This window comes from Paenibacillus whitsoniae (genome assembly GCF_003955665.1).
Lineage (GTDB): Bacteria > Bacillota > Bacilli > Paenibacillales > NBRC-103111 > Paenibacillus_E > Paenibacillus_E whitsoniae.
The window spans coordinates 1-57671 of record NZ_RXHU01000031.1; the positions used below are offsets into that span (position 1 = coordinate 1).

The following is a 57671-nucleotide window of genomic DNA, read 5'->3' on the forward strand; positions in this document are numbered from 1 at the left end:
TTCTTCTCAAGCTCAGGATCTACCCCTGCCGTTTTATCGAGCGGTTGGACTTTATTCAAATCAAGTTTTCTCGGCGTTTCTGGTATCTTCTTGTTGGCAGCCTCAACAATCTTATTCATCGCGTCTTGATTGAACTTTTGCTCATTCAATGCTTCTTTCGCAATGTTGCCGACCAGGTTGTCCAGGTTTTTCTTCACCTTGTCCAAATCCGCTTGGGAATTGACGGTAAGCGACGTGTTGTCTTTTGTTGTTTTACCTTCGTTTAATTCCTTTTGCTTTTGAGCGATAAATTCATCGTTTTCTTTATCAATCTCGGCTTTATTTTTAATGAACTCTTCAATAACAGCCGGAGAGGCTTGTTTAATGAATTCCTCTACATCCAGGAACTCGACTTTCGTATCCAGATCCGCTGCTTCATCTCTGGAATCCAGCGTTATTTGCTGGGTCGGGTACAAATACGTAATGCTCGTCTCCTGGTCGTTGTCTTCGTTTACAGTTGTGGTTGAGGCGGACACTTTCCCCGCGCCTACAGCCATTTTGATATTGCCGGTAACCGGATCAACCGATACGTAAAACTGTGTTCCGCGAACACCCATAACCGCCGTCGGCGTTTCCACCTCGAACTCATCGTCGGAGCCGGCCAGCGATTTGACCTTCACCCATAACGAGCCTGCCCAAACTTTCAGCTTGGACTTTTTATTACCTTCAGCCGAATTCAAGTCGGATACGTTCAGTTCCGCATTATCGCCTAATGTAACATCGGCATCGCCATTGCTTAAATTGAGCGTCACCGAGGAATCATCACCGGTATAGATAGTATCCCCCTGATTCAAGCTCATGCTTTCGTAAGCGTCGTACGTTTTGGAGCCGCCGCCTTTCTTGACCGTTACATCGCCGGAAAGCGATGCGATAATGGCGACGCGAACTGTCTTGGCGTCTGCGGGCTTCGCGAGCACAAATGAAAATACGCTGAGCATCAAGCTTAAGCTCAAAAAGAATGATAGCAAAGACTTACTGGTTACTCTCACGTTCCTGCCTCCTTTAATCTCTTTATGATAGATGACCTAATACTTCATAAACGGCCACCGGCTTCTCTTTCCCTTTGACCTTGATTTCACCGATGGACACGATATTGAACAAATCTTTCACGCGTGCATACGTCTGTTCACTGATCAGAATTTGCCCCGGCTTTGCATTGGACTCCAGCCTTGCAGAGAGGTTCACCGTATCGCCGATCGCCGTATAATCCAGCCTTAAGCCTTCCGATCCGATATTTCCGACGACCGCCGGGCCGCTGTTAATGCCGAGACCGAATTTCACGCCGATGCCGTAGGTATCGATCAGCTTTTGTTCCAAAATGTTCGCTTGCGACTTCATTTCAATCGCTGCGCGAACCGCCATTTCCGGATGGTTGTCGAATTCGATCGGCGCGCCGAACATCGCCATGACACCATCGCCGATAAACTTATCCAACGTCCCGTTGAATTTGAAAATCGCCTTCGTACATACATCCAAGTATTCATTAAGAACCTGAATGACCTGCTCAGGCTCGAGCCGCTCGGACATCGGCGTAAAACCGCGAATATCGACGAAAATTAACGTAATGTCCTTCCGACTTCCCCCGAGCTTCACATCCTCGCCCGATTGGAGCAGCTCGTCCACGACAGATTTTGAAACGAAGCGCCCGAAAATCCCAGTGACCCGGTTGCGTTCCTTTCTCTCATCCAAGTAATGGCTCACAATCGACCAGACATAGATCGCGACAAGCGCAAACTGCGGATAGACAAGCGGTGCAAATGTAGATCCGACTGTATATAAGAGAAGCCAGATAATGCCATAGACCACGAATAAACCGATAAAAATAAAGAGGGCCGCTTTTCCTTTGTACCGTTCAAACAAGTAGATGGCCAGCAGTGCCATCACAAGGATGGCAGCGACGCCTGCCGGTTTGGACATGTCCTTGTAGAACTTGCTTTCCAACAGCGTTTGGATCATATTGGCGTGGATCTCGATCCCGAACATTTTCACGGAGGAGATTGGCGTCGGATACTCGTCCTGCATGGCGGTTACGAAAGGTCCGACCAGGACGATGCTGCCCTCGAGCGGAAGCGGCTTCGAACTATTGAGAACGTCGATTACCGATAACAGTTCATAACCGGTAGAAGCGTCAGCTTCCTGTCTTGGCGTCGTGAAAAATTCCGTTGTGGCTTGATTTCTATCATTCGTCGGAATCGTCTCACTGCCGCGCAGCCATTTGCCGGTCGCCTCATCACGTCTCACTTTCTCGTCTTTTCCTAGAACCATATTCGCCAAGGCTACACTAAAAGCCGGTATGTATTGCCCCTTTTCGTCGGGCAGTCCCACAGGTAATTTGCGGGCTTTCCCGTCCTTATCCACAAATACGTTGATATGGGCCATTTGTCCTTTGTTTGTTGTTAGCGTGGATGCGGGGTAATCGATCCGCTCGGGAATCAACTCGCCTGCTTGCTGCTGCTTGGAAGGATAATTAATCTGGATTGGCAAAATAACATTGGAATATTTCGCCACCACATCCGCCAGTGCTTTGTCATCTGCGGGGTCTTTCGAGGGCTCAGCCAGCACAACGTCGATGCCGATGGCTGCTGCACCTGATTGCTCAAGCTTCTCTATTAACTGCGCATAGACTTTGCGGTCCCATGGAAACTTTCCGATGGCCGCAAGCGATTTCTCATCAATTTTAACAATTTTGATGCGATCATCCGGCTGTCGTTCATCTTCCGACTTGGCTTTCCGAAGCGTGTCCTGGAGTGGGCCTTCCACAAAATAAAACAATCCGCTCACAGTCACCGTGTAGAAATATGTCGATAAAATTGCGATCAACAGTCCTACCGCCACGGTTTTCAACCATTTCTTTTTACCCATAAGGCCCTCCCAGTGTTTACTAGTTTTATTGTAAGATGGGAGCCTGGAAATGGCAATAAAATGTTACAAATTTCATGGTTTTTTTGCAAAAAAAGAACCCGCTTCCTGCATAGGATGCGAGTTCTTTCGACATCATGTGTTAGATCACATAACGCGTATGATGATTTAGTTAAAAGGAGAATCCGCAACTTTAATGGAATCCGTAGGGCAGCCGTCTTGAGCATCTTGCAGATCATCGTACAGATCTTCAGGAATTTCCGTTACCCCTTTGTTGCCATCACCGTCAAAAATAACCTCAGCCAAACCTTCATCGTCGTAATCATAGATGTCTGGAGCTGTAGCCCCGCACGCGCCGCAAGCGATGCAAGTATCTTTATCAACGAATGTATACTTTGCCATGTTTCTACTCCTCCTCAAATTATCCTCAATGTAAAATATAATATAAATACGGACAAAGTTCAAACCTAAAAATTTGATAGACCCACGTACATTTCAATAAAATCGGCAATCCCGTGAACATCGTTTATATCCATAACAGGGCCCCTATAAGCTTCCACCCTTAACGATGCATCCAGCACGGTAGCAATCGGTTCCGGATCCAGCATGTCGAGAATCCGCCCCTGTTCTATCGTACGAAAGACGGCGATCTTTGGATGCTTGTCTTGCTTAAATCCTTCAATAAGAATGATATCGGCGTCCGCATGCACCTCGATCTGCTCAGCTAGACTTGGTTCTTCCTTTCGCTCATACGTACGAACGGCATCAGGGGATATCGTGACGACCGCAGTAGCTCCTGCCTTAATGAACCCGGTGGAATCCTTGCCTTCGACCTCATTATAATGTCCATGTGCGTCATGTTTCATCACAACCACGCTCCGGCCGCGCCGCGACAGTTCAACAACAAGCTTCGCGATCAACGTCGTCTTGCCGCTGCCTGAGTATCCGGCAAAGCCCACGTAATTTGCCATCTTTTATCACTTCTCCTCATCCTTATGCAGCGGATTGTTCCGCAAATGATCCATCTGCAGCGACGTGCCACGCGCCTTGTGATTGCGGATCATCGCCGACGGGTCGTTGCTCAGCATCCCTGCCGTCAGAATCGCATTTTCGCCGAACTTATCCCGCAGCCCATCCATAATTCGATTCAAGTTCTCCTTCTTCGGCTGCTTCTCATAATCGAACAAATCCAACTGCACATAGGTTTCTTCCCGAGCGCTCAAGCTTTGCAGCGTCACACCTAACAGCCGGACGGGATTGCCCTCCTCCCAATGGTGATCGTAGAGTTGGCAAGCCGTTCGATAGATATCGTCCAAATGCTCAGTAGGCGCCTGCAGCGTCAGTGAGCGCGTTATCGTCCGCATTTCCGGATCGCGGATCGTGACCACGACAGTCTGTGTCATTAACTCCTGCCGCCGCAATCGTCTTGCCACTTGATCCGCCAAATTGAGGAGCACGCGATGGACTTCCGTCCGGTCCGTATAATCTCGCGGCAGTGTCGTCGTATGCCCGATCGACTTGCTCTGTTCATGCTCTGGGTTGACCGACGAGTGATCGATCCCGTTTGCCGACAGTTTCAAGTGCGCACCGACGATACCAAAATGCTTTAATAACAGCGCATCGTCCGCCTTGGCGAGCTGCCCTAAAGTCAGGATGCCCAACCGGGTCAGCTTATCCGCGGTTTTTCGTCCGATGCCGTATAAATATTGGCACGGTTTATCCCAGAATACTGTAGGCACATCGCGAAGCCGAATCACGGAGATGCCATTCGGCTTTTTCATATCCGAACCCATCTTGGCCAGGAGCTTATTCGGCGCGACGCCGATCGAGCAAGGCAGCCGCAGCTCCATGGCAATCCGCTCCTGAATTTGGCTCGCAATCTCAAGTGGAGTGCCGAATTGCTTGGAGCCCGTAATATCCACGAAGCATTCGTCGATGGACATCGATTCCACGAGCGGCGAATAGCTGTACGCGATCTGCATGAACCGCCTGGAAAAATCGCGATACAAGTCAAAATCAGGCCGGATCAAGATCAGATCCGGACATAGTTTCAATGCCTGCCGCACCTGCATGCCGGTCTTGATGCCAAGATTCCTTGCCGCATACGACGAGGTTACAATAATGCCTCTGCGCAGTTCCACGCTGCCGGCGACGGCAAGCGGTTTTCCTTTATATAACTCAGGCTCTACCGCCTCATGTACTGAACAATAAAACGCATTCATATCTATATGTAAGATTACGCGTCCTTGTTTGGGATAATGGGAATGAGCGGTCATGTTCGCTTGCCTCCTCTCACCGGGAACTCCTTCCGACCGAATGTAGACAAGATCAGCATACCGAAAAAGCCCAGGGCAAGCAAACCTAATTTGGCCTTTGCGATGTCCTTCCTGCCACATTTATGATATAATCGTAAATTATACATTAGCGAAAATCGCAACTTTCAGATTTTTGTGTGATTTACCCACGCACTTTCCCAGCTTTTGAAGGAGGAACCACCTATGCCAACATCAGTCAAAATCTTCGACACCACTTTACGAGACGGAACGCAAGGAGAAGGCATTAGCTTGTCTGTTGAAGATAAAATCAAAATTGCCCGCAAGCTCGATGAGCTCGGGGTTCACTATATTGAAGGCGGATGGCCGGGCAGCAACAGCAAAGATATTGAATTTTTTGAACGTACGCGCACGATGACTTTCAAAAATGCCAAAATCACTGCGTTCGGAAGCACGCGTCGCAAAGACTCGAAAGCTTGCGACGATATTAACCTGAACCGATTGGTCGATTCCGGCGTTCAAGTTGCGACGATTTTCGGGAAATCGTGGGATTTTCACGTAACGACTGCGATTCAGACGACACTCGAAGAGAACCTGAACATGATTTACGACTCCGTTCAATTTTTGAAAAGCAAAGGGCTTGAGGTCATTTACGACGCCGAGCATTTCTTTGACGGGTACAAAAATAACGCGGAATACGCGCTGCAAACGATTTCCAAAGCGCAGGACGCCGGTGCGGACTGGATCGTTCTGTGCGATACGAACGGCGGTTCCTTGCCAGGCGAGATCGCTCAAATCGTCGGGGCCGTTAAAGCGCACGTCTCCACGCCGGTCGGCATTCACGCGCACAACGATTGCGAGCTCGCGGTAGCAAACAGTCTTGCTGCCGTACAAGCCGGAGCAGGTCAAGTGCAAGGCACCATCAATGGCTATGGCGAGCGCTGCGGCAATGCCAACCTGAGCTCCGTCATCCCGAACCTGCAGCTCAAGCTGGGTTACTCCGTACTTTCCGATGAGCAGCTGAAATCACTGACATCCGTATCTCGCTACATCAGCGAGATCGCGAACATGCACATGCCGATCAATCAACCGTTTGTCGGCAACGCGGCATTCGCACACAAAGGCGGCATCCACGTGTCCGCGATCCTGAAGGATGCAAGCACATACGAGCATATCAAGCCTGAGCTGGTCGGGAACAAGCAGCGCGTTCTGGTTTCCGAATTGGCAGGACAAAGCAATGTGCTGGTCAAAGCGCAAGAACTCAATCTGGACTTTGATCGCGATCCTCAGAAATCGAAAGAGATCATCGAGAAAATCAAGGAAATGGAGCACCAAGGCTACCAATTCGAAGGTGCGGACGCGACGCTCGAGCTGATCCTGCGCGAAGCTTTCGAGGGGCTGGAAGAAATTTTCACGCTGGAGTCTTTTAAAATGTTGGTTGAAAAAACAGCCAACCATGCCGTCGTATCCGAAGCCATCGTGAAAGTCAAAGTGCATGGCGAGACCATCTACACCGCCGCGGAAGGCAACGGTCCGGTCAATGCACTGGACAATGCGCTTCGCAAAGCGCTCATTCAATACTATCCGGACATCAAGAATATCCATCTGTCCGATTACAAAGTACGCGTCCTCGACGAGAAAGACGCGACTGCCGGCAAAGTACGGGTGCTCATGGAGACAACCGACTTCAGCTCCACCTGGAACACGCTCGGCGTATCCAGCAACATCATCGAAGCGAGCTGGTATGCGCTCGTGGACAGCTTGCGTTACGCTTTGCTCGGGCGTACCCGCATCGAACGCGAAGACAAAGATCAACTCGAACAACTCGGCGTTGTTAACCATTAATGACAAAAAGCTGCAAGAGCCCTTACCTAGGGCGGCTTGCAGCTTTTTTTATGACTCAGCAATCAGCTTTGCCAGCTTCTTATCCAGTTCCTTCGCGGACAGAACATGGATCACCTCGCGGATGACACCATGCCGATCGATGAGAAAACTCGTCGGAATCGCTATCACCGAATAAGCATCGGCATTTTTCCCTTCTTTGTCGAGCAGCACCGGAAACGGATATTGGTACGTGTCAACGAACTTTTTAATGTTGTCCATTTTATCGCCAGGCGTGACATTCACTGCATACAAGTCAAACTTTCCTTGATACTTCTTGTAGAGATTCACCAAATCCGGAGCCTCTTCTTCACACGGCCCGCACCAGGAAGCCCAGAAATTCAAGAACAGCGGCTTGTCCCGTTCCCCACCTACAGCCAACGATTGTCCATCCAGCGATTGCAGCGTAAACGCCGGCGCCAGTTCATTCACCTTCGCCGCTTCCTCCGCCGTCAGCGTCTTCTGATTCATATGCTGCACGACCCGATAACCAATCAAACCTATGACAATAACCAGTATGGCTATACTTATGACTTTCTTTTTCAAACATTCCGCCTCCCAGGATGCATGGGCGAGCAGTTCGCCATCAAGCGAACGACCAGCCATCTCTTCTATATTATCTCCAAATCGGCGAAATTTCCAACCTGCATTCCCCCGCGTATGCTTTCAGCCGATTAGGGTAAAGTAATCCTGCGTATTTATGCAGGAAAGGATGAACATGTTCATGAAACAAGCTACTCTAAAGCGAAAAGGATTTGGCGCAGCAGAAAACAAGAAAAGCTATGCGCAGCATACCGACTCAAGCGACAAACAAGCCCCCTCCGGGAAAAAAGGAAGCCTGTGGCAGTACCTTGCCTTGGCAACCATCCCTTTAGTGCTTGTGCTGGGCAATTCCATGCTGGTGCCCGTACTGCCGGATATGCAGGACAACATGCACATTTCCCGCTTTCAGAGCTCTCTAGTCATAACGTTGTTCTCGTTGTCGGCAGGCATCATCATTCCGGTTTCCGGCTACTTATCCGATCGTTTCACACGCAAAGCGGTCATCATTCCTTCGCTGATCGTTTACGGCGCAGCAGGCATCCTCGCGGGGCTAGGCGCAGTGTGGAGCTCATACGGAATCCTCATAACTGCCCGTGCCTTGCAAGGCCTTGGCGCGGCGGGCACAGCCCCTATTGCCATGGCACTTGTCGGCGACATATACAAAGGCGGCGAAGCGAGCAAAGCACTGGGTCTCATTGAGGCTTCCAACGGCATCGGGAAAGTCGTCTCCCCCATTCTAGGTTCACTTCTCGCGCTGCTCACTTGGTTTGCGCCCTTTTTTGCCTTCCCAGTCTTCTGCCTGCTGGCGCTGCTAGCCGTTATTTTCATGATCAAAGAACCCGCCAAAGACAAAGAAGCCGAGCCACTCAAACAGTATTTAAAAGAAATCAAATCCATTCTGGGCCAAAAAGGACACTGGCTGCTGCCTGCTTTCTTTGCCGGCGCCGTCACTCTCTTCATCCTCTTCGGCGTCCTCTTCTATCTCTCGCAAATTTTAGAAGAGAAGCCTTACAACATCGATGGCGTAAAAAAAGGACTGCTCCTCGCAATCCCTCTGCTATGCCTCGTCATAACTTCTTACACCACCGGAGCAAAAATCAAACAAAACGGGACGCTGATGCGCATTTTGATGAACGTCGGCCTCGGACTCATGATCGTCTCGCTCACCTGCGCGATTTTTGCGAACGGGAAGCTTGCGCTGCTCATCGGCTTGCTGTCGCTCAGCGGCATTGGCACAGGCCTTTTGCTGCCCTGCTTGAATACGCTCATTACCGGCTCCGTGAAGCGCGACCAGCGCGGCATGATCACTTCCTTGTACAACAGCCTGCGCTTTATCGGCGTGGCCTTCGGCCCCCCGCTGTTCGGATGGCTTATGAACAAGTCCCATATGACGCTTTTTACAACCGTCGTCTGCTTATCAGCGCTGATGTTGGCACTGGTCTTCTTTTTCATCAAACCTCCTGCACAATTGAAGCAAGAAGCATGATACAATAGAACTATCTCGCTTGGAATGGGGGCAGGGTCATGCTTATTCAGCTAAAGGAAGACCTGTACGATCATCTCGTTGCCTATAGTCGGGAAACGTTTCCCGAGGAAGCTTGCGGCGTCATACTCGGCTGCCCGACAGAGCACGAAGCAGACGTTCTGTATGCTGCGACGTTCTTTCCATTGCCGAATGTGGCCGAGCAACCAACCCGCGAATTCACCATTGATCCGATGGACATACTCCCTTATCTGAAGCCCGGCCCTACCCCTTTAATCGGCTTGTTCCATTCTCATCCTTCTGCACCGCCGATCCCGTCCTGTCAGGATTTGCAGACACTTTGGCACACCATTCCCACCCACTGGATTTTATCGCTCCAACATCAGACGGCACCTGAATTGCAAATTTACCAAATAAAAAAAGCCGCATCAACCGAATACCGCAAACTTCCGTTTGCTCTTGGTCAATGATGGCTTAAGAGGGCGTAGAGATCGCCAAGCGTATCTACGTTGCGAGATTTAATTTCTTCCATAAAACGCGACCACAGCTGCGCCGTCATCAGTGCGTCTTCCAGTGCATGATGGCGCACGGTCACAGGAATGTCGTAGGCGTGGAGTAGGGAATCCAAGCTTAAATTCTTGCGCTTCGGCATGAGCCATTTAGCAATCATCATAATATCCAGCACCCGATGGGACAAACTGACTTTGGACGTGCGCCACAGCGCCGAGTTGAGAAAACTTTTATCATGGCCCGTGGCATGAGCCACCAGAATCCGCTGCTGCACAAACTCCAGAAAATCGCTCAATGCACTGATTAAATCAGGCGCTTCACTTGCCATTTCATTCGTAATTCCCGTCAGTTCCACAATGTCGTTGGGGATTTTCCGTTTCGGATTGACCATCCGGTAGAACGTATCTTGCGTCTGCACTTCCCCGCCAACAACCGACACCGCACCAAAAGAAATAATCTCATCACCGTTATACGGCGAGAAGCCGGTCGTCTCCAGATCGAAGACAACAAGCTCCATGGAATGAAGCGGTATCTCAAACAGCGAATCCTTTCTCTGTTCCCTCAGCATCGAACGAATAAAAGCCATTTGCTGCGCGCTTTGCGCATCAAACATAGAAGTCAGCGCAGGGGTCAGTCCCCCCATTTTATACAGATGCCACATACGTCCTGCAGGACGCATATCCTTCATGCGAGTCACCTCTCCCCACATCACATACCGATCCGATCATCAACCTAACCTTTTTCTCTATAGGATTCGATGGATTTTGCTACGTATTTTTGCAATTCCACGCCTGTACGCAAGCATTGTTTCAGCATCTGCCGCGTTTCTTTCGTAAGCTGCTCCGCCGTCAGCCTTCCCCGAGTCGTGTACTTCTCTTCTTCGACTTGAAATGGCGTTGCATTCCGCAGCCGTATCGCCGTACCGAAAGCCGTCTCCCACTCTCTCGTCAGCGGTTCCGCGACAGCACCCTGCTCTCGCAGCAGCCGAATGCGCATCATCGTGGAGGACTCCGCGATCCCCGCTTGGATGGCTAGTAGCCGGATACCGTTGACAATGGGGATATACGCGCCGTATTTAATATCGAACCCGCCTGCGTCCTCGCCATACCGCTCTGTAATCAACTGCCCGAAAATACCGAGCGAAATTTTGTGACGCAGCGTGTTGGACAGTAAATTGTCCAGAATCGCAGGATGTTCGGCAATGTACGTTAGCATCATGGATTTCAAACGTTCAACAAGCCGCGGCGCACCGTAAATACAGCGAATATCCGCCAAAATAAGCAAATATCTCATATTCTCCCAATTCGGATCCGTCAACCATTCCAGCGTCATCGCGCGATATCCCGCTTCCGATTTTCGCCATTGCGGGTTACTTGACACCACATTCCCTTCGCATGGCGGATAGCCCAGAACATCCAAACCATGCAGTATCAAGCTGACCAGCCGGCTAAAATACCCCTCAAGCGCCTCCTGCGGATACGTCTCGCTGTCGGCATAGATCAGGCCGTTATCCTGATCGCTCCAAAGCGTCTGCTCACTGCGTCCGCCGCTGCCTAACAAGAAAAAGGCGTATTCAACAGGCGGCTTCCCAAGCCCCTCCGCTTCCAACATGCTTTCCGCAAGCTCTGCCGTCCGCCCGATAAAAGTGTCGTGCACAAGGTTGATCTGATCGCCCAATTCAGCTGTATAAGACAAAAGGAGATGCTCACGAAACATCTCTTGAACTTGATCTCTGACGCACCGCATCTCATCGAATGCTTCCGCTTGATGAATACGTGCCAGGATCGGTTCCAATGAGAGATGAGTCATGTTGCATCCCCTTTGCTCTAGTGAAAATGTAGGAAAGTTATACCGTTACGCCGTTTTGAGCCGCTTTTTTCATTTGCTCAGGATAGCCGTAGGAACCGTGCTCGGAAAGATCCAAACCGATAATTTCTTCTTCTTCCGTAACGCGAAGACCTACAGTCGCTTTCATGATACCCAGAATAATGAAGGAAAGAATGAGTACGAATGCCAGTGCACCGAATACACCAAGCGCTTGAACGCCAAGTTGATGCAAACCGCCGCCGTAGAACAAGCCAGCGCCGCCTACGCCTACTTTCGCGGAAAGTTCAGGTGTTGCGAAGAAACCAGTGGACAGAGTGCCCCAGATACCTGCAATACCGTGTACAGAGAAAGCATAGATCGGATCGTCGACACCTGCTTTTTCAAACCATTGCGCTGTGAAGAAGGTTACGATACCTGCAACTGCACCGATTACGATTGCCGCCCAGGTGTCTACGAAAGCACAAGCCGCTGTAATCGCTACAAGCGCTGCAAGCACACCATTCAACATGCTAGGAATATCCGCTTTACCGAAGTACATCCAGGAAATAATAAGTGCAGCAACACCGCCTGCCGCAGCAGCCATATTCGTAGTCAATGCAATGTAGCCAAAGAAACCGTCGCCCATTGCGCTAAGCGTACTACCTGGATTAAAACCAAACCAGCCGATCCAGAGAATGATGACGCCCAGTACGGATAAAACTTGGTTATGACCAGGAATCAAGTTAGGCGTTTTATCTTTATTATATTTACCGATACGCGGTTTAAGCAAGATCGTCGCTACGAGCGCTGCAGTTGCGCCTTGCAAGTGAACGACCGTAGAGCCCGCAAAGTCTTGCATGCCCAATTTACTGAGCCAGCCGCCGCCCCATACCCAGTGAGCCACGATTGGATAAATGACAACGGTGAAGAGAATACCGAAGATGAAGTACACCGGAAGCTTTGCTCTCTCTGCAAAACCACCCCAGGCAATGGCCAGGGAGACGCCGGCAAATGCGAGTTGGAACAAAAATTTGATGCCGATCGGCACATCGGAAAAGGATAGAGAGCCGAATGCTGCAGCCGCTTGATCTTCAAGACCTGTTACAAAAAAGCCTGTTTCGCCGAAGAAGGCATTGCCATCACCGAATGCGAATCCGAAACCTACCGCCCAGAAGGCAATCGCACAAAGTCCGAAAGTCAAAATGGTTTTGCCTGCAACGTGCCCTGCATTTTTCATTCTCGTTGACCCTGCTTCCAAAAGCGCGAAACCGGCTTGCATGAAAATAACGAGGATCGCTGCCAGCATAACCCACACGGCGTCGATCGCGCTTTGCAGCTGCGGTGCTGTCGCATCATCTGCAGCAAATGCAAGCGTAGGGAACAATAAAGACATCAAACCAAAAGCTAACAAAAACTTCTTAACCATTCGACCACTTCCTTTAATGTTAGATTAAATAACATGTAATGAAACTCTTAATGTCATTATATACAGGTTATATGGGTTTGACAATAGGATTTTCGTTAAAAAAATGAAAAAACGAAAAATAACCTGACATGAAACAGGCATAATTCGGTTTTGGCCACATACTGACCTCCAATTACGCACTAATCTCACCATATTCCCATGTCAGGTTTGAAAAGCATCACGTTTGACTGTACGGTTTAGAATCAGTTATCATGTGTATATATAGAAGGAAAGCTATTCATCATTATCCGCTGGAGCAGAGGTGATTCTTACGCATGAAGAATGAGAAGCTATATAAAATAGGAGAACTCGCGAAGCTTGCTGGTGTCAGCCCTCGCACCATTGATTACTACACAAAGATGAGCTTGATTGAACCGGAGACCAGATCAGATACGAACTATCGTCTCTACAGCGTTGAAACTTTGAATCGTCTTAAACGTATTGAATCAATGAAGAACGAGAAATATACCCTAGAAGAGATCAAAATGAATTTGCAGCAGTGGAATAAGGTGTCTGCAGACGATACCGTGAGAGATAAACTGACATCTCTCCAGCTTCATCTGGACCAGTTGATGAAAGAAGCCAAAGAATTAAGCCCTCTCATCCAACAGCTGAAGCCCAACCAGGTGAAGAAGTTCGCCCGCATCCTGACACAGCCGACTGCCGCATGCATCGAAGCATTGATTGTTCTTCTTGGTAAAAATCCGTTCTCATAATGAATGACGGAGGCAGGTCACATGTTCTTTCACCCGATGGATTTTCTCATTATTATCGCATTCGCTCTTTCTTTATGGGCATCATTCCGAGTGCGGGGAACGTTTAACAAATGGTCTGAAGTTCCCGTTTACTCCGGAATGACCGGCGCAGAGGCCGCTCGCCGCATGCTGGATGCCAACGGTCTCTATAATGTTCCGGTCGAAGCCGTCCCCGGCGCACTGACCGACCACTACGATCCGATGTCCAGAGTCGTGCGCTTGTCCGAACCCGTGTATTATCAGAACTCGATTTCGGCCGTCGCCGTCGCCTGTCACGAAGTCGGGCACGCCGTTCAGCACGAAGTGCATTACCCGATGCTCGTAGCACGTCACAAAATGTTCCCGGTTGTGAACTTTGCTTCCGGTATCGCGCCAATTCTAATTTTGGCCGGCTTCTTCTTCCAGCAGCTGCCTTGGCTGCTTGGGCTCGGCATCCTGTTCTTCTCTTGCGCGGTTGCTTTCCAACTGATCACGCTGCCCGTTGAGTTCAATGCAAGCTCAAGAGCCCGCGATATGATGATCGCAGAAGGCTTCATCACCAATGAAGAAGAGCGCGGCGTCGCCAAAGTACTGAATGCTGCAGCGTTAACTTACGTTGCCGCGGCGCTCATTTCCGTCCTTGAGCTGCTCAAGTACATCATGATCTTCACTGGCCGGAACAATGACGAATAACAGAAAAGCTCTCCGCTGTCAGAGGCCGCAAGGCACTCGCAGGGAGAGCTTTTTTTATTGGAAATAATCGTATAGAAAACGGCGGAACACTTCCGCGACAAGAGGGAGTTTTTCATCCTTCCGGCAGATCAGACCTACCGTTCGGGTTACTTGCGGGTCGGTTACCCGGATTTTCACCGGCTGCATCTCGCCGCTTTCGATCAATGCCATCGAGGGCAGCAGGCTTACCCCCATTCCCGCGGCAACCAATCCCCGAATCGTATCCGTCTCTTCGCCTTCAAACTCGATCTTCGGCACGAATCCCGCCTTAAGGCAAGCCTCCATCACAATCGTTCGCAGCGTGTATTCTTCGCTGAACATGACGAAAGATTCGTTTCTCAGCTGTTCCAGACGAATTGAAGTGTACTCTGCCAAAATATGATTTTGCGGAATAATCGCGTACAGTTCCTCTGTCAGCAAGATTTCACCTGTGACATGCTCGTGAGATTCCGGAAATGGCGAAATAAAGGCTAAATCAATCTCTCCTCTAGAAACATCGCGAATCAACGAGGTATACGTTCCTTGTCGCAGGCGAAATTTGACGTTGGGATGATTTTTTTTAAATGCAGCCACAACCGCCGGCAGCAAATGAATCACAAGGCTGTGTGGAAAGCCGATTCGAATTTCCCCCGCTTCCGGATCAAGAAACTCATGGATTTCGCCGATCGCACGCTCCAGGTCGGTCAAAATCCCCTCCACTCTGCTAAGAAACAAATGCCCGACAGAAGTCAGATGGACATTTCTCCCCTTTTGCACAAACAAATCGACGCCAAGCTCCTCTTCCAACAAACGAATTTGCCGGGAGACCGCAGATTGCGCGACGTGCAGCTCTTCCGCCGCCTGGGTAACATGCTGTTTTCTAGCTACTTTTACAAAGTACTGCAATTGTCTTAACTCCACGTTCGAATCCCCTGACTGAACTAAATTATAGCGGCTTACTGCTGATTGGACAACGTCCACTTAAAAGGATTATAATAAGAAAGTTGTTATTAGCTTGGATAAATAAGGAGGAAATATGCAAATGGCACAAGAGCGTACTGGTGTTGCTACCCTGAAAGGCAATCCAATTACATTAGTTGGACCCGAAATTAAAGTAGGAGACAAAGCTCCTGACTTCAAAGTAAACAAAGACTTGATGAATCAAGTTTCCCTCGCCGATTTCGCAGGCAAAGTGAAGCTGATCAGTGTCGTTCCTTCTTTGGACACAGGCGTTTGCGACGCGCAAACTCGCCGCTTCAACGAAGAAGCAGCAAAACTGGGCGAGAACGTGGTTGTTCTTACAATCAGCGTCGATCTTCCGTTTGCACAATCCCGCTGGTGTGGCGCTGCAGGCATCGACAAAGTGATTACATTGTCCGATTACAAAACAAAATCGTTCGGCGAAGCTTACGGCGTGCTGATCAAAGAAATTCAATTGGATATGCGCTCCATCTTCGTCATCGACGCGAATGACACCGTTCAATATGTAGAGTACCTGGGCGAAATGACGAACCACCCGAACTACGAAGCAGCGGTTGAAGCCGTTAAAGCGTTAGTATAAGGCTTGGAACAAATAAAACAGCAAGGAGGCCATGCTTCCCTGCTGTTTTTGTTATTCAGCCACTTTATGCGCGGCGAGCTTGCGATCCAATTGTTTATAAATATCAAGAATGGTTCGGTAATTCGACCCAAGGTCTCCCAAGGAGCCGCGGGAAGCCGAGTATATGTCAACCGCTGTTTTCACTGGATTGATAGCGATTACCGTTAAGGTAACATCCTGTGTCCTACCTGTCATCGTCCTGCGCTCAGCAATAATTTCTCCAACGTTCGGAACTTCATGAAGCAGCTTGTACCCCGGCGTTTTCTTTAGTACGGCCGTTATTTCTTCCCACACTTGGTCCCTAGACAGCTTGTAATATCTCGTTTTAAGCAAAGGATCTCTGGCTTTTTCTCCAGTCGTTTCATGACTACGTACTAATCCGATTAAAGTTCTCTTTAGCAAAAGCCCTTTCCCCCTTCATTGAAGTGCATGCCACGGCTTGCCATAATAACACTAACTTCTATATTACCACTGATTCCGGCTGAGAAAAAGGGGAAAATAAAAATCGGAGGAATATCCCCCGATTTAACAAAATTAATTTCCAGAAAAAGTGCCGATCAACAAGTATATGTTTAAACATGCAATGACAATGGCGACAACCCAGCTAAGAATTGACATCCATCGCGGTGAAACAAACTCACCCATTTTCTTGCGGTCGGAGGTAAACTTCACAAGCGGAATAACCGCGAACGATAATTGAAGCGACAAAATGACCTGGCTCAAAATAAGGAGATCCGTAGCCCCGCTCTCGCCATAAATCCCGATGACGATCACCGCCGGAATAATAGCAATCAAGCGCGTAATGAGCCGGCGCAGCCAAGGCGCCAACCGAATGTTCAGAAAGCCCTCCATCACAATCTGACCGGCAAGCGTGCCGGTTAGCGTTGAGTTTTGACCCGATGCGAGCAGGGCGACCGCAAACAGGATACTGGCCGCGCCGGTACCAAGCATAGGCCCAAGCAAATGATAAGCGTCTTGAATTTCGGCCACTTCTTTGCCCGCGGAATGGAAGGCAGCGGCGGATAAAATAAGAATCGCCGCGTTAACAAACAATGCAAGCATAAGCGCTACTGTGGAATCAATCGTTGCAAACTTAATGGCTTCTCGCTTGCCTTCCGATGTCGGTTCAATTTTGCGCGTTTGAACGATCGAAGAATGCAAATACAAGTTATGCGGCATTACGGTGGCCCCGAGAATACCGAGCGCAATGTAGAGCATGGCTGGATTCGTTACGATTTCTGTTTTCGGTATAAATCCTTGCGCAACAGCGGCAAATTCCGGTCTGGAAAAGATCATTTCCATTACAAAGCAGAAAATAATAAGTGCCATTAATGAAATTACCATCGCTTCAATGTAGCGAAAACCGCGCTTCTGAAGCATCAACACGAGGATAACGTCCAGCGACGTCAAAATCACGCCGTAAATGAGCGGAAGTCCGAATAAAAGCTTTAGAGCAATCGCTGCCCCGATAACCTCTGCCAAATCGCAGGCTGCAATTGCCAGCTCACACAAAATCCATAAGGCAAATGAGACGGGTTTACTATAATGATCCCGGCAAGCTTGCGCCAAATCCCGGCCCGTCGCAATACCTAACCGACCAGCTAAAGCTTGCAATAAAATCGCCATTAAATTCGATATTAAAATGACAGAAAGCAAGGTATATCCGAATTGTGAACCTCCGGCCAAATCCGTCGCCCAGTTGCCCGGATCCATATATCCGACCGCGACTAAATAGCCAGGCCCGACGAAAGCCAACAGTTTTCGGAAAAATCCTGCCTTCTTCGGAACATTCATTGAACCATGCACTTCAGGAAGACTTGGCATAGGAGACTTCCTTCTCCAGCCTTTGGGATCCTGTTCAGGCTGCTTTTTCACTGCAACTTCCATCTTCTTAACCTTCTTTCTCTAACGCAATAATGTTGAACAAGGGAAACTTTTAATAAAAGTATACTACATATTCTTATATTATGCTATAGGCAAACACTTATGTGCATAAGAAATTATTTTTCCCTAGGGAAAAACTTTGGACAACGTGCACCTTTGCATTTAGCCCACTTTCTTTATGGCGAAAAAGAATGACACAACGGCCAGAAAGTATGTTATACTTTGTATATTCAATAAACAAACAAAGAATACAATAAACGCGATTGCTAGGAGGATTATCGTTGTCACTCTTTATGGGCTTAGATTTAGGCACATCCGCTATCAAATGCATTCTTATCAACGATGAAGGCGCTGTCATTGATTCTTATTCCGTCTCCTATCCGCTTTCGCAACCAGAACCGGGATGGGCCGAGCAAGATCCGGAAGATTGGTGGCAGGCGACCGTCGCAAGCATCCGCGGTCTGCTCGAGCAGTCGCAAGTGCCCGTAGCCGACATCGCCGGCATCGGCTTCTCCGGCCAGATGCACGGCTCGGTTTTCCTGGACGAAGCGCAGCAGGTTATCCGGCCTGCGCTGCTCTGGTGCGACCAGCGCACAGCGGAGCAGTGCGCGTACATCGAGGCGACCGTCGGCCAAGCCGAACTCGGCCGCCTCACGGGCAACCGGGCGCTCACCGGCTTCACCGCGCCCAAGCTGCTCTGGCTCCGGCAGCATGAGCCGGAGCACTACGCCCGCGTTCGGCACCTGCTGCTGCCGAAGGACTACGTCAGGCTGCGCCTGACAGGTGCGTTCGGCATGGACATGGCCGACGCCAGCGGGACCTTGCTTCTGGACGTTGCGTCCAGAAGCTGGTCCAGCGCCGTCTGCGAGCGGTTGGACATCCCGCTCGCCTGGCTGCCGCCGCTCTACGAGAGCGGCGATATTGCCGGCCACCTGCTGCCGGAGGCGGCAGCCTTGACCGGCCTTGCCGCCGGTACCAAGGTCGTGGTCGGCGGCGGTGACCAAGCGTGCGGCGCCGTCGGTGTCGGCGTCGTCCGTTCTGGCATCGCCTCGGTCGCCCTCGGCACGTCCGGCGTCGTCTTCGTGCACGACGACACCTACCAAGTCGATGAAGCGTACCGGCTTCATTCGTTCTGCCACGGCGTGCCGGGCAAATGGCACCGTATGGGGGTCATGCTGGCCGCCGGTGGCTCGTTCCAGTGGTGGCGCAACCATTTTGCCCAGGAGGAAATGGCCCGCGCCGAACGTGAAGGCAAGGACGTCTACGAAATTTTGACGGCCGATGCAGAGACAGCGCCGCTGGGCAGCGAAGGACTGCTGTTCTTACCGTACTTGTCCGGCGAGCGTACACCGCATCCGGACCCTAAAGCCCGCGGCGCTTTCATCGGGCTGAATCTGCGCCATGGCAAAGCGCATCTGACGCGCGCACTGCTGGAAGGCATCACTTTCGGGCTGCGCGACTCCCTGGAACTGATTCGCGCCTCCGGCATTGAAGTGAGCGAGCTGCGCGTCAATGGCGGCGGCGCTAAGAGCCCGTTCTGGCGGCAAATGATCGCCGATATTTTCGGCATTCCTGTTGTGACAGTCAACTCGACGGACGGTCCGGCCTATGGCGCCGCAATTATGGCTGCTTCCGGCGTACTGAACCGAGACATCACTGAGCTCTGCGACGCTTGGATTCAGGTGACAAGCCGCACGGAACCGAATCCCGCGAATCAAGCTAAATATGAAGTATATTACGAACTGTTCCGCGGCCTTTACGGCACGCTGCAGGGCACGTTCCACAAGCTCAGCGACTTGGCGGAGCACGCTGAATAAATAAAAAAGAGGTTGATCAGGGAATTATCCTGTTCAACCTCTTTTTTATACGAAGAAACCCGCGCATGCCGTCCGGTTTTGGTGCTTCAAACCCGCTCTCGCAGGTGGGTGTCCGCAGAAGCGCATTTGAGGTCCCTTTTCGAGGGCATGTCAGCCGCGCTTCAATATAGGTCTCCCTAGAAACAGTCATTGGTTTAAAACAACTGAAAACCGTTACGTACACCGCAGGATTCTTCTGTGTAGTCTCATTATAGATCCAACCGGGCTAAGAATCAACCGGTAGGATTAGTTTCTATTGTTGTCATTCTCTTCTTTTTTATGCACGTTGGCATCAACAATGTCAGCATCGGCCTTCTCAATGGCGTCAACGTCGCGGTCTTGCCCTGCTTCCGCTTCTGCCGCCTCAGCTTCCGCTTCCGCTAGCCGCTGCTGTTCTTTCTCCTCCAGCTCCTGCTGCTTCATTTGCAGCTTCGTAAAGCTGCGGTTAAACTGCCAGAAGGAGAAGGCCGCCACAATACTGCCCATGAAAAAGACGACGAGAAAGAAATTGAACTTCGTCAAGCAAATCCACAAGATCACGCCGTTGCAGCTCAGCAGCACAATCGAGTTGATCGGATTGCCAATCGAAATCAGAACGGAGTTCTTGATGATTTGGAAAATTTTCATATGCAGATGAACAATAATCGAAAAGAAATTAAACAGCGAGATGATCATAATAATTGTGAAAGCGATGAACAGTATCGCCAAAATTTTCAGCGAATTGCCCTGCTTTAAATAAAAGAAGTAATTTACGCTAATAATCGTGAAAACAAGTACATAAAAGATTCCGCCAATCATACTCTGCACATAGTTTTCCTTATAACCGCGGAAAAACGTTTTGAGCAGTGGAACATCCTCTTCGCCCGTTACCCACTTCCTTGCAACCGCGAACATCGCTGTTGTTGCGGGAAAAAACGTAAATGGCGTCAACACACCGATAGGCAACAGCATCGTTTTAAGAGCATCCGGATGCTCATTCATGCTAACAAGCCCCATAAAAAATAAAAAGAACACCGGTATCGAACAAATGATCCACAGCAGATTAATAACCGAGAATCGCATAATCCATTCGGATATTTTGTATAATCCACCCATTACACCTTTAAATTCCAAACTTCTTCCTCCTTTAAGCGTTTCCATTCCGGAAAACTTTCTACGTTGTAACGAATCGATTATGTGCAGACTTGTCCTATTTGCCTTACGTATCATTATAGCCTATTTTCGATCAGATAGGTAGACGTCTAGTCGTTCAAGGATTTTTTACATAGGATATATTGTTTAGTCGCACTACCCCCACATCTTAATCAGGAGGTTGATATTATGTCTTATGCACACGGAAATACTGCAGCAGCTGTTTTGGTACTCTTTATCTTACTCGTGATCATCACTAGCGCTTTCGTATTCTAGTTTACCAAATAATAGGAAGAAGGCGGAGATCTTCGGATCTCCGCCTTCTCGTTTCAAAGCTTATTTGCTTACAAGCGTATCTTCACTCTTGCGCGGCGCTCTGGAGCGGTCGCGGTTGCCAGAGTAGTTGCTGCCGTATTCACGGTTTTTGGAGTAAGAGCTGCCGCCGCCTTCACGGCTGCCGTACTCGCGGTTTCCGTCTTTACGCGGATAACGGGAACCAGAACCCCCGGAGCCGTAACCGCCTTGACGACGGTCGCCAGAACCGGAACCGTAGTTACCGCCTACGCGGCGACCGGAACTGCGCACATCGAATTTTTTCTTTCTTGCGCGGATCGGATCTTCCGGTGTAAGCTCGATCACGAGATCTTTCTTGTCGCCAGTCAGCAGTTTCATTGCTGCAGCAAGCAAGTTCACGGAATCATATTGCTCTAACAGTTGAATTGCGAGGCCTTTAAATTCGGAGTGCTCTTCTTTTTGAAGAAGGTCCAGAATACGCTCAGCCGTCAATTTTTGTTTGCCTTCAATCGCTTCCGCCAAGCTAGGCAGAGGTTTTTTGTTGATTTTGTGACGCGTAACTTTCTCGATAAAGTGCAGATGGTCGATTTCACGAGGCGTCACGAACGTCCAAGCCGTACCTTCTTTACCCGCGCGGCCCGTACGACCGATCCGGTGTACATAGCTTTCAGGGTCTTGCGGAAGGTCAAAGTTGATAACGTGGGTTACGCCGGATACATCGAGACCGCGCGCCGCAACATCGGTCGCAACCAGGACGTCGATGCTGCCGTCACGGAACTTACGCATAACATTGTCACGTTGATTCTGAGACAAGTCGCCATGCAAGCCTTCTGCCGCATAGCCTCTCTTTTGCAGCGCTTCAGACAATTCATCAACACGGCGTTTTGTACGACCGAATACGATCGCAAGATCAGGCGCTTCCATGTCGATCAGACGGCTTAACGCTTCAAATTTTTGCTTCTCGTGCAATTCAATGTAAGCTTGCTCGATGGTCGGCGCGCTCACTTGTTTCGGAATAACGGAGACGTGCTCCGGATTGCGAAGGAATTGCTGTGCAAGACGTTGAATGTTCGCAGGCATGGTTGCGGAGAACAGCATCGTATGACGCTCTTCCGGCACCAGCTTCAAGATGGATTGGATGTCATCCATGAAGCCCATATCCAGCATTTCATCCGCTTCGTCCAAAATAACCGTCTGAACATCGTCGAGTTTAATCGTTTTGCGGTTGATATGGTCAAGCAATCGACCAGGCGTACCGATGATGATTTGCGGTTTCTTTTTCAGTGCGCGAATTTGTTTGACGATATCCTGTCCGCCGTAAATCGGCAAGGAACGGATGCCTTTGAAACGGCCGAGCTTTTCGATCTCTTCCGCAACCTGGATGGCAAGCTCCCGTGTCGGACACATAATTAAAGCAGAAATGCGCTCTTCTTTAATGTTAATTTTGTTGACCAGCGGAATGCCAAATGCCGCCGTTTTCCCGGTACCGGTCTGGGCTTGACCGATGAGGTCGCGTCCTTCCATAGCTAGCGGAATCGTTTTTTCTTGGATTGGTGTGGATTCTTCAAACCCCATCTCCGTGATCGCGCGCAATACTGATGAGTCTAAACCAAACTCTTGAAATGTTTTCAAATAAATTCAATCTCCTTTTGTACAGGGCAGGCTAATGCCTTGTATCTTTTTTACCCTTAAGTACGACTTCCTATCCTTCTCTATAGTTTCATTGTGGAATTCACTTTCGATTACAAATCTTCCATGATCCAACAGGCCGTCCTTAAGAACATCTAAAATATTATAGCACAACTGAAATACACATTACCAGTGGCTTCTTTCTTAACTGGGAAACGAAACCGAATGAATAAGTGAAACGTAGTAAAGGGGAGAACAATAAAACGGAACGAGTAAGGGAGAGTTAGCGCCATGTCGATTTTCAAACGTGTCAGCAATATCATTAGAAGTAATAAAGAAGTCCCCGCGCCTGCGCAGTCCGGCAGTCCGCTTGAAGATGCCCGCGTAGGCGATATTATGAATGTCGATCTTGAAGAGTATGTGATCACTGGGAAAGTCATTTATTTCGACCGTGGGTTTGCTCCGCACCGCTACGCCTATTATTTGCAGAGCGGTAAAAACATGCAGTGCTTGATTGTGGAGAAGGGACGCACGCTTGACTGCTTCCTGTGCGGATTCCTGGAGGGCGCGCTGGATGACCCGAACGATGTGCCGACGACGCTCAATTTGGATGACGACGCGACGTTTGAACTGGAATTCCACCGTAGCGACGTAACCCGTACGGAAGGAAATACGGATTTCCGCAGCGGTGACGATGTTATTTTCTGGCGCTATTTTGGACCTGACCAGCGCTTCTTCTTCCTGCAATGGCAAGACGGCAAGTTTGTGGCGATGGAAGGCGAGCGCACACCGGGCAATCAGATCAAATTTTTAAAATCGACGCTTTAATTACCTTATGCTAGGACCGAATATCATGTTCCGGAAAGGAGAAATCGCGACTATGATGAAGAAATGGACGACATGGATTTCCTTTCTGTTGATCATTGCACTTCTCACCGCTTGCGGCGCGGACGCCGGAAAATACGTCAGAGACGAATACCCGCTCGTCAGTGTAGACGGCAAGGGAACGAATATGTCTAAAGTCTACGAAGTGGACGGGAAGAAAGTCCCGGCGGTTGCCGCCGAACTGGCAGCCAAAGAATCCCCCAAAGAAAAGAGCAAGGAATCGGAAGACCAGATGTTCCTTGTATATAACGATAAAGTGATCAATTTGCAAAAAGATCCGAGCAACGACAGCAATACCCTCGTGCAGATCGATTCCATTGAGTACGCCAAATCGCATTATGACTCATCCTTTCTACAAGGCTACTTGACGGCGACGCTGCTGCAATCGATCTTCGGGAGCGGCTGGAACAACAACCGCGGCAGTTCGTATGATTACCGCGGCTACACCAAATCACCGTCCTACACCGCTACGCCATCCACAGACACCTCCACCGCCAAAAAGCCGACGACGTCGGACCGGACGGGGAGTTTTACCAGCGGAGCCGCGAATCCAAGTTCGGGCAGCTCGTCAACGACTCGTAAGAACGACGGTTCCACACCGAATAAGGTGACGAAGCCTTCTGCAAGCAAGCCGACCACTTCCAAGAAAACAGGATCGTTCAAGCGCCGGTAACGCGCTTCCGACAAGCTGCTGTCCATTGCAATGGACACAGCTTTTTTCTTTTTCCAACTTTATCAACCATATGTTAATTAAATGTTGAAGTTTTCCTCAAATGAATTATACTTGCATTATGCTGCATACTATTTTAGAGGTGATTTGGTTTGAAAAAAGCGCTGGATGCCGCAATCGTTCTAGTTGGCGCATGGCTTGTCGCAGTTGGCTTCAACCTGTTCTTGATTCCCCACCAACTGCTTAGCGGCGGGGTGTCCGGGATCGCGATGATCATCGGTTATTTTACAAATTTTAACATTGGCTTTCTTTATTTGTTCTTCAATATGCCGCTTATGATTTGGGGACTGATTTCCATCGGTCGCCGATTTATTATGATCAGCGTCGTTTCGGTTATCTTGACCACTTGGATGATGCAAATTTTGCCTACGACGGCTGTCGCCAAGGAACCGATGTTGGCCGCGGTTTTCGGCGGCGTTCTCATCGGGATCGGCAGCGGAATTACGCTGCGCATCGGCGGCTCCAGCGGCGGCTTCGACATCGTCGGCTCCATTTTGACCCGAAAGTTCGATTTCCCGCTCGGTACGGTTTTATCCGCCATGAACGGTATCGTGATCCTAGCTCTCGGTTACTATAAAGACAATTGGGATCTTGCGCTTTTCTCCATGCTGGCGATCTATATCTCGGGCAAAGTTGTCGATACCGTACATATCCGGCATATTAAAGTGACCGCTTTTATTGTAACGAAGCATAAAGACCAGATTATCGAGCATCTTCTGCAAATTCCGCGCGGCGTCACCTTAATTAAAACAGAAGGCGCTTATACCAAACAGCAGCATGATATGTTGATGACCGTCACCACGCGCTATGAGCTGGCGGAGCTAAAACGAATTATCAAGCAAAGCGACCCGAAAGCGTTCGTCAATATCGTTGAAACGGCCGGTGTTGTCGGAGAATTTCGAAGACCGAAACATTAATTGCCGAAACGCCCCTTTATTCCAACTGGATTTGTGATATAATAAACGTAATTTCATATAGTTCTGGCTTTCAGCGATGTAATTCAGGCGTAGTTCTTATTCTAATCTCTCGATTGGAAGGGTGATGCTTGTGGAGACAGTCAAATTATCCAGGATTGTATTGAAATTAACACCGGAGTTGTATCCTTCTCTTACCAGTTACGAACTGGAGTCGGAAATCGTACTGCAGTTTGGTATCGAATCGCTGGATGCCGAAGATGTTATGGAAATTATTCAATTCAGTATTACCGAACACCATAAGGACGCCCTGTATCACTAGGGTGTCTTTTTTGCGCCTATCGGCCAAAAAAATTATTAAGTTTGTAATAAATAGGCTGTATAGATTTTACTCTAGGCGTGATATAATGGACATATGATTAAATAATGGAGGTGTCTTGTATGGGGGCTTTATCTCCTTGGCACATCATTCTCGTCGCGATTGTTGCCCTGCTGTTGTTCGGGCCGAATAAACTTCCAGAGCTTGGCCGGGGTTTCGGCAAAATGTTTCGGGAATTCAAAGACGCTACAAACTCAAATGGCGGCAATTCAACAGCTGAAGAACTGCCTGCTCAATCTCGCAAAGAAATCAATCCTGACGTCGCAAGCCCGGCTGCACAGGACAAGTAATCCAAAGACACCTGAAGGCGAATCGCTTTCAGGTGTTTTTTTCTGCAAAATTTTACAATCCTCTACAAATTCCCTCTGTGCGTAATTTCAAGCTTGGCTTATAATGAAAGCTAGAAACAAAGATTGGAGAGGACTCATCACACCATGGATATTTTACTCGCTTCACTCGCCCTTATTTTGGGCAATGTTAATGCCGCTCACCCGGATGCCAATTTTGACCAGCTTGTTCAAGCTTCTCTGCAAGCCGATAAAGCAACCGCCATCGTCCAGCCCGCAACGCCTGGACCGAATGCCGATCCACTGGATCCTGTGAACAAGCAAGACCCACAGAAAGACGCGCCTGTCGTCAAAGGTATCTATGCCACAGCGCACAGCGCCGGCGGCTCTCGTCTGACTACGTTGGTGAAGCTCCTCGACGATACCGATCTGAACTCCATGGTTATTGACGTCAAAGACGATTGGGGCTATATTACTTGGGAAACCGGCAATCCGGAACTGGATGCCATGGGGACCACACAGAAAATTATCGGCAATATGCCGGGACTTATGTCTACCTTGAACGAGCATCAAATTTATCCGATCGCCCGGATTGTCGTATTTAAAGATACGGTGCTGGCTAAAGCGAAACCGGAATGGTCCTTCGTGAACCCAGACGGCACGCTGTGGAACAACGGCAAAGACAGCTTCGTGAACCCATACAACAAAGATGTATGGGATTATAATATCGCCGTCGCTAAGGAAGCGGTCAAAGCCGGTTTTAAAGAAATTCAGTTCGATTATGTGAGATTCCCGGAAGGCTTTGAGAAACGTGCGGACATTCTCCAATATACGAAAGACGAGCGCACGCGCATCCAAGCCGTTGCAGCCTTCGTCAAATACGCTAAAGAGCAATTGCAACCGCTTGGCGTTCGCGTCTCGGTCGACATTTTTGGCTATGCCGCATCGGTTCCTGCCGCGGAAGGCATTGGCCAGGATTTCGAGAAAATCTCGCAAAACGTCGATGTCATTGCCCCAATGATTTATCCGAGCCATTACAGCACAGGCTGGTTTGGCTCCAAGGTACCGGACGCCGCTCCGTATCAAACGATTAACGGCGCCTCCAAAGATATTGAGAAAAAGCTGACAACCATTGATGCGAAAGGCTGGAAGCCGGTCGTGCGGCCTTGGATTCAAGACTTTACGGCGTCTTGGGTGCCAGGTTATATCAAGTACGGTAAACATGAAATCGAAGAACAGGTACGCGCGCTGAAAGAAAACGGCATTAACGAGTTCTTACTGTGGAATGCAAACAATAATTATACACCGAACGTGAATTACTAAACGGACTTATTATCCATAAAAAAGAGACCATCTCCTTCATGTGAGATGGTCTCTTTGTGTGCTGCTTAAAGCTAGATGCCCAGCGCAGCCAGCAATTTGTAAATCATTGCGGCTGCTTCGCCTCTCGTCGTTGTTTGGCCTGCGCGGAAAGTGCCATCCTCGTAACCGTTCAGGATGCCGGCAGACAGAGCCTTATCGATCGAGGGCTTCGCCCAGATTGGAATGTCCGAAGCGTCTTTCAAGCTCGGTGCTTTGCTCGTCAAACCGACTGCACCGTTTCCATAAATCTGCAAAGCTCTTGCCGTCATCACGGCTGCTTCTGCTCTCGTGACGGAAAGATCGCCTTTGAAGCTAGTTTCGCCGGCTTCCTCGTAGCCTTGAATGAGACCCGCTTCCACGGCGGCTACGATGTACGGTTTCGCCCAAGTCGGGATATTCGCTTCATCCGAGAAATGCGTGTCACGGGAAGCAGATTCGCTACCCAAAGCCGAAACCAACATCTTAGCAAATTCAGCTCTTGTAACGGTTGCGTCCGGTTGGAAGTTGCCGTCTGGATATCCGGCTGTGACATTCATTCCAGCGAGGCGTCGAACGTAGCTCTCTGCCCAATGCTTCGCCATATCCTTCATCACGGCCGGTTCATAGGAGAAGACAGCGAACTTGGTGAAATGATCGACACTCACTTGGATCGTTCCATCTTCCTTCACAGTTCCGCCGACGAAGATCCAACGTTTTTGGCTTTCATTATAATAGTACACGGCCGGCCCGCTCCCCGGCTTTACTTGCTTGGCGTCGTAGACAAATGAGAGTTGGAGCGGCACCGAAAATCGATTGCCGGTCGTACTCGACAGCTCGAAAATCGGACTGACGGATTGAAGATCGCCATTCGCAGGAAGCTGGTCCGGTTCGACGACTGAGATCCGCATCGTCCCTTTTGAAGTAACGGCGCCCGCAGGAATTTGAATCTTGACCCCACCTTCCAGTTCCAACTGCTGGCTAGCTTCCGGGCTTACCTCCGTTTGCTTTGTCTTGCTCTCTAAGGTTGGCGGAGTGCTTTCTCCGGCAGGAGTTACTTGGGATGGGCTGCCTCCGTCGTCGACAGAACCTCCTGGTTCGGAGGAATCGTCATCGCCGTTGTCGCCACCGTCATTGCCACCTTCGTCGCTCGCCGGAAGTTGTCCTGATACGTCGAAGCCGGTAAAGGCGTTGTAAGTCGCCTGGATGCCATCCGTATACAACCCTGTCTGTGCGAGGGTGTTTTTGAAAGGGTCCTCGGCGTTAAAGATTAGATTATTGTTCACCCAAACGTAGATTTTCCCCTTCGACCGAACTACCTTGTAGAAGTTTTGTGCGCTGATCTCTTCCCGCAGGGCGAAGGAGAAAGGGCGATTCAACTCAGAAGGCACGCTCAGTCGAAGCTGACTGGTTGTTACAGGGGCGGTAAAATCGGCAATATGATAATCGCCTTTTCCCTTGTCATGGTACGTAAACGGTACCGCGTTCCAACCGTCCTTCTGACTGTCGAATTTGAAATCTGGCGAGTTGGATTGCGGCAGTTCAAAGTTCTTGTTCATGTACGGGAACAGACCGTTGAACCACAAAATTTTCGCCGACGAAACTTTCGTTTCCGCACGCAAATCGTACATATACTCGCGTTGGCCATTTTCTGCATAGTTGCTGTGCCCGTAGATCGTATCTCGCGCTGTAGGAGCGGCTGCCATGATTTCCTCATGGCCGTTCACAACCTTGCGCAGCTCAAAGTGGCTCGTAGCATAATTCGTACTTGCCGTCACGTAGTTCTGGTCGTCGACATACTCGAGAATGACGCCTGCTTTCCCATTATTTGGCAGAGTCCCCGTATTTACATTGACCGAAAATTCATGCCCGAGCGTACGATCGCCTTTAACTGTGAGCGCTTCTCCCGCTGCCGGGGACTGCAAGCCCTTCTCGGATACCGACCAGGCGCTATCCCAACCGTTGATGTACGTCCCGTATTCATGCCAGCCGGTCGTCACGGTCACGTTATCGATCCGAACGTTGGCCTTGTTGCTAATCAAGCCGATTTGACCTGGAACGGCCATTGCCTCATGCTCGAACACCGGCTGATCGTTGTTAAGCGTGTAGTGATCCAATTCCGCAAATAATTTGGACCCGTTCTTGTAAATCCTGAGCGTATGGTATTGCTCCGCAAAGTCTTGAGTACGCGGGTCATCGGACAGGAAAGCAAATGTCGACGGCAAATCGGTGACCGAACTTTGAGAAACGCCGCCGATGCGGGACTGGATGACAAGCTCCCGGTCATCGCGGTCAATCAAGACATTCACGTAGTTATTCTCATCCTGATGCCAAGCAACAATACCAGCTTGCCCTTCATCCCCAAAATTCTTGTCATCAAATCGAAGATTGGCTTCTACAAACACATTTTCCGCTTCGTACCCGTTCAGCAGCACCTGTTTCGAATCCCTAGGCGCGTTAACATATAACGCCTCGTTATCGATCGATACGCCTGTCTCCGGCATTTGGTAATGCTTCAAGCTGTCTACCGAATCGAAGCTGTCTTGGAACGTTGGTGTCCAGGCCTCCGGATGAACGCCTTCCGAATCATAGGAGGTTGGTCCGTCAACGACCATCTCTTGATCCCAGAAGTAGACGCGATCCTTTCCTTGCCCTTCATCGCTGTTCCAAAAAGCTTTATAGGTCACCCAGTCCTCAAAACCATTCGGCCCCTTAATCATATTCGGCTGCGAGGGACCGATAATGTCGGGTTCCACAGGATGTCCATTCGTATCATACAGACCAAAATCCAGATGGTAGTAATTCAGCGGGGCCCCGCCATTTTTGCTGATCTCTACAGCAATCACATTGTCGCCGGCTTGAAGCATGTCAGCGGGAACTTCAACCATTTTGTAGGCTCGCTGCTGACCACCAAATGTGTAGAAAGGCTTGCCATTCACATACAGTTTTCCATATCCTTCCAGTCTATAGCGAAGGACCGTAGTCTCCGGTACGCTATCCAGATGGAAAGAACGCTTCGCCCACATGGAGGCTTGACCGCTCGGGTGCGCCCAAATCTCAGATGGCGACGTTTTCCCATTATTGACAATCGTCGGGATTTTCCCCGTTCTCGTATCCGGCCAGCCGAAGCCGCCTTCCCCGGTCAACCAACCGTTCGTATTAGAGCCGATCGTATTCCAGCCCACGCCTGGTGCGGTGAAGGTATACTGATAGGGCTGGCTGCCATGTTCGGCAGTCGGCAGGATGACGTTGTATTTCAGGAGCAGCCCCTCAATATTGCGCGCCAGCAGCTTGCCCGGATATTTGGAATCGTTCGAAATTGTACTATAGCTATCGGATTGTGCGACCCCGGTCTCATAAAGACCTGTTTCCGGAAACATCTGATTGCCCACATACAGCATGTAATACTCGCCATTATGGTAAAATAACTCCGGTCCTTCGAAATTGACGAAGTTCACATTGGCCCAGTGGCCCTTCTGTGTATGAACCGTTTCGATCGCTTTGCTTCGACCCGGATTACCCTTTTCGTTGAAGAAGGATTGTACGTTCCAGAGCCATGCACCCGCATTCGCCGGTTTGGCTGCCCCGGTATTAGGGTCCACCTCGTCCGGATTCACCTTGCGCAGCAAAATTAAATCTCCGTTGTGAGCAACGAATAATTGAGGGTCAATCCCATCATCAAACTTCTTATCCTTGAGGGCGTACTCGAAATTCGGCGACGAATTCATCTTGCTAGGGTCCCCGTAAAGCAACGAGGTGCCATTGTAGATATAGTACATCACGCCGTTATGGAAAAATAAATCGGATGCGCCTAATTCATTGTGATCAGATGGCGTTACCGTCGGGGGCATCGTACTCGGGTCATTGGATATTAACCGATACGGGCTTTCCCAGTGAACCATATCTTTCGAACGATAGACATTACCGAGCGTGCCGGTTCCCATCGCATAATAATAGCCGTTATACTTCTCGATCGTTCCGTCATAGAGGGTAGCCTTCTTGCCAAGGTCGGACCCCGAATAGACTCTGAACAAGTTATCAACTTTTTCAATGGCGGATAGACTTACCGTGACTTCACTGCTCGCCGAGAATCCTCCGTCCTCCGCTGTACCTGTAATGGATGCTCTGCCCAATCCAACAGCTGTTACCAAGCCGTTCGGAGCCACTGTTGCTACAGAAGCATCGGAGGTTGACCAGGATACATTCCGATTCGTGGCGTTCTTTGGCCAGATAACGGCTGACAACAAATGCGTCTCCCCCACCGCTAACTCCACTTTCGAGTGATTCGGAGAGATCGCCAAGACCGAGATCCCCTTAACTGTCACAATCGCAGAAGCTGAATGTGCGCCATCTACTGTCGTTACGGTAATCGTCGCTGTACCTGGTTGAAGTGCCGTAACGACACCCGCTTCGTTCACAGTTGCGATCGCCGGGTTATCAGAAGACCACTTCACCTTTGGGTTCGTCGCATTCGTCGGTGTGAAAGTTGCTGTTAAGGCTTGCGTCGCTCCTATCAGCATTTCTGCTGCCGCAGGTGTAAGACCGACTCCTTCAACTGGGATATTCTCTACGGTTACGCTAGAAATCGCTGTGAATTCCCCATCAACCGTTGTGACAGTGATCGTCGCCGTTCCTACCGATCCCCCTTGCACAGATGCCTTCAGACCGCCCTTCGACATCACCTTCGCAATAGATTCATTGCTGGACGTCCAGATCAGATCCTGATTCGTTGCGTGCCTAGGGAAAACCGTTGCCGTCAACTCCTGCGTAAGGCCCGCCCCAACCGTGACCGAAGCCCGATCCAGACTGACGCTTTGCGGGTGGACGGCACCCAAGATAGGCTCGACAGCCCCATTGTACAATCGGACATCATCGATAACCCCGTTAAAATAAGCCCCGGTCGACGGTCCATTGAAGGCGTCAACGGCGAATCTCGCACCGATCGCCCCTTCATTGGCCGCTGCGGCAACTTTATCGAAAGTCGTCGTGGTTTCTTTCGCCAATTGTCCGTCCAGGAATAACTTAAAGGCTTTGTTGCCAAATGAGACGGCTACGTGATGCCACTCGTCTGCACCAGTCAGCGCTGTGGAAAGAATGACGCGATCAATGGCAGGATTGTTATTCACAATCGCTGCCTCCAGCTTGCCGCCATTAAGTTGAATCGCCAGCCCTGCCCCATTGCCTCCGCGCTCGAACAGCACCTGTCTGGTGTTCAAATCTGTAGGCTTGAACCACATTGCAACGGTGAATGCGGAGAACTCATTTCTCAAAAAGGGGATTGTGCTCGTATTGAGTTGAATGATGCCGGTCAATCCATTGAAGGAGAAGGCGCCTCCGTCAACACCGCCCTCCGGCAGCCAAGCACCGATAGCGCTTACAGAATGATGCCCGTTGCCCGAAGAATCCTCTGCCACTTGCTTGCCGTTATTACTGAATGGCGCGTCCAGCTTATACCACGCTTCCATTCCCTCGAAGGGCATGGAGATGCGCGCCGGAAGCACAGTGACTACGCTTGCTGCTGTATAATTTCCATCCTCCGTTGTCACGGTTACGATTGCGCTCCCTGCTTTTTTCCCTTCGACCGCCGCTCGCCCTGAATCATAGACAGCGACCGTCACGACGGATTCATCGCTGGACGTCCACGTGACATTGCGATTCGTCGCGATGGACGGTTGAAAAGAAGCGTCAAGATACACCGCCTCGCCGACCGACGTGGTCAACCGCGGCTTGCTCAAGCTGACCCCAGTCGCTTCGATCGACGGTGTAACCGCTTTATTGTACAATCGCACATTATCGATCATTCCGTTGAACCACGCTCCCGTTTGGCTGTCCCCACCGAATGCATAGACCGCGAATTTTGCGCCGATCGCTGCTTCGTTAAGCGCCGTGTTCACTTTTGTAAACGGCACAGTTTTCGAGGCGGCGACTTTCGCATCCAAGTACATCGTGAACACGCCGTTGTTGAACGTAACCATCACATGATGCCAAGAGGAAGTATCCGTAAAATCGACCGACACCGTCCCCCTCACGTCGGCGCTTGCAACGGCGGCCTCCAGCTTGTTCGCGTTCAATTGAATAGCCATACCGGATGCATTGCCTCCGCGTTCGTATAGCACCTGCAGCTTTTGCGTGTCGTTTGCTTTAAACCATAACGAAGCGGAATGCTCCGTGAATGCATCTTTCAAGTACGATCCCGCCGGATCCGATCCCAGATTCAACTGAATCAGATCGGAGGTGCCGTTAAAAGATAACGCTCCGCCGTATACGCCGCCATCCCCGACCCAAGTGCCGCTTGCACTGATCGCATGATGACTATTGCCAGATGAATCCTCAGCCACATTCTTGCTGTTCAGTTCATAAGGCGCATCCAGCTTGTACCAAGCCAGCAATCCTGGCTCCCCGCTTTTCTCCAAAGCATGTGCTTTGCCCCCCGGCACTGCGCTGCAGGCAAACGCAATGATAAGAATAAATGCGAATAACTGCCTTAAGTTCTTGCTCAAGGTGCCCCTCCCCCAATAATTGAAATATCGCTCCATAGAAGAAAGCGCTTTCTATAAAGCTTTTTCATTATAGTCTCTGATTTCCCCCTCGCGGATTCCAATAATATGACATTCCACTCTAAATTTTTGACTTTTCGCAGCGGGAAGACTCGGCTATTCCATTCGTCAGATGCAGGGCAGCGGTTTACATTGGATTTCGTTTTCCCTATGATAGAAGTAGAAGGAGTGATCAGCTGTGAACATAGTTGCTTTAACAACCATGGATTTGACGACGATGACGGAAAATATGCCGCAAAGCTTGAAGGAACGCTGCCATTTTCAGTGGTTTACTTCCTCCAAGGAGGCCGGCACCGCCATAGAAGAAGCGGATGTGATCATTACCGCAGGCCGCATGCAGCCTGAACTGTTGGTCCGGGCATCGCGCGTCAAATGGGTGCAGACCATCTCTGCCGGAGTCGACAAGCTGCCGCTCGAGGAATTGGCCAGACGCGATATTATCGTCACGAACGCCAGAGGCGTACATACGATTCAAATGAGCGAGTTCGCCCTCAGCCTGATGCTGCAATGGGTGCGCAGAGCAAATCAACTGCATGACAATCAGCAAGCAAAAGTGTGGAATCATCTCATTACATTCGACGAATTGCATGGCAAGACGCTTGGCATTATCGGTGCCGGCGCCATCGGTGAAGCAGTCGCCAAGAAGGCCAAGGCGTTCGATATGCAGGTCATCGGGCTGAACCGCTCCGGCTTGGCGAACCCCGCCTTTGACATGACGGTCAGCGGCGAAGACGGGCTGCGGACGCTGCTCACGCAAAGCGATATCGTCGTGCTGCTGCTCCCGAGCACCGAGAAGACGCGCGGCTTCTTAAAAAAGGAGCATCTGGCACTCCTGAAGCCGAGCGCCTTCCTGATCAATCTCGCGCGCGGCGATGTTCTCGACGAGGATGCGTTGGTCAGTGCGCTGCAGGAAGGCCGGATCGCCGGCGCTGCACTCGACGTCTTCGCGACCGAGCCGCTGCCGGAAGCTTCGCCGCTGTGGAGCCTGCCCAATGTGATCGTCACACCGCACATTGCCGGGGCCTCCGCGCAGTATGCGAAGCGCGTGTCCGAGATTTTTTATCACAATCTTGCGGCCATGCTGGATGGCGGCGAGATGATGAATGTGGTGGATTTGAAGGAAGGCTACTGAGTCTGACGGACGTCCACATGTTAAGAAGCCACGCTCGGGTTGTCCCGTGCGTGGTTTTTTGTTTGAGATTGATCGGAGGTTTCAAGGGTTGGGCGAGTAGATTGCTGATGGGCGGGGCAGCGCAGAGGGGGGACAGAGTGCGGAGTAGCGAGCTAGGAGCTGAACGGCTGAAAGAGTGTCGAAGGGCAGGCTCGAGCTTGAAAGGCAGGACGCTGATGGGCCAGTAGGTGCTGAGGGAAAAAGAGATCGGCAGGGTGCCGTGGAGTCGTCAGGGCGCCGAGAGACCGGAAGGCTAACGGATGCCACAGCGGCTATTTGGCCGTATACGCCCTCCATTGTAGATCTAGCGGTTGCCACAGCGCTTAATTGCCGCTTTTACTCGTCAAACGTGCCGTTTGAGGCAAATAGCCGCTGTCACAACCGTTAACTGTTGAATCGCTGCATTTTGGGCGATATAAGCTCTGTCATAACCATTAGCCGCGGTAACGATGGTTCAGAGAAGCTTGGAGGAGATCGCTCATGGATCATTCCGCCAATTATCCAGGCAAGCTTCGCTTACCAACCTTCGATGTATCTGCCGCAGATAAACGCCGCCGTCCTTATCGGGACGATGGCGTTTGTGGAAAGCAAAACGTCGCCGGTAGGACATCTCATCTGGACTCCATATAGCGTCCACGCTCATGCCTACTCGTGCACCATACCCACCCTCTGCCCGTCAGCCTGCCGCGCTGTCGATTGCCAAAGCAGTGTTAGTAAGTCTCGGCTCTCGCAACCACACTTCCGATAAACGTACAAACCCCGAGCCTGCGCGAAGAGCGCAAGACTCGGGGTTTGTACAATTATACGCGCTCAGCAGCTCTAGCCCCTGCTTCTACTGCTGCCGCCGCCGGAGCTGGAATTGCCGCCAGCCCTCGCATGTATGGCCGCAGCGCCTGCGGGATGTAGATCGAGCCATCCTCCCGTTGGTGGTTCTCCAGCAGCGGAATCAGGATCCGCGGCGAGGCAACCGCGGTATTGTTGAGCGTGCAGCAGTAGCGCAGCTCACCGTCAGCATCACGGTAGCGGAGCTGCGTCCGCCGCGCCTGATAGTCCATCAGCAGCGACGACGAATGCGTCTCGCCGTAGGCGCCGCGGCTCGGCATCCACGTCTCGATGTCGAACTGTTTGTAGTTTTTGCTGCCCATATCGCCGGTACAGACGGCGACAATGCGGTACGGCAGCTCCAGCAGTTCAAGCAAATGCTCCGCATTGGCGGTAATCTCCTGGAGCATGCGTTCCGCTGCTTCCGGCGTGTTCTCGCACAGGACCACCTGCTCGACTTTCGCGAACTGGTGCACGCGGTATAATCCGCGCACGTCGCGTCCGGCCGAACCCGCTTCCTTGCGGAAACAGTTCGACACCGCTGCGAGTTGAATCGGCCCTTCCGACAAGTCGACGATCTCGCCGGCGTAGTACGAAATGAGCGGCCCCTCCGAGGTACCGACAAGCCACTTGTTCTCCTCCAGCGCATACGTCTGATCCTTGCCGGCCGGGAAGAAAGCCGCATTCAGCAGCGTCTCTTCCCGCACCATTAGCGGCACGTCCATAACGGTGAAACCGCGGTCTGTGAGGACATCAATCGCAAGCTGCTGCACAGCCCGGTGGAGATGTAAGCCCATCCCTTTCAAGTAATAGTTCCGGCTTCCCGCAACTTTCACGCCGCGGGCGACATCGATCAGATCGAGCGCTTCACCAAGCTCCAGATGATCGCGCGGCTCAAACGCAAAGTCCGTCAGCTCACCCACAACCTTCACAATTACGTTGTCCGCATCCGTCAAACCGATCGGCGTATCCGACGATGCCAGATTCGGCACGCTAAGCATCAGTTGACGATACTGCTCCTCTGCTGCGGCAAGCTCCAATTCATATTCAGCTAATTTCGCATTCCATTCGCGAACCTTCGACTTGAGCCTCTCCGCCTCTTCCTTCCGCTTTTCCTTCAGCAGCACGCCAATCTGCTCCGTCCCGCGATTACGCTCCCGGCGAAACTGCTCCACCTGCTGGAGCAGCCCACGACGCAATTCATCCACGCGCAGCAGCTCTTCCACTTGGCAAGGCACGCCCTTATTCCTCGCCGCTTGCTTTACTTCTTCCACATGCTCTCGAATCCATTTGATGTCCAACATACTGTTCACCGCTCCTCGTTATCGAATTTGTCCGAAAAAGACAAAGAACGCCCTCAGTCCGATTGGGACGAGGAGCGTTCTGCTCGCGGTGCCACCCAATTTGGTGACTGACCATGTGTCAGTCACCCGCTTGGTTCCGCGATAACGGGCGGTGCCGGTCTATTTAGAGAAAGACCGCTCAGTCTTTCCGATCATAAACGTCTCCGAGTTGGATGCTCTTCATTGACCTGATGCCGATTTGTAAGTTGAAAGTGATTATAGCGCAGCCTAAGCTGAAAAGCAATAGGCTCTTACTGAGATAGGCGGCTTGCCAGCTCGTACAGTTCCATGTTGAACGTACGCTTCGTGTTTACAACCAAGTCGATATCCGTTGCCACGAGCTCGCCTTTGATCACACCGCACGCTTTGGAGGAATCGCCTTCCATCAGCTTGCGCACGGCAAAGTCGCCAAGGCGGCTTGCCAAGATCCGGTCATTGTGCGTCGGCGTGCCGCCGCGCTGAATATGGCCAAGTACGGTCACACGCGGCTCAATGCCGTTGTTTTCCGTAATTTGTCTCGCGATGCCTTCGCCTGAACCGGCCCCCTCAGCGACGAGAATAATACTGTGGCGTTTGCCGTGGTTGAAATTATCTTTCATCCGTCTCGCCACTTCTTGAATATCGTAAGGCACTTCGGGCACGATAATCGTTTCCGCACCGGAAGCAAGTCCGGCATACAGCGCGATCTCGCCGCAGTGACGGCCCATAACTTCCACAACCGAGGAACGCTCGTGGGACGTCATCGTGTCGCGTAGCTTGTTGATCGCGTCGACGACAATGGAAACCGCCGTGTCAAATCCGATGGTGAAATCGGTAAACGGAATGTCATTGTCGATCGTTCCCGGCAAGCCCATCGTTTTAATACCCAATTTGCTAAGCTTGTTAGCCCCTTGGTATGAACCGTCGCCGCCGATGACAACCAGGCCATCAATGCCGCGTTTGCGCAAATTCTCGGCGCCGAGCTGCTGTCCTTCGAGCGTCATAAACTCCTTGCAGCGCGCCGTCTGCAGCACCGTGCCGCCGCGTTGGATAATATCGCCAACGCTGCGCAGATCCATTTTGCGGATATCGTCGTTGATCAAGCCTTGATAACCCCGCTGAACGGCATACACCTCAAGACCGTGGAACAGAGCGCTTCGCACAACCGCCCGAACGGCTGCGTTCATCCCCTGCGAATCTCCTCCACTCGTAAGTACTGCGATAGATTTTACTGCTGACATCTAGTTTCCTCCTCCAAATTCTCTCCACCGACTTCAAGACTAAGTTCAAGTGGTCGTACGTATAAACATGCTATTGATCCAGAAAAACAACCGGGTTAATGGGCTATTTTTCATAAGACGCTTGGAAATTTGTTTGACTTGCTGTTGGGAATTCACTTTCGGATCGGATAAATACAGCGCCAGCAAGCCCTCGATTATCATACGATGAAACCTCGGATGTTCCAAGAACAAAATCTTACTGCGCGCCTCCTCGACGATAAACGCAATGCGTTCTACAGTCGTATCCAACGAATCGTAATACGTGCAGAAATTCAAATCCCCGCCCTCGATATCCTCCTCTTGATCGATCAGATAGTCGAGCAGGATGTGCAAGCCGCACACATATGGAAAATACGCTTCGCGAATCGCCTCGACCTGATCGTCCCGAAGGTCCGGATCGCATGCCGAAAGGAACAGCATGAACATGCCCAGCGTCGAACCCGTGGCTGCAGCAAATTCATTCCATCCGATTTGACGATGCTGATGATGATGCAGATTCCACCACTGTTGCAGTTCAAATTCCCGCAAATCTTTGCGGATATGCTTGTACACCTGCAAGTCGCAGTAAAGCCCGACAAACTCACGCACCTGATCCGCTACTTTGACATAGGAGGGCATCTGGGCGATGCACATCTGGCATTTGCGCACGAGGTCGGTCAAATAACCGCCGTCATCCTTCTCCTCGCGATAGGCGTAGTAATCATGAATCGGCTTAGCCGGATCGACCGCATCCAGCATCGACTGGTGCAATTGCCGAAAATCCTGCGGATCCAGCGATGTGCTGCGGTCGCATAAATTATCTAAATAATCACTGATCGTCTGAAAGGCAACGATAAGCGGAATTAATATATGGCGCATCGACAAATGAGCGGCCGCATATACCGCTCCGCCTTGACAGTGAAATTTTTTGGAGGCGATACTTGCCAAAGCCTGCGTTCGGAGCTCGGCGTCCGGTATCGCATCTGCGCGAGACTGCCAACCCTTCAGCTGCTCACTCACCTCAGGCAAAATGTACCGATACACACTAAGCATTAACCGAATGGGGCCTTGCGGAACTTTTGCCTGGCTACGTATATGATTTTTGTCCAATTGCTTCAAGCCAGCTTCCTCCACAACTTTGTTCGTAACAATAACGGATAAGCAGTTGCATTTCCGATTGTTGAATCTGTCTCAGCCATGCATCCACGGTCTCGTTCTGCACGAGGGAAACTTGCAGTTCGACAACGTCGATAAACACGCACGGATTCCAAACCGGCGCTGTAATCAAGACTTCCAGCTTGTGACGAAGCGCATCATTCTCCAACTCTTGCAGATCTTTAACTGATAGGCGTTCCCGCACACATTGGCTCAGGCTTGAAAAAATAGGATGATGGCCGACATCGTTAAACCAATATTTTGCGTTGCTGTAGTCGCCTTCCATGCGATGCATCAGCGCATGCCAATAGCTGCCTGTCGTATTTGTAATATCCTGGGCGATCGTATGCGATTTGTCCAAGCTCTCGTTCATCAGATAAAGACCCGCGATCAGCGCCTTGCCAAACAGCATACCGTCCGGCTTTCCCTGCGCCAGCTGTTCCGGGTTCAACGCCTCGATGCGCGCATCCATCGCCCAATCCCATTCCTCGATCGGATACAGCGCGGGCACGTGCTCCAACAGCGGCTTCAAGATCGCGTCAATCCAATTATTCCCATCCTTGTTGCTCTGCATGCAGCAGGACTCCCTTCATAGGCAATCATTAATGGTGGGTTTTCGCTTCCAAATCTTGATTGATTCGGAACCACAAATGAAGATCGTTGATCATCGAGGCGAGTTCGGCAATTTCGGAATTTAACGCACAGGACGTCAGGAAATCATCTTCCACGTCCAGCTTATTTTGTTTGTCAATAATGATCGCTTCCAGCTTCTGAATACGGTCAGGAATGCGTCCGCGAATTTGTTCCCAATGCAACAAAATATCAATACGAACAGCCGGAGCATACTGCTCCCACTCCATCTCCAGCGCGGGAAGATCAATGCCAAGTCTGTCATCGTACTGAAAGTAATCGTTCATTCCCAAGCCTCCTTGCATGTAAAACAAAACTGCACAGAAAAAAGTTCTTCTTTTAAATGTATCACTTCGCCACTTAGGTTTCCAGTTAAAATTGTATGTCAACCTCAATTCATTTTCTGATATACTTAGTAAATGTTTTGTAAACGTGAAGGAGTGCGATTTAGATGACCGCTAAGCCCGCAAATGTTCCACTCTCCTGGAGACAGCTCATCTCTTTTTTCCTCCCCCTCGGTCTGTCGGCAACCCTTGTGACGCTCTCGCACGTCATCATTAACAGCACCTTGGCAAGAGCGGACAACTCCGAAATTGTCATCGCCACTTACGCCATTCCGCTCAGTCTGCTGGGTCTGACAGAGAAGCCCGTCGTGCTGCTGCGGCAAGCCTGCTCCGCACTTGTGAGAGACCGGGTCTCTTTCCGGGCCATGGGCGCCGTCAGCGCCTATGTCTTCGCCTGCATCCTACTGCTCGGCCTTATCCTCTGTTACACGCCTGCGGGCGAATGGGTGTTTCTGTATTTCTTCGGCGTCGAGCGCGAATTGTTGGCCTCAACCTTAAGCGTCTATCGCATCCTGATGTACGTCAGTATTTTTTCCGGGCTGCGCTGTCTGTTTCACGGCATTATTATTTTCAACATGCGGACCAAGTGGCTGACGATCGGCATGGGCGTACGCATCATCGCCATGTATTTGCTGTCGCTCTATTTCATCACGACGGATCAGGTCTCGAGCGGCCGAGTCGGGGCCATAATTTTTATGTTCGGCATGATCATCGAAGCGGCGATCGCCATTTGGGAAGGCACCAGCCTCCTACGCAAGGTCATCCCGGAGAAAGCGCCGAACCATACGATTGAAACGAAGAAGCAGATTTTCAGCTTTTATAAGCCCTTGTTATATTCTTCGATCATTGCCGTCATTATCGGCCCTTCGATCAATGCGATTTTAGGAAAAACGGCGAATGCCCACCTCGCGATCTCCTCTTTTGCGATTGCCGGATCACTAACGCAGCTGGTGATGAGTTTCTTTTCCTATATTCATCAAATTGTATTGAACTTTTACCGCAAAGATGCCCGAACGGTCAGGCGGTTTATTACGATGCTCAGTCTGATCCCCGGAACCCTGATCGCGATTCTGGCCTATACGCCGGCCGGTCCCTGGTTCATGGCTCACATCATGGGCGTGAATCCCGAACTGCGAGAGGCGAGCCTGGAGGCTATGCGGATTTTTATGATCATGACGCTGGTCTTCCCTTGGCTTGATTATATGAACGGCATCGTCATGCTGCGCAGCGAAACGAAGATCATGGTTTTTTCCCAATCTGCAAATGCTACGGTTACGCTTTGCGCTTTATTTGTTGCGATTGCAACAATCCCCGGTTGGAACGGCATGATCGGCGCCTTCGCCCAATCGATCGGCATGCTCGCCGAACTGACTGTCGTCACCGTCGTCCTGCGTAGAACAACAGGGCCGCGACAGTCCGGTCTGTCCGCTTAACTACACCTGAAAACGAGTGAGAGAAATCATGAATGCACACAAACATAGCCAGACGAACGATCTGCTGCTTCGCATGTTTACTTTTTCCTTTTTTATGACCATGGGGATCGTCGTGACGTTTTTCCCTTTATATTTCGACTACAAAGGCTACTCCAAAATTCAGATCGGCCTGCTCTACGCCATCGGCCCGCTGATCGGCATTGCCACGAACTTGCTATGGGGAATTCTGAGCGACCGTTTCCAGACGGTGAAAAAAATTATGGTCATCCTGCTGATCGGCCAGCTCGTCACAGCAGTGCTTGTATTTACGGCAGGCTGGTTTGCACTGCTTTATGTATGTTTGGCGGCGTTTTTCTTCTTTCAGCAGCCCGTCAACTCCTTGAATGACAGCCAGGTGATGCTGAACATCCGGGCCAATGGCAAAAGCTACGCGTCCTTCCGCGCCTGGGGCTCCATCGGGTTCGCCTTCTCCGCCGGCGTGTTCGGCGTTCTGCTGCGCGTATACGGCACCGGACTGACACCGATGCTCTGTTTCATCACGATCTCTTGCTCGCTCATCATCGTACTGCTGCTGAAAGACGTACGCGAAGGCGGCAAAAAGATGGCGTTCAGTGGTATGGTGAACATCATTCGCAACAAAAGGTTCCTTTGGTTCCTCGGTCTGATCGTCATTATGTCTGTCTCCCATCGCTGCAACGACGGGTTTCTTGCCCTTTACATGCGCCAGCTCGGCGCTTCCGATTCGATGATCGGCTACGCTTGGATGGCGTCGGCCTTGAGCGAAATTCCGATCTTCTTCTTCCTGAGCAAGCATGGGCATCGCTTCAAAGAGATTCCGCTGCTCATCTTTGCGGGCGTGATCTATACCATTCGATTTATATTCATGGGCCACATTCACAATCCCAACTGGATTCTGGGCGTTCAACTGCTGCACAGCCTGACGTTCGGCATCTTCCTGTTTACGGCGAACCGCTATTTGAGCCAAATTATTCCGGACGAGTACCGCTCGTCGGGCCAGGCAATTTTCGCGGTAGCCTGGTCCAGCGTCGCCGGACTCATCAGCGGGATGCTCGGCGGGTGGATCTTTGACCTTGCCGGCGGGGCGACGCTTTATACGTTTGCAGCAGTGTTGTCTATCATATCTACACTTGGCTTTATCGCGACCCATGTGTTCCAGATTGACGAGAAACTCGCCGGAACATCACGCTGACCGGGAGCGGACTAGAGACGCATCGTTTAGCAGCCGGAGGGCATTCTACGGGAGAGGCAGTTGTACTCGTTTTCGAAAGCCCCTATAATAAGATATAGTCTTAGGACTTACTAATAATAGTTTAACTAATAGAGCAGCAAAGGCAGGTACACGATTCATGACGTATGAAGATTTTAAAACAGTCGTGCTGGAGCGCCGCAGTGTGCGGAATTTTACCGAGCAGGAAGTGTCCGTGGACGATATTCGCGAGATCATTGACTGCGCGCGGTTTGCGCCAAGCGATACAAACTCCCAGACTTGGAAGTTTATTGCGATCCGAAATACAGAGAAAATTAAACATATTGAACAGCTGACCTGGGACCAGCTTCACTTGCGCGCCGCCGCAGCGGAGGAAAAAGGACTTTCCCGCGAAGCGCGCCTCCTGGTCAAATCGTTCGGCCCGTACGCAACGGCTTTCTCCGACGCGCCGGTGCTGATCGTTTGCTTGGCAACGCCGTATGAGTCCAAGTTCCGCGAGCGGATCTTCGATCCGATTCAGCTGGTGGACGATCACGTCTGGGCGGAAGAAGGCATCAAGAGCTCGTGCCTCGCATCTCAGAATTTGATGCTTGCAGCGCATGCCAGAGGCCTCGCGACGTGCCCGATGACAGGCCCTGTGCTGCTCGCGCAGGATCAAATCCGCGAGTATCTGAACATTCCAACGGAGTTCCAGATCAACATGGTCATTGCCCTTGGGCATCCGAAAGAGCGTCCAGGCAAGCTGGCGCGTAAAGAAATCGACGATATTCTGGACATTATCGACTAAGTGAAAAAGAGTTGCGCGCAAAGTACTTATGTACCTTGCGTGCAACTCTTTTTGCTAGCGGTTCGTTTGCGGTACGGGTGCATCCGCTTTCCCAGGCCAGAATGCCGCCCTGCCCAGCAGAATCGTAATCGACGGTACGAGGAACGGTCTGACGATGAACGTGTCCAGCAGTACGCCGATGGCGCAAATGACGCCGAACTGCACAAGCACCTGAATCGGCAGCGAAGCCAGCACGGCAAACGTGCCTGCGAGAATGAGCCCCGCCGAAGTAATTACCGAGCTTGTCGAGCTGACGCCGAGCCGGACCGCCTCTCTCAGGCCCAAACGGCCGCGCTCCTGCCAGATGCTGGAGATCATGAAGATGTTGTAGTCTTCGCCAAGCGCAACCAAGAAGACGAAGGCGTACAGCGGAATAAGTCCCTGAATGGCTGACGTATCCATGAACTGGTGAAGAATCAGCCATCCCGCACCTAGTGCGGAGAAATAGGACAGAATGACTGTAGCGATCAGATAAATCATGGCGACGATGGATCGCAAATAAACGAGCAGTAGCAGCGCAATCACCCCGATGACGACAGGAATGACGACACGCGTATCGCGTTCAACGACAGTTTTGGTATCATACTGGGTGGCAGTTTCACCGCCAACCCATACTTTGGGAGCAGCAATCCCAGCAGCGGACATCTGTTGTTCCACGATGTTGCGAATGTCCGGAACCCGGTCGATGATGTCAAGATCATACGGATCTTCCTTGAAGATCAGCTCGTAGCTCTTAAAATTTGCATCCTTGGAGCTGTCAACCGCATTGCCGACTGAAGCAACATAAGGCAGTGACGACAAAGCGCTTTTGACGTCGATGGACTTGCCTTCCATGTTCACGATTATTTTCATCGGCGCTAACGAACCTTGCGATACGTGATCCCCAAGCAGCTGAAATCCTTCGCGGGACGGCATGGTGGTTGGAAATGACTCTAGGATGTTGTACGTAAATTTGATCTGCGGCGCAAACGAAGCGAGCGCGAGCAGGATGAGTAGACTGACAACCAGCACACTCCTTGGCTTCTCGGTCACGATCTGCCCAAGTGCTGCGCTAAAACGTCCAACCGCCTTTTGTTCCCGAATCCGCTTACCTTTCTTCCTCTCCTTCTCCGCGCGCATCTCAGGTGTAAGCGGAATGAATGGGAAGAACGATACGCGGCCGATGATGGCGAGCAGCGCCGGGACCAGCGTCAATGAAGCGACTGCCATAATGAAGATCGCCACACTAAACGGAATAGCAAAGCGATGATTTGAACCGTAATGTGCAAAAAGCAAGCCCAAAAGCGATACGATCACGGTTAGTCCGCTCATCCCAATAGCGCCAGTAGAGCCGGCGAACGATGTCCGCAGCGCACCGTATGGATCCTTCTCCTGCAAGAGCGCCTGCCGGTAACGTGCCACAAAAAACAAACAGTAATCCGTACCAGCCCCGAACAACAGCACTGTCATAATGGAAATCGATTGCGCATCGACTGTAATCCAGCCTTGCTTAGCTAGAAAGCCGAGAACAGGTGAAATAATGCCGTAGGCAAATCCAACGCCGATCAATGGAATAATCGCCAGAATGGGTGATCGATATAACAATATTAACAAGATCAAGACGAGTAAAACTGTAGCTAGCATCAAAGCGAAGTCTGCATTTTTGAACAACGCCGTCGCATCGGTCTGAATGCCGACAGGCCCGGTGATACGCGCGTGGAGGCCGCCATCCGTGATCGGGGCAGCAAACGGATCACCCCCAAGCTGTACAGTCGCCACTTCCTGCAGCTTCTTAAGTCCTTCTTGCAGCACCTCGGTCTCCGTGCCTTCCTCGAACGACACCGGCAGCACGAGCAGCTTGCCATCCTGCGAGAGCATGCTTTTCAGCGCCGGGGCCGGCATCTGATGCAGCGGCGGCACGCCTTGCTGCGCCTCAAGCGGCTTCTCGGTAAGCTGCGCGGCGACCTTCTGAATCCCCGCCAAATCCGGATCGGTCAGGCCGTCAGCCCGATACCACACAACGAGCGCCGGCACGCCTTCATTGCTCGGAAAATGCTCATGCATGAGCTCGGTCGCTTGCAGGGACCAACTGTCGTCCGGCAGCTGACGGGCTGCATTGTTTTCCTGTGAATTGACGTTGGGCAGAAAGACGGATAAAATGCCAATAAGTATAACCCACACGGCAAGGGTAACCCACTTGCTTCGTCGCCCTGCGAACAGGGAACCGGCTTTGCTGAATAAAGGTGTCTCATGCATCGCGCGTAATCTCTCCTATACGATGATAATGTCTCGCTTCGCTTTTAATTATATATACTGGATAGTTAATTAATCAAGATGTCATGTAAATTCTTTTTTTCAGGAGTGAGCACCATGAGTCCAAAATCCAAGCCGCTCGGCAGACCGCGTGTCTCCGAAGGCGATACACCGCTGAATCAAAAAATTTTACAAACCGCAATCGGGCTGTATCTTTCCCGCGGGTTTGAAACGGTGTCCATGGACGATATCGCCAAGGAATGCCAAGTTACCAAAGCTTCTGTGTATTATTACTTTCCGTCCAAATCCGATCTATTGACCGCTTCCATGGTGTTATTGATGGACAACGTACGCCGCGCCACCATGCAGCGATTAAGCAAGCCGGCCCCGCTGCGCGAACGCTTGATTGACATTACGGAAGCCCATCTCAAGGCGATCGACTTCGATCTGCACTCTTTCATGCGCAAGATGGAAGCGACGCTGACCGAGGAGCAGATGCAGACGATGCGCAAAGCCGAACAGGGCATTCTCGACGCGCTGGAAGCCGAATTTGACAAATCCGCCGCATCCGGCGAGATCGGGCCTGTGAACGGTCGCATCATTGCACGTGCCTATACGTCACTGCTCATGATGGGCCATGCCCGCGACGCCGATGGCGCCAAAATGTTCCCTCACGAAAGCGAAGCCGCCGTGCAGATTGTCGATATTTTATGGCGCGGCTTGTTTCCCGCGTAGCGCCTTCCCCGTACGCAAGAAGCCTCATCGTTCTTTCCAATGGAAAGGCGGAGAGGCTTTATTTTACAGTTCAGCAACAAAAAAGACAGTCCCGGACGAACCGGAAACTGCCTTATTTGCTTGTGCTATGACACTATTTATAAGTAGGGAGCCCCTTAAATCTTATAATTTAATGACGTTAGCTGCTTGAGGACCACGGTTTCCTTGAGTGATGTCGAACTCAACGGATTGGCCTTCTTCTAATGTTTTGAATCCTTCGCCTTGGATTGCGGAGAAGTGAACGAATACATCGTCGCCGCCATCAACAGAAATGAAACCGTACCCTTTTTCTGCGTTGAACCATTTAACTGTACCTTTCAAGTGAACAACCTCCTAAAAATATCGCCATCTATGACGAATAAGGAAATTATACCATTACCAAGGAGATAAATCAACGAAAATCCCGCTGAGAAAAAGCTGAAAATTGTTGATGTACCAACGTTTTCCACTAGCCAAGCCGCGGTTTCGATATGCTCAAAAATTGATGCGAATTTGGCAAAAACGGTAAGTCGGCTTCTCCTTTTTGCGCAAAAAAGCCATTCCATGCAAGCTCATCAAGCAGGTCCGCTAGGCGGGAATACTCCTCCGTTCGGAAACTGAGCAGCGGATAAATCCGCACTTCACCCCCGGGCTTGCACACCCTGAGCAGTTCCTTCACAGCCGCAAGATGAAATTCGAAATCAAACTGCGCCTCATACAAAAATAAAAAGTGACTGCACAGCACGAAATCAAAACTGCTATGTTCAAAAGGCAGCTCCGGCAGCGCCGCGGCATAATACCGCTCAGCCTGATCACTGCTTTCATAATCCGCTAAAAACCGCTCAAGCGCCGCAATCCTTCCGGCTTTATGGCGCTCAACGGAACCGTAATACGTCCAGTCGTAGACGTCTGTCAGCTTTTCCATTTTGGCTGCGACGACTTCAATCTCCGCTCGGCCGTGGGCCTCAATCTCGGCTGCCGACATCGCGTAAAGCGGATCCGCCGCCTCCGCCAAGATGCCGATTTGCCGGGCATCCGCCGTGAACGACGATGCGCCTCCAGCGACATCAAGCACACGCTTGCCGATCAAATCCTCGGTCTGCAACATGAACATTTTCTCATATTCCGCATACGATCTTGACGTCATAGCGACGCCTGCCTGCTCATAAATACGCTTTGTTTCCATTGCTCATCTCTCCTCATCTCAGCTCTACAGTCTCCGCTTAGCTCGCCTTGCACGTCCCTCCCCTTGCTTCGCTTTAAAGCAACTTGGAAAGGATTAGGAGGATTTTATCACGCGCAGGTGCGGGCCGCAACCCCTTTTTTCCTACTAGCCGTTTGGAAATACGGTCCCGTTTATGGTACGATGTCAAGAAGCGAACCCACTTATAGAAACGAGGAATACCGATGGCGAATCAACCTTTCAAGAAACATACGATCTACAAAAAAGATAAATGGAACATGCTCAACGTCGAAGTACAAGGCTCCAAAATTGTGCTGACCGAAATTTCCGACCAATGGGGCGAAGAATGCCATACCTTCATCGGCCGACCGGCCATGATGCATTGGGCAAACGAACGATTTGCTCCGGACAAATTCGATGGCACTGAAGAGGAACGTCAAGCGATTCTGGATAACTTGAAGGCACTCTAATCCGATTCCAAAAGTTTATGTCAGCAAAACGAACATTGTATTGACTTTATTATCAATTCATGCTTATAATGAATCATAATTTCATAGCACCACTCCAAAGGGGAGTAGCTGGTACAATAAAGTCGTCAATTCGGATCCTCATCAGGTCCCGGCTTTATTGGCAACGATATCGTTGTTAGCAAGACCTTTGCCAATTTCAAGAAAATTGGTGAAGGTCTTTTTTGATGGAAATGAGCCTTCACCGTGCTAGTATCGCGGGTAGGCTCATTTTTTTATCAAAACTTTCGTAAGGAGCGTGTTTCACATGGATATTTTGTCCACAAGTTTTCTCTTCTCACTACTCAGCATTATTCTGATCGATCTGGTTCTCGCAGGGGATAACGCGATTGTCATCGGAATGGCCGCGCGCAATTTGAAAAAAGAGACGCAAAAGAAAGTCATTCTCTGGGGCACGGTCGGTGCGATTGCCATTCGTGCTGCGGCTACGGTTCTCGTGGTCGGCCTGTTAAAAATCCCCGGTTTGCTGCTTGCCGGCGGCATCCTGCTCCTCTGGATTTCGTATAAGCTTCTCACCGAAAAGAAAAATCACGATAACGTCGGCGCGAAAGACAGCATGTGGGCCGCGATCCGCACCATTATTATCGCAGATGCTGTGATGGGCATGGACAACGTCATTGCGGTCGCCGGCGCTGCTCACGGCAGCTTCCTGCTCGTTATTCTCGGCCTCCTCGTCAGCGTACCGATCGTCGTCTGGGGCAGCACCTTATTCATTGCTTGGATTGAAAAGTATCCTTGGATTATTTATATCGGTGCAGGTGTACTGGTACTTACCGCAGGCAAAATGATTACAGGCGACAGCGTGACGCATGCGCTCTTTGCAGGCAATGCCATCGCAAAATGGACGTTCATCGGCCTTCTGATCGTGCTTGTCCTTGCCGCAGGCAACTGGTCGAAAATGATCGGCTATCAAGTGAAAGTAGGCAACAGCGGAGAATTGACGCTCCCGAAGGAGCTCAGTGAGGAAGCGCAAATTGCGGAGGAAGACCGCTACACCGTCAAAATGGATGCGCGCGGCAATTACGTGCTCGTCAAGGAAGACGCCGACGACGCTCCGAACGATACCATGCAGCATGCCGGATAAAAAGGGTTTTCACCTTTCTACAGCGAAAAAGAGTAGCATGCGCCGCTAGACTGGCGTCATAATCTAGTGTAGAAGGATGATTGGCATGGCCGATTCCGGCTCGATTCTTACGTTTGTGATCGTTTCTTTTTGTCTCGCGATCATTCTGATTATGAAAAAGGATACGCTGCCTCCGCAGATGAAGCGTTACCTGGCCCTGCTCGCCATTGTTATGGTAGCCGTGTCCTTCTTCCTGATCCTGTTCAGCTTCTTCCGATTGGGAACATGAATAGACTTCCTTCCAGCTTTTTCATATAATATTCATAATTGAAAAGCAGAACGGTCATACTATGGTGAAAACCATGCTAGGGGAGTTGTGGAAGCGCAGGGCTTCCGCCCCAGCTCCCCCATGGGCATATGCCGGGAGCGTGACCGTATTGCGATTACTCTATGTAACTGCCGCCATGGGCCTGCTGCTCAGCTCAGTGCCCGCAGCGGATTTACACGCAAAGGATAGCAGCTTACCCCCATCTCAATCGACGAACAGGAGGGCTCCGATGACTCAACTATTGGAACGCAAGCAAGTACCGGCCGAGCATAAGTGGAAACTGGAGGATCTGTATGCCGACCAGAAGGCCTGGGATCAAGAATTTCAAAGCGTGAAAGATTCGCTCGGCAAGATCAGCGCCTTCCAGGGCAAGCTGACGGATGCTGCCGCTGTGAAGCAAATTTTCCAGCTTGAAGATGAAATTTCTCTTAAGACAGAGCGACTTTATGTGTATTCCAACATGAAACATCATGAAGATACAGCCGAGCCTACCTATCAAGCGCTTTCGGATAAAGCGAAGAAAATTTCGGTTGAAGTCGGCGAAGCGCTTTCGTTCGTATCTCCGGAAATTTTGAGTTTGTCGGAAGAGAAACTTCAGCAGTTGGTGAATGATCCCTCCCTTGCTTTTTACAAAAAGACACTGGAAGAAATGATCCGCCAAAAGCCGCATACACTTTCGAAAGATCAAGAAGCGCTGCTTGCGCAAGCCGGCAACATGGCCGGTGCACCGAGCACCATTTTCGGCATGCTGAACAATGCGGATTTGAAATTTCCGAAAATAAAAAACGAAAAAGGCGAGGAAGTCGAGCTGACGCACGGCAGCTACATTCAGTTCCTCGAGAGCCGCGACCCGGAAGTGCGCAAGAACGCTTTTCACGCGGTATACCAGACGTATCGCAACAATAAAAACACGATCGGCGCAACGCTTGCCGCGAACATCAATAAAAATATTTTCTATGCCAAGGCCCGTCATTATCCATCTGTGCTCGAATCTACACTCTTCGGCGATAACATCAAAAAAGAAGTGTACACGAACCTGATCGGCACGATTCATGACGCTCTGCCACAGCTCCAGCGCTATCTGAAGCTGCGCAAAAAGCTGCTGAAGGTTGACGAGCTGCACATGTACGACCTGTTTGCTCCGCTGGTGGAAGAGTTCAAAATGGACATTACCTACGCCCAGGCCAAGGAAGAAGTCATCAAGAGCTTAGCGCCGCTTGGCGAGAACTACTTGAAGATTTTGAAGGAAGGCTTTGACAACCACTGGATCGACGTATATGAAAATAAAAACAAACGCAACGGCGCGTACAGCTGGGGCGCTTACGGCACGCATCCGTACGTCTTGCTGAACCACAAGGACAATCTGAACAGCATGTTCACGCTGACGCACGAGATGGGCCATGCGATTCACTCGTATCTGTCCGACGAGAATCAGGAGTACCGCTATGCGCAGTACACGATTTTTCTCGCGGAAGTGGCCTCCACACTGAACGAAGCGCTGCTGATGGATTATTTGCTCAAACGCGTAACGGATCCGAAGGAAAAACTGTATCTGCTTACCTACTATGCGGATCAGTTCCGTACGACGGTGTTCCGTCAAACGATGTTTGCCGAATTCGAAATGATTACGCACGAGAAAACGGAGCAAGGCGAGTCCTTGACGCCGCAGGATTTCAGCGATATCTACTACGGCCTGAACAAACTGTACCATGGCAACGACATGGTCGTTGATCAGGACATCGAGATGGAATGGGCTCGCATTCCTCACTTCTACAACAGCTTCTATGTGTATAAATATGCGACCGGCTTCTCGGCGGCTACAAGCTTCGCGAAGCAAATTCTTGATGAAGGCGCGCCGGCGGTCGAGCGATACCTGAGCTTCCTCAAGAGCGGCGGCAGCGACTACTCGCTTAATATCTTGAAGAAGGCAGGCGTCGATATGTCCACGCCGGAGCCGATCAAGCAAGCGATGAGCGTATTCAGCTCGCTGCTCGATCAAATGGAAGAACTGACGAAGTAAGAAAGTTCGAGGAAAGGTTGAAGGCGGATGCTTTCAACCTTTTTTTCTAAAAATGAGTATTTAAAAAACTACCTCTAAAGAGAGGAACGATTGCGATGAAAATTCAGGGTATGCTTATTGCCGGTTTAATCTTTGCACTTATAACAGCCGTCTTCGCGGTCATTAACGTTGAGCCCGTAAAGGTGAATTTCTTGTTTGCCGAGACGTCGACGCCGCTTATTCTCGTCATTCTGACCTCCACGCTGCTTGGCGGCCTGATGGTGGGCATGTTCGGCATCGTGCGCGGATACAAATTGCAGCGGAAAGTCAAGCTGCTCGAGAAGCAGCTGCTGGAAGCGCAAAAGCCCGTCACCGCTGCGGCCGAGCCTGCTGTAACACAGACAGAAGCCGTTCAAACAGAAACGGGCGCGTAGCCTCTCATAAAAGGAAACTAAAGCCTAGACAGATAAACCCTCCAACCAGCGATGAAAGTGCGTTTACCGCATCGTTGCTCATGAACCGAAGACCGCGGATCTGGCGGGCTTTTTGTCCGCAGTGCACCGGCTTTTCCACCGTTTTCCCGCAGTGCTCGCACCGATACATGACTTGCGCCGTTGCCCCCAGTACAGAATCGATGAGCGCGCCAAGCAGCCCGGATGCAGCCCCAAGCAAGCTATAGGCCATCCAGCCGCGGGCGAATTGATCCGCATCCCCCCACTCCCCCAGTCCGCCGCCGACTAAACCGATGAACGCTCCTCCAAGCAAAGATGCTGCCAAGCCGAGCTTGGTAATCCCGCCGGAAGTTCCTGGCGCTACTCGCTTGCCGGTCAGAATAAACCTCGGCTCCCCCTTGCTCAAGCCTCCGATTTCGGTCGCCCAAGTATCGCTGTTCACCGTCGCCATCACGCCAAGGAACAGAAACCACCATAGTTCGCTAGCCCATACGGCGTTCGCTATGCAGGCAAGAAGGCCAAGCCCTCCGTTAGCCGCCACCTGTCCCCAGTCCCGCCTGCTGCCTTTGGCGTAACCTTGCTCCGCCTCCTCTTTGCGCTTCGCTTTTAGTTTCGAGAGCATGCTCGAGGAAACGAAGAAAGCGATCAGCGTACCGAACCACGCGGCACTGGCCAGCCCGTACATAGCGGTGCCGAGAACGACAGCTGCGAGCGCGCCCGAAAGGGAGAGCGATTTTTTCCAATAAGCGGCGGCGGCAATACAGCTGCTGCCAGCAAGCCCAATCAGCCACTCCAACTGCGCTTTCCTCCTTTTGTAAAAACAGACCATTCTCACTGCCTCTATTGTAGCATAGACCGCCATCATTCTATTAGCCCACAAGAAACATAGGCATTTCGACTCATTTCGCCAATTTCTCACGCCAAATTTCCCCATTCTGTGGTATCATAAGAGGGATGAACGATAGGAGGCTGCCATGGAGCTAGATCAACCCCAAGCACATTCCACTCCCAAGCGGGATCTGGAACCAGAGGAAATGCTGCGCATTATTTTTGAATATGCAGCCAAAATCGCCAACGAACGAACGTTGGAGAACGTGCTGATGCTCATGGCGGACATGGGGCGTGCAATGATCGTATCTGATCGCTGTACGGTCTGGCTGCTCGATAAGCACAAGGATGAGCTGTGGTCGAAAGTCGCTCACGGACTGGACGAAATCCGGATTCCGAGCTCCGCAGGACTTGTGGGCTATTCGGTGATGAACGATCGGGCTGTTTTTATTGACGATGCCTATACGAATGAAGAATATAAATCTTTTTTGGAACATGGCGCGCTGCGCACGGATCAGCAAACCGGCTACCGAACCCAGGCTTTGATGGTGATCCCGTTCAAAAATAGCGAAGGCGAAATCATGGGCGCCTATCAGGCGATTAATAAATTGACGGCGAGCGGACAATTTTCGGCGAAGGATATGGAGTACTTGACGCTTGCCGCGTCCTACGCAGGAAAATCGCTTGAATCCGCTTTGCTCACAAATGAAATTGAAGAAACGCAGAAGGAAATTATTTTCCGCATGGGGGAAATCGGCGAAAGCCGGTCCAAAGAAACCGGCAACCACGTCAAGCGGGTTGCAGAGTACTCCTACCTGATCGCGCTCGGACTTGGCCTTGGGCAGGAGGAAGCCGATCTGCTCAAAATGGCGTCGCCGATGCACGACATCGGCAAAGTGGCCATTCCGGACGCCGTGCTGAACAAGCCCGGCAAGCTGACGGACGAGGAGTTCAAGCTGATGCAGAATCATACCGTGATCGGTTACAATCTGCTCAAGAACTCTTCCAGGCGGATTTTGAAAACAGCTGCACTCGTTGCTTATGAGCACCATGAGAAATGGAACGGCCGTGGTTATCCACGCGGGATCAGCGGCGAGGACATTCACATCTATGGCCGCATCACGGCGATTGCGGACGTGTTCGATGCGCTCGGCAGCGAGCGGGTTTACAAGAAAGCGTGGGAGCTGGATCGCATTCTCCAATTGTTCCAAGAGGAGCGAGGGCAGCATTTCGATCCCGCGGTTGTGGACGTCTTTTTCGAGCAGCTGCCGGCGCTACTTCGTGCAAGAGAAGAGTACGCCGACGTGTGAGGCGTGGGAAGTAAAACCTAGCGAGGGATCGCTAGGTTTTTTGGTGTGCCGCTGCATGGAGCTTATTCACATGAAAGCAGCCCGATTTCACTAGATTTCAATGAAATAGGCACGTTGGCGCAGGTTAAAATCCAAATTCCCCGTCTTTCGAGGCAATGAGCTCTGTGGCAACCGTTACGCTATCGTGAGTTGGCCGCTAGGGTTGTCCCCGCCGGTACCACTCGTTGATCAGCTAAATTTAGCGGAACTACACGCCGCAAAATGCATAAATCCGCTGATTTACTAAAAATAGCGTTGTTTCGTTCCCTTTTTCAGATCGCACAACGAGAGAGCTCCTTGATAACAAAAAAATCCCCTCCAAAGGTATCGATAACCCTTGGAGAAGATTCTTTTGCCTACATCGTAACGGTGAATGCGCCGAATGACTCCTCGCCGAACAACAGCTCAAGGCGGTCGCCGCTTTGCACCGGCCCTACCCCTTCCGGCGTGCCGGTATAAATGATGTCGCTTGGCCCCAGCCCATAATGCTTCGCGATATAATCTATGATTGTCTGCAGATCGAAAATCATGTTGCCGATATTGCCGTCTTGTACAACCGTGTCATTCAAGCGAAGCTGGAAGTTGCGCTCCGCCAGCTTGGCCGCGCCTGGGAACGGACGCCAGTCACTAAGCGGTGCGGAGTTCAGGAAACCCTTGGCCGGCAGCCACGGCTGACCTTTCTTTTTTATCACACTCTGTACGTCGCGCAGTGTAAAATCAATGCCGAGTGCATAGCTGTCCACCAGCGCATCCACACTCGCTCCGGCTTCATAAGGCTTCGCGATATGTAAAACAAGCTCCGTCTCATAGTGAATCTCGCCCTGCCCGCTTGGCAGCGCCAGCGATTCGCCGTTCATCGGCGCCAAGGCATGCGTCGGCTTGGTGAAAATCATCGGCTGATCCGGCACGTCGTTGCCCAGTTCTGCCGCATGCGCGCGATAGTTGCGCCCTACACAGTAAATATTGCGAATGGTTGCTGTCATATTGTGTGATCTCCTTTAGGCTATTTCAGGCTGACAAACCCGTTCCCGTCGACTTTGGCGCCAATCGAAATTTGACTAAGCCGTGCAAACAATTTGGCTCCATCCTCCGGGCCCATCGGGGTCGGGAGCGCATATGTCGTTAGAATCGGCGCTACGTGCAGATTGCAGCCGCCCGCTTTCGAACAGGAAGCCTCCAAAATGGCAGAATCCCATGTCTTCTGGTTTTCATTTGTCGTAAAAACAAAATTGCCGAGGCTGTACGCGATCCACTTGCCTTTGTACTGCTCGAAGCCTTGCAGCACGTGCGGATGCCCGCCTACAATAAGATCGGCGCCAGCATCAATGTAGCGATGAGCGAGTTCCTTCTGGTACTTGTCCGGCGAATCCTCCCGTTCGATGCCCCAATGCGCAATGACGACGACGAGATCGGCGTTCGCTTTCGCTTTTTGAATCGCCTCCACCGGGATACGGTAATCATACGTTTCGGCGACGCCGGGATGATTTTTGCCCGCTTTCCAAGACGTATTCGGCACTACGCGGCTAAATCCCAGAAAAGCAATCCGAACACCCTGCTTCTCCACGATAACCGGCTGGTAAGCTTCTGCGGCATCCTTGCCGGCACCGACGCGTCGTATTCCCGTTTCATCAAGCGAAGCCATCGTATCCAAAAAAGCTGCCTCGCCGTAATCCATAACATGATTATTCGCCAGATTGACCAGATCAATGCCCGCGTTTTTCAGAGCCGTCAAGGCTTCCGGCGCAGAACGGTACGAGTATTCTTTATCTTGCGGCGTTCCTCGGGTCGAAATCGGCGTTTCCAGATTGGCAATCGTATAATCGGGTTTTGTCAAATCTTCTTTCACATTGGTAAAAGGATAGTCGTATCCTTTTTGCTTCACAATATCCTCAACTTTGGAGGCGAACATGACATCCCCCACGAAAGATAGCTTGACCTGACCGTCAGCGCCGCTTTCACTCGGGACTGTGCCCGTTGTTGCAGAAGGCGTTACGGCCGCCAGAGGCGGATTCGTTCCGATCGGCGTCGAGCTTGAGCTTGGACTCGGCTCGCTGCTGGCTGCCGGCGTGCTCGTACCTGAACCGGTCGGCAGAGGAGAAGCACTTGTAATCGGCGATGCCGCAGACTCGCTGTCTTCCACGGAGTTTCCTTTCGAAGTTAAATAGGAAGCCCCTATGCCAACAGCGAAACAAAGCACGGCGGCAACGGTCAGCCCGCCTAACGTACGCCAAGGCAGCTGCTTGCCGGTTGTGCGATTCTTTTTTGGTTTAGTGTGACGATCTCGTCTGGATTCCAATGGTCAACCTTCCCCTTTCCCCCTACAAATTATAACAGAACTCGACTTTGTTGGGTAATAGTCAGCATGTCACATTTTCAGCCGGCCGTCTGTATGGTATAACAGAAACATCACGTGGACACGGGAACCGAAGACAGGAAGGATTAGACCTTTGGAAAAAATCGCGATCATTTCAGATATTCACGGCAATCTGCCGGCACTGGAAGCTGTGCTTGCCGACATAAAACAAAGAGGTGTCTCCCGCATTGTCTGTTTAGGCGATCTTGTCGGCAAAGGTCCCGATTCGGCCGCCGTCGTCGATCTGCTGCAGACCATGTGCGAGACCGTTGTGCAGGGCAATTGGGATCTCGGCATTACGCTGCCTCAGGATAAGCCGGCCGGTCAGTGGCAGCAGAAGCAATTGGGGGCAGAGCGGCTGCGCTATTTGCAAGAGCTGCCGTTTTCGGTGGATTTTAGTTTGAGCGGCAAGCGATTTCGCCTCTTTCACGCCTCCGCCGTCAGCGTTTACCACCGCGTTAAGCGCAAATCGCCTAAGAAGGACAGGCTTGCGATGTTCCTTAATACGGAGATGACCGGGGATGGCCCGCTGCCGGATATCGTCGGTTATGGCGACATACATATCCCGTACTTACTGACGATGAAGAATCCGTCCGAAGCGCAGGCGCCCGCCAAGTCTCACGAGG

General features: G+C 50.9%; 52 protein-coding genes and 1 other RNA gene (1 of these 53 running past the window's edge). 26 read left to right on the forward strand and 27 right to left on the reverse strand.

Features of this window, described 5'->3' with window-relative positions:
* The 5 genes from EJQ19_RS11645 to EJQ19_RS11665 all read right to left on the reverse strand — a co-directional run.
* Window positions 1–1028, reverse strand: a 1028-nt coding sequence (locus EJQ19_RS11645; RefSeq protein ID WP_206438406.1) for a FecR family protein, incomplete at its 3' end; no start/stop codon positions are given.
* A gap of 22 nt (window positions 1029–1050) precedes the next feature.
* Window positions 1051–2901 carry a CHASE2 domain-containing protein gene (locus EJQ19_RS11650; protein WP_126141397.1) on the reverse strand — a complete coding sequence of 617 codons (1851 nt, stop codon included), beginning with the start codon at window positions 2899–2901 and terminating at the stop codon, window positions 1051–1053.
* Window positions 2902–3066: 165 nt separating this feature from the next.
* Window positions 3067–3300 (reverse strand): ferredoxin, encoded by a 234-nt coding sequence (locus EJQ19_RS11655; protein WP_126141398.1) that lies wholly within the window; start codon window positions 3298–3300, stop codon window positions 3067–3069.
* Between the two features lie 65 nt (window positions 3301–3365).
* The gene (gene mobB, locus EJQ19_RS11660; protein WP_126141399.1) at window positions 3366–3869 is read right to left on the reverse strand and encodes a molybdopterin-guanine dinucleotide biosynthesis protein B; all 504 of its coding nucleotides are present in this window, start codon (window positions 3867–3869) and stop codon (window positions 3366–3368) included.
* A gap of 6 nt (window positions 3870–3875) precedes the next feature.
* On the reverse strand, window positions 3876–5174 hold the full coding sequence (locus EJQ19_RS11665) for a DNA polymerase IV (protein ID WP_126141400.1): 1299 nt from the start codon (window positions 5172–5174) through the stop codon (window positions 3876–3878).
* A 222-nt stretch (window positions 5175–5396) separates the two neighbouring features.
* Here EJQ19_RS11665 and cimA point away from each other — a divergent pair, with 222 nt between their 5' ends.
* Complete coding sequence (gene cimA / locus EJQ19_RS11670; protein ID WP_126141401.1) at window positions 5397–7016, forward strand: citramalate synthase; 1620 nt, start codon at window positions 5397–5399, stop codon at window positions 7014–7016.
* Window positions 7017–7064: 48 nt separating this feature from the next.
* Here the strand turns inward: cimA and EJQ19_RS11675 are convergent, their stop codons facing one another.
* On the reverse strand, window positions 7065–7598 hold the full coding sequence (locus tag EJQ19_RS11675) for a TlpA disulfide reductase family protein (protein WP_164716484.1): 534 nt from the start codon (window positions 7596–7598) through the stop codon (window positions 7065–7067).
* A 178-nt stretch (window positions 7599–7776) separates the two neighbouring features.
* Between EJQ19_RS11675 and EJQ19_RS11680 the strand changes: the two genes are divergently transcribed.
* A complete protein-coding gene (locus tag EJQ19_RS11680) occupies window positions 7777–9081 on the forward strand; it encodes an MFS transporter (protein ID WP_126141403.1) in 1305 nt (434 codons plus the stop codon).
* A gap of 38 nt (window positions 9082–9119) precedes the next feature.
* Window positions 9120–9548, forward strand: coding sequence for a M67 family metallopeptidase (locus tag EJQ19_RS11685; RefSeq protein ID WP_126141404.1), 429 nt, complete (start codon window positions 9120–9122; stop codon window positions 9546–9548).
* On the opposite strand, the gene EJQ19_RS11690 is transcribed toward EJQ19_RS11685, so the two are convergent.
* The 3 genes from EJQ19_RS11690 to EJQ19_RS11700 are packed head-to-tail and all read right to left on the reverse strand — an operon-like array spanning window position 9542 to window position 12820.
* Window positions 9542–10276 carry an exonuclease domain-containing protein gene (locus tag EJQ19_RS11690; protein WP_126141405.1) on the reverse strand — a complete coding sequence of 245 codons (735 nt, stop codon included), beginning with the start codon at window positions 10274–10276 and terminating at the stop codon, window positions 9542–9544. The genes EJQ19_RS11685 and EJQ19_RS11690 overlap by 7 nt on opposite strands.
* 44 nt (window positions 10277–10320) lie before the next feature.
* A complete protein-coding gene (locus EJQ19_RS11695; protein WP_126141406.1) occupies window positions 10321–11397 on the reverse strand; it encodes a DUF294 nucleotidyltransferase-like domain-containing protein in 1077 nt (358 codons plus the stop codon).
* 37 nt (window positions 11398–11434) lie between these two features.
* Entirely contained in the window at window positions 11435–12820 is a 1386-nt protein-coding gene (locus EJQ19_RS11700) for an ammonium transporter (RefSeq protein ID WP_126141407.1), read from the reverse strand.
* A 314-nt stretch (window positions 12821–13134) separates the two neighbouring features.
* Between EJQ19_RS11700 and EJQ19_RS11705 the strand changes: the two genes are divergently transcribed.
* Both EJQ19_RS11705 and EJQ19_RS11710 read left to right on the forward strand, forming a co-directional pair.
* Window positions 13135–13575, forward strand: a complete 441-nt coding sequence (locus tag EJQ19_RS11705) for a MerR family transcriptional regulator (RefSeq protein WP_126141408.1) — start codon at window positions 13135–13137, stop codon at window positions 13573–13575.
* A 21-nt stretch (window positions 13576–13596) separates the two neighbouring features.
* A complete protein-coding gene (locus tag EJQ19_RS11710) occupies window positions 13597–14286 on the forward strand; it encodes a zinc metallopeptidase (RefSeq protein ID WP_126141409.1) in 690 nt (229 codons plus the stop codon).
* A gap of 54 nt (window positions 14287–14340) precedes the next feature.
* Here EJQ19_RS11710 and gltC read toward each other — a convergent pair whose 3' ends face one another.
* On the reverse strand, window positions 14341–15225 hold the full coding sequence (gene gltC, locus EJQ19_RS11715) for a glutamate biosynthesis transcriptional regulator GltC (RefSeq protein ID WP_126141410.1): 885 nt from the start codon (window positions 15223–15225) through the stop codon (window positions 14341–14343).
* Window positions 15226–15346: 121 nt separating this feature from the next.
* Here gltC and tpx point away from each other — a divergent pair, with 121 nt between their 5' ends.
* Window positions 15347–15865, forward strand: coding sequence for a thiol peroxidase (gene tpx / locus EJQ19_RS11720; RefSeq protein ID WP_126141411.1), 519 nt, complete (start codon window positions 15347–15349; stop codon window positions 15863–15865).
* A 51-nt stretch (window positions 15866–15916) separates the two neighbouring features.
* On the opposite strand, the gene EJQ19_RS11725 is transcribed toward tpx, so the two are convergent.
* Together EJQ19_RS11725 and EJQ19_RS11730 are read right to left on the reverse strand one after the other, a co-directional pair.
* Window positions 15917–16306 carry a DUF1499 domain-containing protein gene (locus tag EJQ19_RS11725; protein ID WP_126141412.1) on the reverse strand — a complete coding sequence of 130 codons (390 nt, stop codon included), beginning with the start codon at window positions 16304–16306 and terminating at the stop codon, window positions 15917–15919.
* Window positions 16307–16438: 132 nt separating this feature from the next.
* Window positions 16439–17791, reverse strand: a complete 1353-nt coding sequence (locus EJQ19_RS11730) for an Nramp family divalent metal transporter (RefSeq protein ID WP_126141413.1) — start codon at window positions 17789–17791, stop codon at window positions 16439–16441.
* Window positions 17792–18081: 290 nt separating this feature from the next.
* Between EJQ19_RS11730 and xylB the strand changes: the two genes are divergently transcribed.
* On the forward strand, window positions 18082–19605 hold the full coding sequence (gene xylB, locus EJQ19_RS11735) for a xylulokinase (RefSeq protein WP_126141442.1): 1524 nt from the start codon (window positions 18082–18084) through the stop codon (window positions 19603–19605).
* A gap of 52 nt (window positions 19606–19657) precedes the next feature.
* Here xylB and ssrS read toward each other — a convergent pair.
* A non-coding RNA gene (ssrS, locus tag EJQ19_RS11740) (6S RNA) lies at window positions 19658–19839 on the reverse strand.
* A 51-nt stretch (window positions 19840–19890) separates the two neighbouring features.
* Window positions 19891–20757, reverse strand: a complete 867-nt coding sequence (locus tag EJQ19_RS11745) for a YesL family protein (RefSeq protein ID WP_126141414.1) — start codon at window positions 20755–20757, stop codon at window positions 19891–19893.
* A 207-nt stretch (window positions 20758–20964) separates the two neighbouring features.
* Here EJQ19_RS11745 and EJQ19_RS11750 point away from each other — a divergent pair, with 207 nt between their 5' ends.
* Entirely contained in the window at window positions 20965–21051 is an 87-nt protein-coding gene (locus EJQ19_RS11750; RefSeq protein ID WP_126141443.1) for a YjcZ family sporulation protein, read from the forward strand.
* Between the two features lie 60 nt (window positions 21052–21111).
* On the opposite strand, the gene cshA is transcribed toward EJQ19_RS11750, so the two are convergent.
* Window positions 21112–22701, reverse strand: coding sequence for a degradosome RNA helicase CshA (gene cshA, locus EJQ19_RS11755; RefSeq protein ID WP_126141415.1), 1590 nt, complete (start codon window positions 22699–22701; stop codon window positions 21112–21114).
* 288 nt (window positions 22702–22989) lie between these two features.
* Here cshA and EJQ19_RS11760 point away from each other — a divergent pair, with 288 nt between their 5' ends.
* The 6 genes from EJQ19_RS11760 to EJQ19_RS11785 all read left to right on the forward strand — a co-directional run bounded on the left by EJQ19_RS11760 (window position 22990) and on the right by EJQ19_RS11785 (window position 27216).
* Complete coding sequence (locus EJQ19_RS11760; protein ID WP_126141416.1) at window positions 22990–23526, forward strand: DUF4178 domain-containing protein; 537 nt, start codon at window positions 22990–22992, stop codon at window positions 23524–23526.
* 52 nt (window positions 23527–23578) lie between these two features.
* A complete protein-coding gene (locus tag EJQ19_RS11765; protein ID WP_241242857.1) occupies window positions 23579–24256 on the forward strand; it encodes a DUF4247 domain-containing protein in 678 nt (225 codons plus the stop codon).
* 149 nt (window positions 24257–24405) lie between these two features.
* The gene (locus EJQ19_RS11770; protein WP_126141417.1) at window positions 24406–25230 is read left to right on the forward strand and encodes a YitT family protein; all 825 of its coding nucleotides are present in this window, start codon (window positions 24406–24408) and stop codon (window positions 25228–25230) included.
* A 124-nt stretch (window positions 25231–25354) separates the two neighbouring features.
* Complete coding sequence (locus EJQ19_RS11775) at window positions 25355–25549, forward strand: hypothetical protein (RefSeq protein WP_126141418.1); 195 nt, start codon at window positions 25355–25357, stop codon at window positions 25547–25549.
* Window positions 25550–25668: 119 nt separating this feature from the next.
* Entirely contained in the window at window positions 25669–25896 is a 228-nt protein-coding gene (locus EJQ19_RS11780; protein WP_126141419.1) for a Sec-independent protein translocase subunit TatA/TatB, read from the forward strand.
* Window positions 25897–26040: 144 nt separating this feature from the next.
* Window positions 26041–27216 carry a putative glycoside hydrolase gene (locus EJQ19_RS11785; RefSeq protein ID WP_126141420.1) on the forward strand — a complete coding sequence of 392 codons (1176 nt, stop codon included), beginning with the start codon at window positions 26041–26043 and terminating at the stop codon, window positions 27214–27216.
* A 71-nt stretch (window positions 27217–27287) separates the two neighbouring features.
* Here the strand turns inward: EJQ19_RS11785 and EJQ19_RS11790 are convergent, their stop codons facing one another.
* Entirely contained in the window at window positions 27288–33731 is a 6444-nt protein-coding gene (locus EJQ19_RS11790) for an Ig-like domain-containing protein (protein ID WP_164716486.1), read from the reverse strand.
* A gap of 235 nt (window positions 33732–33966) precedes the next feature.
* Here EJQ19_RS11790 and EJQ19_RS11795 point away from each other — a divergent pair, with 235 nt between their 5' ends.
* Window positions 33967–34920 (forward strand): D-2-hydroxyacid dehydrogenase, encoded by a 954-nt coding sequence (locus EJQ19_RS11795; protein WP_126141422.1) that lies wholly within the window; start codon window positions 33967–33969, stop codon window positions 34918–34920.
* Between the two features lie 839 nt (window positions 34921–35759).
* On the opposite strand, the gene serS is transcribed toward EJQ19_RS11795, so the two are convergent.
* The 5 genes from serS to EJQ19_RS11820 all read right to left on the reverse strand — a co-directional run bounded on the left by serS (window position 35760) and on the right by EJQ19_RS11820 (window position 40434).
* On the reverse strand, window positions 35760–37085 hold the full coding sequence (gene serS, locus EJQ19_RS11800) for a serine--tRNA ligase (protein ID WP_126141423.1): 1326 nt from the start codon (window positions 37083–37085) through the stop codon (window positions 35760–35762).
* 290 nt (window positions 37086–37375) lie between these two features.
* Window positions 37376–38344, reverse strand: a complete 969-nt coding sequence (gene pfkA, locus EJQ19_RS11805; protein ID WP_126141424.1) for a 6-phosphofructokinase — start codon at window positions 38342–38344, stop codon at window positions 37376–37378.
* Between the two features lie 45 nt (window positions 38345–38389).
* A complete protein-coding gene (locus EJQ19_RS11810; protein ID WP_126141445.1) occupies window positions 38390–39415 on the reverse strand; it encodes a tetraprenyl-beta-curcumene synthase family protein in 1026 nt (341 codons plus the stop codon).
* Window positions 39416–39449: 34 nt separating this feature from the next.
* Window positions 39450–40091, reverse strand: coding sequence for a hypothetical protein (locus EJQ19_RS11815; RefSeq protein WP_126141425.1), 642 nt, complete (start codon window positions 40089–40091; stop codon window positions 39450–39452).
* A 28-nt stretch (window positions 40092–40119) separates the two neighbouring features.
* Window positions 40120–40434, reverse strand: a complete 315-nt coding sequence (locus tag EJQ19_RS11820; RefSeq protein ID WP_126141426.1) for a hypothetical protein — start codon at window positions 40432–40434, stop codon at window positions 40120–40122.
* Window positions 40435–40598: 164 nt separating this feature from the next.
* Here EJQ19_RS11820 and EJQ19_RS11825 point away from each other — a divergent pair, with 164 nt between their 5' ends.
* The 3 genes from EJQ19_RS11825 to EJQ19_RS11835 all read left to right on the forward strand — a co-directional run bounded on the left by EJQ19_RS11825 (window position 40599) and on the right by EJQ19_RS11835 (window position 43939).
* The gene (locus EJQ19_RS11825) at window positions 40599–41924 is read left to right on the forward strand and encodes a multi antimicrobial extrusion protein MatE (RefSeq protein ID WP_126141427.1); all 1326 of its coding nucleotides are present in this window, start codon (window positions 40599–40601) and stop codon (window positions 41922–41924) included.
* Window positions 41925–41952: 28 nt separating this feature from the next.
* Window positions 41953–43134 (forward strand): MFS transporter, encoded by a 1182-nt coding sequence (locus EJQ19_RS11830; RefSeq protein ID WP_126141428.1) that lies wholly within the window; start codon window positions 41953–41955, stop codon window positions 43132–43134.
* 157 nt (window positions 43135–43291) lie between these two features.
* Window positions 43292–43939 (forward strand): nitroreductase family protein, encoded by a 648-nt coding sequence (locus EJQ19_RS11835; RefSeq protein ID WP_126141429.1) that lies wholly within the window; start codon window positions 43292–43294, stop codon window positions 43937–43939.
* Between the two features lie 54 nt (window positions 43940–43993).
* Here EJQ19_RS11835 and EJQ19_RS11840 read toward each other — a convergent pair whose 3' ends face one another.
* Window positions 43994–46213, reverse strand: coding sequence for an MMPL family transporter (locus EJQ19_RS11840; RefSeq protein WP_126141430.1), 2220 nt, complete (start codon window positions 46211–46213; stop codon window positions 43994–43996).
* Between the two features lie 114 nt (window positions 46214–46327).
* Between EJQ19_RS11840 and EJQ19_RS11845 the strand changes: the two genes are divergently transcribed.
* Window positions 46328–46945, forward strand: coding sequence for a TetR/AcrR family transcriptional regulator (locus EJQ19_RS11845; RefSeq protein ID WP_164716488.1), 618 nt, complete (start codon window positions 46328–46330; stop codon window positions 46943–46945).
* A 162-nt stretch (window positions 46946–47107) separates the two neighbouring features.
* On the opposite strand, the gene EJQ19_RS11850 is transcribed toward EJQ19_RS11845, so the two are convergent.
* The gene (locus EJQ19_RS11850; protein ID WP_126141432.1) at window positions 47108–47305 is read right to left on the reverse strand and encodes a cold shock domain-containing protein; all 198 of its coding nucleotides are present in this window, start codon (window positions 47303–47305) and stop codon (window positions 47108–47110) included.
* 127 nt (window positions 47306–47432) lie between these two features.
* Window positions 47433–48149 (reverse strand): methyltransferase domain-containing protein, encoded by a 717-nt coding sequence (locus EJQ19_RS11855; RefSeq protein WP_126141433.1) that lies wholly within the window; start codon window positions 48147–48149, stop codon window positions 47433–47435.
* Window positions 48150–48370: 221 nt separating this feature from the next.
* Between EJQ19_RS11855 and EJQ19_RS11860 the strand changes: the two genes are divergently transcribed.
* The 5 genes from EJQ19_RS11860 (at window position 48371) to EJQ19_RS11880 (ending at window position 52497) form a co-directional block, all read left to right on the forward strand.
* The gene (locus tag EJQ19_RS11860) at window positions 48371–48616 is read left to right on the forward strand and encodes a hypothetical protein (RefSeq protein WP_126141434.1); all 246 of its coding nucleotides are present in this window, start codon (window positions 48371–48373) and stop codon (window positions 48614–48616) included.
* Between the two features lie 304 nt (window positions 48617–48920).
* On the forward strand, window positions 48921–49757 hold the full coding sequence (locus EJQ19_RS11865; RefSeq protein ID WP_126141435.1) for a TerC family protein: 837 nt from the start codon (window positions 48921–48923) through the stop codon (window positions 49755–49757).
* An 85-nt stretch (window positions 49758–49842) separates the two neighbouring features.
* Window positions 49843–50025: a hypothetical protein gene (locus EJQ19_RS11870; protein WP_126141436.1), complete on the forward strand. Its 183-nt coding sequence runs from the start codon at window positions 49843–49845 to the stop codon at window positions 50023–50025.
* Between the two features lie 268 nt (window positions 50026–50293).
* Window positions 50294–52084 carry an oligoendopeptidase F gene (pepF, locus tag EJQ19_RS11875; RefSeq protein WP_206438407.1) on the forward strand — a complete coding sequence of 597 codons (1791 nt, stop codon included), beginning with the start codon at window positions 50294–50296 and terminating at the stop codon, window positions 52082–52084.
* Window positions 52085–52179: 95 nt separating this feature from the next.
* Entirely contained in the window at window positions 52180–52497 is a 318-nt protein-coding gene (locus EJQ19_RS11880) for a LapA family protein (RefSeq protein WP_126141438.1), read from the forward strand.
* Between the two features lie 4 nt (window positions 52498–52501).
* Here the strand turns inward: EJQ19_RS11880 and EJQ19_RS11885 are convergent, their stop codons facing one another.
* A complete protein-coding gene (locus EJQ19_RS11885; protein WP_241242858.1) occupies window positions 52502–53311 on the reverse strand; it encodes a DUF92 domain-containing protein in 810 nt (269 codons plus the stop codon).
* A 178-nt stretch (window positions 53312–53489) separates the two neighbouring features.
* Between EJQ19_RS11885 and EJQ19_RS11890 the strand changes: the two genes are divergently transcribed.
* Window positions 53490–54653, forward strand: a complete 1164-nt coding sequence (locus tag EJQ19_RS11890; RefSeq protein ID WP_126141440.1) for an HD domain-containing phosphohydrolase — start codon at window positions 53490–53492, stop codon at window positions 54651–54653.
* Window positions 54654–55048: 395 nt separating this feature from the next.
* Here EJQ19_RS11890 and EJQ19_RS11895 read toward each other — a convergent pair whose 3' ends face one another.
* Together EJQ19_RS11895 and EJQ19_RS11900 are read right to left on the reverse strand one after the other, a co-directional pair.
* A complete protein-coding gene (locus tag EJQ19_RS11895) occupies window positions 55049–55675 on the reverse strand; it encodes a fumarylacetoacetate hydrolase family protein (RefSeq protein ID WP_126141441.1) in 627 nt (208 codons plus the stop codon).
* A 20-nt stretch (window positions 55676–55695) separates the two neighbouring features.
* On the reverse strand, window positions 55696–56988 hold the full coding sequence (locus tag EJQ19_RS11900) for a CapA family protein (RefSeq protein ID WP_241242859.1): 1293 nt from the start codon (window positions 56986–56988) through the stop codon (window positions 55696–55698).
* Window positions 56989–57139: 151 nt separating this feature from the next.
* Between EJQ19_RS11900 and EJQ19_RS11905 the strand changes: the two genes are divergently transcribed.
* Window positions 57140–57671, forward strand: part of the annotated coding region (locus EJQ19_RS11905) for a metallophosphoesterase family protein (RefSeq protein ID WP_164716490.1) (this coding region is incomplete at its 3' end). Its footprint extends 73 nt past the window's final position; 532 of its 605 annotated nt are in view.

Excerpts from the sequence above, each read along its gene's own strand:
- EJQ19_RS11650 (WP_126141397.1), bottom strand. The coding sequence starts at position 2,901 with ATGGGTAAAAAGAAATGGTTGAAAACCGTGGCGGTAGGACTGTTGATC.
- EJQ19_RS11655 (WP_126141398.1), bottom strand. The coding sequence starts at position 3,300 with ATGGCAAAGTATACATTCGTTGATAAAGATACTTGCATCGCTTGCGGC.
- mobB (WP_126141399.1), bottom strand. The coding sequence starts at position 3,869 with ATGGCAAATTACGTGGGCTTTGCCGGATACTCAGGCAGCGGCAAGACG.
- EJQ19_RS11665 (WP_126141400.1), bottom strand. The coding sequence starts at position 5,174 with ATGACCGCTCATTCCCATTATCCCAAACAAGGACGCGTAATCTTACAT.
- cimA (WP_126141401.1), top strand. The coding sequence starts at position 5,397 with ATGCCAACATCAGTCAAAATCTTCGACACCACTTTACGAGACGGAACG.
- EJQ19_RS11680 (WP_126141403.1), top strand. The coding sequence starts at position 7,777 with ATGAAACAAGCTACTCTAAAGCGAAAAGGATTTGGCGCAGCAGAAAAC.
- EJQ19_RS11685 (WP_126141404.1), top strand. The coding sequence starts at position 9,120 with ATGCTTATTCAGCTAAAGGAAGACCTGTACGATCATCTCGTTGCCTAT.
- EJQ19_RS11690 (WP_126141405.1), bottom strand. The coding sequence starts at position 10,276 with ATGAAGGATATGCGTCCTGCAGGACGTATGTGGCATCTGTATAAAATG.
- EJQ19_RS11695 (WP_126141406.1), bottom strand. The coding sequence starts at position 11,397 with ATGACTCATCTCTCATTGGAACCGATCCTGGCACGTATTCATCAAGCG.
- EJQ19_RS11700 (WP_126141407.1), bottom strand. The coding sequence starts at position 12,820 with ATGGTTAAGAAGTTTTTGTTAGCTTTTGGTTTGATGTCTTTATTGTTC.
- EJQ19_RS11705 (WP_126141408.1), top strand. The coding sequence starts at position 13,135 with ATGAAGAATGAGAAGCTATATAAAATAGGAGAACTCGCGAAGCTTGCT.
- EJQ19_RS11710 (WP_126141409.1), top strand. The coding sequence starts at position 13,597 with ATGTTCTTTCACCCGATGGATTTTCTCATTATTATCGCATTCGCTCTT.
- tpx (WP_126141411.1), top strand. The coding sequence starts at position 15,347 with ATGGCACAAGAGCGTACTGGTGTTGCTACCCTGAAAGGCAATCCAATT.
- EJQ19_RS11730 (WP_126141413.1), bottom strand. The coding sequence starts at position 17,791 with ATGGAAGTTGCAGTGAAAAAGCAGCCTGAACAGGATCCCAAAGGCTGG.
- xylB (WP_126141442.1), top strand. The coding sequence starts at position 18,082 with ATGGGCTTAGATTTAGGCACATCCGCTATCAAATGCATTCTTATCAAC.
- EJQ19_RS11750 (WP_126141443.1), top strand. The coding sequence starts at position 20,965 with ATGTCTTATGCACACGGAAATACTGCAGCAGCTGTTTTGGTACTCTTT.
- EJQ19_RS11760 (WP_126141416.1), top strand. The coding sequence starts at position 22,990 with ATGTCGATTTTCAAACGTGTCAGCAATATCATTAGAAGTAATAAAGAA.
- EJQ19_RS11765 (WP_241242857.1), top strand. The coding sequence starts at position 23,579 with ATGATGAAGAAATGGACGACATGGATTTCCTTTCTGTTGATCATTGCA.
- EJQ19_RS11775 (WP_126141418.1), top strand. The coding sequence starts at position 25,355 with ATGCTTGTGGAGACAGTCAAATTATCCAGGATTGTATTGAAATTAACA.
- EJQ19_RS11780 (WP_126141419.1), top strand. The coding sequence starts at position 25,669 with ATGGGGGCTTTATCTCCTTGGCACATCATTCTCGTCGCGATTGTTGCC.
- EJQ19_RS11785 (WP_126141420.1), top strand. The coding sequence starts at position 26,041 with ATGGATATTTTACTCGCTTCACTCGCCCTTATTTTGGGCAATGTTAAT.
- serS (WP_126141423.1), bottom strand. The coding sequence starts at position 37,085 with ATGTTGGACATCAAATGGATTCGAGAGCATGTGGAAGAAGTAAAGCAA.
- pfkA (WP_126141424.1), bottom strand. The coding sequence starts at position 38,344 with ATGTCAGCAGTAAAATCTATCGCAGTACTTACGAGTGGAGGAGATTCG.
- EJQ19_RS11810 (WP_126141445.1), bottom strand. The coding sequence starts at position 39,415 with ATGCTTAGTGTGTATCGGTACATTTTGCCTGAGGTGAGTGAGCAGCTG.
- EJQ19_RS11815 (WP_126141425.1), bottom strand. The coding sequence starts at position 40,091 with ATGCAGAGCAACAAGGATGGGAATAATTGGATTGACGCGATCTTGAAG.
- EJQ19_RS11820 (WP_126141426.1), bottom strand. The coding sequence starts at position 40,434 with ATGAACGATTACTTTCAGTACGATGACAGACTTGGCATTGATCTTCCC.
- EJQ19_RS11825 (WP_126141427.1), top strand. The coding sequence starts at position 40,599 with ATGACCGCTAAGCCCGCAAATGTTCCACTCTCCTGGAGACAGCTCATC.
- EJQ19_RS11830 (WP_126141428.1), top strand. The coding sequence starts at position 41,953 with ATGAATGCACACAAACATAGCCAGACGAACGATCTGCTGCTTCGCATG.
- EJQ19_RS11835 (WP_126141429.1), top strand. The coding sequence starts at position 43,292 with ATGACGTATGAAGATTTTAAAACAGTCGTGCTGGAGCGCCGCAGTGTG.
- EJQ19_RS11840 (WP_126141430.1), bottom strand. The coding sequence starts at position 46,213 with ATGCATGAGACACCTTTATTCAGCAAAGCCGGTTCCCTGTTCGCAGGG.
- EJQ19_RS11845 (WP_164716488.1), top strand. The coding sequence starts at position 46,328 with ATGAGTCCAAAATCCAAGCCGCTCGGCAGACCGCGTGTCTCCGAAGGC.
- EJQ19_RS11855 (WP_126141433.1), bottom strand. The coding sequence starts at position 48,149 with ATGGAAACAAAGCGTATTTATGAGCAGGCAGGCGTCGCTATGACGTCA.
- EJQ19_RS11860 (WP_126141434.1), top strand. The coding sequence starts at position 48,371 with ATGGCGAATCAACCTTTCAAGAAACATACGATCTACAAAAAAGATAAA.
- EJQ19_RS11865 (WP_126141435.1), top strand. The coding sequence starts at position 48,921 with ATGGATATTTTGTCCACAAGTTTTCTCTTCTCACTACTCAGCATTATT.
- EJQ19_RS11870 (WP_126141436.1), top strand. The coding sequence starts at position 49,843 with ATGGCCGATTCCGGCTCGATTCTTACGTTTGTGATCGTTTCTTTTTGT.
- pepF (WP_206438407.1), top strand. The coding sequence starts at position 50,294 with ATGACTCAACTATTGGAACGCAAGCAAGTACCGGCCGAGCATAAGTGG.
- EJQ19_RS11880 (WP_126141438.1), top strand. The coding sequence starts at position 52,180 with ATGAAAATTCAGGGTATGCTTATTGCCGGTTTAATCTTTGCACTTATA.
- EJQ19_RS11890 (WP_126141440.1), top strand. The coding sequence starts at position 53,490 with ATGGAGCTAGATCAACCCCAAGCACATTCCACTCCCAAGCGGGATCTG.
- EJQ19_RS11895 (WP_126141441.1), bottom strand. The coding sequence starts at position 55,675 with ATGACAGCAACCATTCGCAATATTTACTGTGTAGGGCGCAACTATCGC.